Here is a 55,301-nt window from a genome sequence, read left to right on the forward strand (position 1 = left end):
CCTCGACCGGGCGCTGGAGAAGGGCTCGCGGCACATCGCGATCTTCGGCAGCGCCACCGAGACGTTCGCGCGGCGCAACCTCAACCGCAGCCTCGACGAGCAGTTCGCGATGTTCGAGCCGACCGTGGTCCGCGCCCGGGACGCCGGCCTCGACGTACGCGCCTACGTCTCGATGTGCTTCGGCGACCCGTGGGAGGGCGACGTGCCGGTCGCCCAGGTCGTCGACGTCGGCAAGCGGCTCTTCGACCTCGGCGCCTCGCAGCTGTCGCTGGGCGACACGATCGGCGTCGGTACGCCGGGTCACGTGACCGCCCTGCTCGACGCGTTCAACGCCGCCGGCCTGGCAGACGACGTGCTCGCGATGCACTTCCACGACACCTACGGCCAGGCGCTGTCCAACGCCTCCGCGGCGCTGCGGCACGGGGTGACGACGTTCGACGCGTCGGCCGGCGGGCTCGGCGGCTGCCCCTACGCCGAGAGTGCGACCGGCAACCTCGCGACCGAGGACCTCGCCTGGATGCTGCACGGTCTCGGCATCGAGACCGGGGTCGACCTGGAGAGCCTGGTGGCGACGAGCGTCTGGATGGCCGAGCAGCTCGGCCGGCCCAGCCCGTCGCGCGTCGTACAGGCGCTCGGGTAGGCCGCGCCCTGATGCACCGGGCTCGGCTGCGCAGCCGTTTCGTGGGTCGGGCAGAATCGCCCGCATGACTCGTCGCGTGTACCTCCATGTCGGGGCGCCGAAGACGGGCACGACGTACCTCCAGGACCGGCTCTACGCGAACCGCAGCGAGCTCGCCCGCCACGACGTGCACTACCCGCTCGGCCTGGCGGCCAGCCACTTCAAGGCGGCCCTCGACCTCGTCGACCTGTCGTGGGGAGGCCAGCGCGAGGACGCCCGCGGGGAGTGGGGCCGGCTCGTGGACCGGGCACGCCGACACGACGGCACGGTGATCATCAGCCACGAGATCCTGTCCGGCGCGCGGCCGTCGCAGATCCGCAGGGCGATGGCCGGCTTCGGTGACGACGAGGTGCACCTGGTCTACTCCGCCCGCGACATCGCCCGGCAGATCCCCGCGGAGTGGCAGGAGGGCATCAAGCACCGCCGCCGCCGCTCGTTCGCCCGGTTCCTCACCCAGGTGCAGTCGGCCCGGCGCACCAAGCCCAACCTCTGGTTCTGGAAGGCGCAGGGGCTGCCCGACGTGCTCACCCGCTGGGGCGACGGGCTGCCGCCCGACCGGGTGCACGTGGTCACCGTCCCGCAGGCAGGTGCACCCCGCGACCTGCTCTGGGAGCGCTACTGCCGGGCGTTCGGCATCGACCCGGCCTGGGCGCCCGAGGAGTCCAGCCGCGAGAACGTCTCGATCGGCATCGCCGAGACCGCGCTGCTGCGCAAGCTGAACCGGCGCCTGAAGAAGGCCGGGCTCCCCGGAGAGGACTACCGCCGCATCGTCCGGCAGCTGATGGTTCACGAGACGCTCGCCCACCGCGAGGGGATGACCCGGGCGACCCTGCCCCCGGTCGCCTACCCCTGGGCCGAGGAGATCGCCGAGGAGTGGGTCGAGTGGATCGAGGGCGCCGGCGTGGACGTGATCGGTGACGTCGAGGACCTCCGTCCCGTGCGGCCACCGGAGGACGTCGCCTGGGTCAACCCGGACCGTCCCCGTCGTAGGGACATGGTCGACTCGGCCCTCGACGCTCTGGTCGCGGTGACGCTCGAGGCCGCCGGGCGGCCCGACCCGCACGACCAGATCGGTGCCAGGATCGGGCGGGCGGCGCGGCGGCTGCGCGGCCAGTGACGTCGGCAGCGACGCCCCACTCCGTCGCGGTCGCGTGGGTCGAGCACCTGCGGGCCGGCGGCACCACGTCGTGGGCAGACTGGGTCCGCGACACCACCGATGCTGTCCGCCCCGTCGCGGCGTCCGACCGACCCGGCCGGCTGCCAGGGGCCGGGCAGCTGGAGCTGGTCCGCCGGCTCGGCCTGGAGTACGCCGAGTCGCCGGGGCGCCTTCCCCGTGGCTCGTTCACCGCGCTGGCCGACCGGGCGCTGGGACGCTCCGGGCCTGGACGCGGCCTCCCCGACCTGCCGCTCGCGCTGCCGGGGGCGGACCTGACGTCATCGGTTGGAGCGCCGCCCACCGACCCCGGCAGCCTCCCCGTCGACGAGCTGATCCGGCACGGCGTGGGGCTGCTCGCGGACCTGCTCGTCGATGCCGGTCCAGTGCCGTGGCCGTCCGTGCGACGCCGACGGGTGCTGGCGCGGCACGCGTTCCACCTGGCCGGCGCCCCGGTCACCACGTCCGGCGTACGAGCGTCGCTGGCGGCCGCCGGCCGGGTCGAGGGCGGTTGGTCCCCGGAGGTGGTGCTGTTCGCCGAGCCGCTCGACGAGCACCTGGCCCAGGTGTGGAGCACTCGCGTACAGCATGGTGTGCCGGTGCGGTGGGAGACTTTCGCAGGCCGGTGGGCGAGGCGGGATGCGCTGCCGCCGTCGGCCGACCTGCCCGCCATCGCGTCGTTCTGGGCGGCGAAGGTCGGCGCCGCCCGGGTGCACGTGGTGGTGTCCGACGGGGTCGAGGCGGCGCTGCCGTGGGCCGCCCGGGTGGTCGGCACCAGGCGTCCGCCCCGGCCAGCTCTGGGCGTCGACCCGATCCCCCTCTCGCCGGCGGCGACCGACCTGCTCAGGCAGCTCAACCGGGTGCTGAACGTGCGGGTCGTCGAGGCGGCCCGCGCCGGGCTGGTGCGCCGCGCGATCGACCTGCTGCCCGGCGGCGACGGGACCGCGCTGGCGCTGCCGCCGCGGCACCGCGACTGGACGGAGCGACGGGCCGAGCGGGTGGCCCGCGAGCTCGGCGCCGGCGGATACCCTGTGCACGGCGATCTGGCCCGGATCGCACCCCGCCACGCCGGCGCGGCTGCCCCGCGCCGCCCGGACGTGCTGACCCTGGTGCTCGCCACCTGTCTGCGGACGGCGGAGCTCGAGACGACGGGGGCAGGAGGATGAGCCGGTGACGCGCCGCAAGGTCATCGTGCACGTCGGTGCCCCGAAGACCGGTACGTCGTACGTCCAGGACCTGCTGTTCCGCAACCGTGAGGCGCTCGCCGAGGCCGGCACGCTCTACCCCGCCGACCGGTTCGACGCGCACTTCCTCGCCGCGCTCGACCTGATGGAGCTGCAGTGGGGCGGCCTGGAGAAGCAGGCCGTGGGTGCCTGGGACCGGCTCGCGGAGCAGGTGAGCCGATGGGAGGGCACGGCGATCATCTCCCACGAGATCCTCGCGACCGCGACCCCGGCGCAGGTCCTCAGGGCGTTGGACTCGTTCGGCCCGGACGCCGAGGTGCACGTGCTGCTCTCGGCGCGCGACCTGGTCCGACAGATCCCCGCCGAGTGGCAGGAGAACGTCAAGCACCGCAGGACGGTGGGCTACCGGGAGTACCTAGACAAGATCACCGACCCGGCCCGTCGCGGTGCTCTGGCGTCGTGGTTCTGGGGCGTCCAGGAGGTCCCGGACATCCTCGACCGGTGGGGCGTGATGCTGCCCCCGGAGCAGGTGCACGTCGTCACGGTGCCGCCGCCGGACGCCCCGCGCGGGCTGCTGTGGCAGCGGTTCGCGTCGGTGTTCGGGCTCGACCCCGCGGCGTTCACCATCTCGACCGACCGGCACAACCCGTCCCTCGGCGTACCCGAGACGGCGCTGATCCGGCGGATCAACGAGCGGGTGAACAACGGCGTGCTGGCCAACGAGGACTACCGCCAGTTCGTCCGCGAGCTGCTCGCGCACCGCAACCTCAGCAACCGGGCCGAGTCGCCGCGGCTGATGCTCCCGCCCGACGTGCGCAGCTGGGCGGAGAAGCTGTCCGAGATGTGGATCGACGTGCTGGTGGCGCGCGGGTACGACGTGGTCGGCACCCTCGACGACCTGCGTCCGGTCCCGGCCGCGGAGGACCCGGTCTTCGCCGACCCGGACGCGCCGGACGAGGAGCTGGTCGCCGAGGCGTCGCTGGACGCGGTCGTCACGCTGCTGCGCGAGGCCGCCCGGCTGCAGGCCGTGGAGCACGGGCTGCGCGAGGACCTGGACGCGCTCGGACGCGAGCTCGACCGGGCGCGCGGGCTGTGGTTCCGCGTGAAGCGGCGGCTGGTCCGCGCCGCCGACACCCACCCCCTGGCCGCGCGGGGGCTCGCGTTCTACCGGCGGCTGCGCGGGCGGCGGCTGCCGCCGGGGTAGGGGCCAATTCACTGGGGACCCAGTGAATCGCCCGCTTACCGGGGCGAACTCCCCACGGGAACGTGCAGATCGCCACGGGAAGGGTCGCGCCCGAGGAGGTCGTACGGCGGGGTGGCTACACGCGCTTGCGGGACAGCAGCTCGCGGTCGGCGTACCGGCCGATCTGCCAGGTGGCGTAACCGTCGGTGCCGGCGCCGATGAACCCGCCCATGATCGGCACCCGGCGGGCGATCACGTTGGCGGTCCGCTTGCCGGCGACCCGGGTCAGGAGCTCGGAGGTCACCTCGGCCGCCATCAGCCGGTCGAGGTTCGGGTCGTACGCCGGCGCGGTGGCGATCGCCATCGGGGGCGCCGGGATCAGCTTCTTCTTGATCAACCGCTGCACGTCGTCCTCACCCAGGACGCAGCCCAGGATGGCGTTGCGCATCCGCGGGTCCTGGATGTCGTAGCCGCGCAGGTGCGCGATGGCGGCGACCATGCGGCACTGGATCATCGCCAGGCCGGCGATGTTGGCCGGGACGGTGACCGCGGCCAGGGTGAGCCCACCGATGTTGGTGGCGAAGCCCTGAGCACCGGCGAGCCGCACGTGCAGCTCGATGATCTCCGAGATCGCCTTCTTGACGTCGCCGCCGCTGTCGGCGAGCTTGCGGTCGGCCACGGTGGCGGCGGGCGGGAGCGGACCGATGCCGTGCACGGCCCGGTGCAGCGCCTCGTGGATGAAGCTGGTGGTCAGGTCCGGCGCAAGCCTGTGTGCCTGCGGTCCGAGCCAGCGACCGAGCTCCTTGCCCATCCCCATGTGGTTCCTCCTGCATGTTCCTTGCCGGTAACCCTAGAGCCAACCCACAAACGCGGGCTCCGCGCACCGGTCCAGAGGAGGCCCTGCGACGAGGGCAGAATGAGATCCGTGCCCTTCGAGAAGGCTCGTCCCTCGCCGCCTCAGGGACCACCGATCGAGCCACCGCTGTCGCCGTGGATGTTCCCCGACCTGCGCGCGCACACACCCGGGACACGGGACGAGCCCGACGACCTCGTCGCGATGGGGGCCGACCTCGAGCCAGGCACGTTGCTCGCCGCGTACCGCTCAGGCCTGTTCCCGATGCCGGAATCCTCGACCGAGCAGATGCTCTGGTGGTCACCGGTGACTCGGGGGGTTCTCCCGCTCGGCAACCTCAAGGTCTCGCGCTCGCTGCGCCAGTCCGTCTCGCGGATGGAGATCCGCGTCGACACCGCCTTCGACGAGGTCATCGACGCCTGCGCCGACCCGGGTCGGGAAAGCGGCTGGATCGACTGCAACATCGCCGAGGCCTACACCCGTCTGCACCAGCTCGGGTGGGCACACTCGGTCGAGACCTGGCAGGACGACGAGCTCGTCGGCGGCCTGTACGGCGTGGCGGTCGGCGGCCTCTTCGCCGGGGAGTCGATGTTCCACCGCGTCCGGGACGCCTCCAAGGTCGCGCTCGTCGGCCTGGTCGACCTGCTGTTCGACGAGCACGCCGACCTGAGGCTGGTCGACGTGCAGTGGCAGACCCCGCACCTGGCGTCGCTCGGTGTCGTCGAGGTGCCGCGTCCGACGTACCTGGCCCGGCTGGAGAAGGCGCTCGACCTGCCGCTTCCCCGCGCGTTCACCTGATCGGCACACCTCCCCGTGGCGATCTCCCGCCTACCGTGGTGAGTTCTCCGCGGGAACGGGTGGATTACCACGGGACCGTGGTAATTGGCCCCCCGCAGCGCCCCGCTACACCACCTGCGGCGGCTGCCCGGTCTCGCTCACCATCGGCCGGCCGGCGGCCTCCCAGTCGAGCATCCCGCCATCGAGGTTGACAGCGTCGTGCCCAGACTGGGCAAGATACGCGACGGCCCGTGCCGAACGGGCACCGACCTTGCACACCACCAGCACCTGCCCGTCGGGTACGTCGGACGTGCGCTCCGGCAGCGATGAAAGCGGGATGTGCACGGCGCCCTCGATGTGGCCGTGCACCCACTCGACCTGTTCGCGGACGTCGACGACGGAGAGCCCCTCGGGCAGCGGGTCGGGGACCCCGGACATGGAGACGGTCGGCACGTGCATGGACACGAAACTACTTGAGGAGCTTGGACATCCGGCGGTCGGCCAACGGCTTGCCGCCGGTCTGGCAGGTGGGGCAGTACTGCAGCGACGAGTCGGCGAACGACACCTCGCGCACCACGTCGCCGCACACCGGGCACGGCATCCCGGTGCGTCCGTGCACGGCGAGGTGGCTCTTCTTCTCGCCCTTGAGGTCGGCGGCGGCCAGGCCCCGCGACCGCGTCACCGCGTCGCCGAGCACGTTGCGGATCGCGTCGTACAACGTCTGCAGCCGCTCCCCCTCGATCCCCGACGCGGGCGCGAACGGTGACAGCTTCGCGGCGTGCAGCAGCTCGTCGGAGTAGGCGTTGCCGATGCCGGCGATGGTGCCCTGTTCGCGCAGCACCCCCTTGATCTGCGCGCGACCGGCCCTGACCAGGATCTCCCGCAGCGCGTCGATCGTGAACGCGTCGTCGAGCGGGTCCGGTCCGAGCCGCGCGATGCCGGGCACCTCCTGCGGGTCACGGACGACGTAGATCGCCAGGCCCTTCTTGGTGCCCGCCTCGGTGATGTCGAGACCCGAGTCGTCGTCGAGCACCACGCGGGCGGCCAGCGGCGACTTGTTGCTCGGCCGGGGCGGCAGCGCCGGCACCTCGTCGCGCCAACGGATCCAGCCGGCGCGCGCCAGGTGCACGACCAGGTGCAGGCCGGAGGCGCTGACGTCGAGGAACTTCCCGTGTCGGGTGACCCCGTCGACCATCAGGCCGCTCAACGCCGACAGTGGCGGGTCGAAGGTCTTCAGCGCGCTGAACGCGGCGATGTCGACGCGGACGATCGCCCGGTCGGTCAGCCGGCCGGTCAGATCGAGCGCGAGTCCTTCGACCTCTGGCAGCTCGGGCACGTCGTCAGTCTACGAAGTGCTCAGCCGGTCAGGGTGCCGTCGCGGTCGAGCTCGGGGTCGTCGGTGAAGACCGACTCGAGCAGGCCGCGGTGCGTGTCGTACGTCGACTGCAGCCCCTCGCGGAGCACCCGGACCAGCTCGGGCACCTCCCCGACCGGCAGCCGGAACGTGCCGGCGCAGGTGCCGCCGCGCCACAACGACAGCACGACGATGTCCGCGTCGGGATGCCACGAGACCCGGAGCCCGCGCCCGTCACCACGCGCGTCGAGGAACACCTCGCCGGCGGACGGTAGGGGAGACGGACGCCACATGGCCGACATTCTGGTCACGCCGGGGCCCGCCTGTCACCGTCTGGAAGGACAAAGAATCACTCGATACGACTCGCTAGCGAAATCTACGGAATCTCCTAGACGGCCGGATAGATTCCTCGCGTGGACCCAGTGCGTAACCCCTACGCCCCCGGGGCCGGGCAACGGCCTCCCGAGCTGGCCGGCCGCGACCGCGAGCTGAAGCAGTTCGAGGTGACCCTCGAGCGGGTCGCCGCCGGGCGCCCGGAGCGCTCGATGGTGCTCTCCGGACTCCGCGGCGTCGGCAAGACCGTGCTGCTCAACGCGCTGCGCGGCCAGGCAGTCAAACGCGCCTGGGGCACCGGCAAGCTCGAGTCCCGACCGGAGCAGTCCTTGCGGCTCCCGCTCGCCCAGGCCGTGCATGCCGCCGTCCGCGACATGGCACACCGGCATCGCGACCCCGACCGCGTGGACGCCGTTGCCGGCGCGCTCAAGTCGTTCGCGCTGCGCACCCCGTTGGAGGACCGCAAGGGCATCCGGTGGTCGCCCCCGGTCGACGTGCCCGCCGTCAAGGGCCGCGCCGACTCCGGCGACCTCGAGCTCGACCTGATCGAGCTGTTCACCGACGTGGCCGACCTGGCCCGCGACCTCGGGGTCGGCGTCGCGATCTTCGTCGACGAGATGCAGGACATCTCCACCGCCGAGCTGGCGGCGCTCTGCGGCGCCTGCCACGAGATCAGCCAGCAGGGCGCACCGCTGGTCGTGGTGGGCGCCGGGCTTCCGCACCTGCCCGTCGCGCTGGCCGCGAGCAAGTCGTACGCCGAGCGGCTCTTCCGGTACGTCGTGGTCGACCGACTGCCCCGCGAGATGGCCGACCGGGCCCTGCTGGTGCCGGCCGGCAGCGAGGAGGTCGACTACGACCCCGGGGCGCTCGACGAGCTCTACCGGCTCACCGACGGCTATCCCTACTTCGTCCAGGCCTACGGCAAGGTCACGTGGGACGCAGCAGTCGAGTCGCCGATCCAGGTGACCGACGTGCACGAGGCGGCGCCCGAGGCCGAGCGGGAGCTCGCGGTCGGGTTCTTCGGGGCCCGCTACGACCGGGCCACCCCGGCCGAGCGCGACTACATGCGCACGATGGCCGAGCTCGGCGCCGACAACGACGACGGGTCGGTCACCACCGCCGACATCGCATCGTCGCTCGGCCGCAAGCCGCAGAGCCTGTCCCCGGCCCGAGATGGGCTGATCAAGAAGGGGCTCGTCTACTCCTCCGAGCGGGGCACCGTGGCGTTCACGGTGCCGCACTTCGGGAAGTTCCTGCGCGCCCAGCACGTCTGATCACGCGGAGTCCGCCTGCGGCCGCCCTGGCCGGCCGATGGTGCGCCGCGGCGTACTCCTCACGACGGCGCAGCATGACCGCCCACATCACCGGCAGCATCAGGAGGTGCCCGAGCAGCATCACGGTGCCGCGACCGACCAGGCCGGCCCAGAGAGGGACGAACATCACCAGGAACGGCGCGAACATCGCCGCACACATCTCCAGCGTCGGCGCCCAGCCGTGCCCGCGGAACCGCATCCAGGCCGCCATCCCGATCGACATCTGGGTGGCCATCGCCAGCGCCATCGGCACGGTGCGGTCGAACGTCGCCGCCCATCCGAAGGCATGGGTGGCCAGCATCCAGAGCGGCTCCAGCACCAGCATGCCGATGCCCATTGCGGCCACCATCTCCACGAAATGCCGCACGAACTTGCGGTTCACCACCCGCGTCTTGACCGGCACTCGGGCCTCGGTCATCCGGACCACACTCCTCCGACAACTCGTACAACAGTGTTCGGGTTACCAGGTGTAGCATAAGTCGAACAGGGATGTACACCTTCGTGGAGGCGTGATGGCGCAGCAGCACACCGAGGGCCCGCCGGTACGCCGTGCGGACGCCCGCCAGAACGTCGACAGGATCCTCGAGGCGGCCATCACCTGCCTCGGCCGCGACGCGCACGCCACGATGGGGGAGATCGCCGCGACCGCCGGGCTCGGCCGGGTCACCGTCTACGGACACTTCTCGTCCCGAGAGGCGCTCGTCGAGGCGGCGCTGACCCGACTGCTCGACCAGGGCGACGCGGCGCTCGCCGACCTCGACCTGACCGGCGACCCGCGGGCCGCGTTGCGCACCCTGATCGAGGCCAGCTGGCTGCTCACCGCCCGCGCCGGGGCGGTGCTCGAGTCGGCCCTGGAGACGCTCCCACCCGGGCGCGTCCAGGAGCTGCACGCCAAGCCCGCGCGCCGGGCCGAGGCACTGATCCGGCGTGGCCGCCGCGACGGGGTGCTGCGCAGCGACCTCCCCGTGGACTGGATGGTCGGCGTACTGCACCACGTCATGAAGGGCGCCGCGGCCGACGTCACCCAGGGGCGGCTGGCCGCCAACGACGCGCCCCGGCTGATCGCCGAGACCCTGCTGCCGGCCTTCGCACCGCCCGGCGGCCCGGCCGACCGATGATTGTCGGACCTGCCGACGGTCCGACTGCCAGGCACCGATCCCAACCGGAAGGACACTTCACATGGGCACCATCGCAGTCCACGAGTTCATCTCGCTCGACGGCGTGTTCGAGGATCCGTCCTGGACCTTCGACTACGGCTTCGACCCCGGGATGGGAGTGACGCTCGCCGGCATCACGAACGCCTCGAACGCCATCCTGCTCGGCCGCCGCACCTACGAGATGTTCGCACCCGCCTGGTCCACCCGCACGGTCCAGGACGACCCTGGCGCACCGTTCTTCAACGAAACCCACAAGTACGTCGTCGGCGCCCAGGAGCCCGACGTGGACTGGGGCCCGTCGACCCGCCTCGGCGCCTACCACCCGGACGCGATCCGCAAGCTCAAGGACGACACCGACGGGGTGATCTACATCAGCGGCAGCGGACAGCTGGTCCGGGCGTTGCTCCAGGAGGCGCTGGTGGACGACCTGCACCTGTTCGTCTACCCCGTCGCCCTGGGGCAGGGCCGCCGGCTGTGGGACGACGGAGTCGACACGACCAGGCTCGCCCTCAAGGCCCACGACGTCTACGACAACGGCGTCGTCCACCTGGGCTACGGACCCGCCTGACCCGCGGCCGGGCCGCCGAGCCCGGCGAAACCGGGTGGCGGGTCACCGGCCGCCGCAGGATCATGGGCGACGTGCATCCCCCGCGGACCGACCAGGACGGTGCCGTGGTGGAGATCGCCTGCGACGAGTCCGGCTCCGAGGGCGAGAAGCTGATCGGTGGCACCACCGACGTCTTCGCGCACGCCAGCCTCGACGTGCACCACGACGTCGCGGTCGCCTGCATCGACGAGGTGCGGGTCCGGGCCCGTTCGCCTGCCGAGGAGCTGAAGGCCAGCGTCGTGCTGCGTGAGCAGAACCGGGCCGTGCTCGAGCACCTGCTCGGTCCCGAGGGCCCCTTCGACGGCAACGCCCACGTCCACCTCACCGACAAGGAGCTCTACCTCGTCGGCAAGCTCGTCGAGCTTCTCGGCGGCGGGGCCGTGGCCGACGTCGGGCCCCTGCACCACGAGGCCACCGCCGTGCTCGGACAGAGGTGGATCGGGCTGCTCGCGTCGTTCAACGACCTGATGCGCGCCCGGACGGTGGAGGACGCCCGGTCGTTCGCGGACCGGTTCTTCGCCGCGGCCGACGAGGTCGCCCGGTCGGCCGACGGTACGACGGTCGGGGCGACCGTGGCCGGGCTCGCGACGGCTCGCCCACGTGACGACGCGGCGCTTCTCCATCTGCTCGACAAGTCCCGCGGTGTGACCGTGCTGGACCCGCTGGTGCCCGCCCTCGCCGCCGCCGTCCGGCACTGGGCCGCGGACGGCCGCACCGTCTCGGTGGTCCACGACGAGCACCGCGCGCTGCGGGAGGCCGGGCTCGGCCACCTCCGGGCGCTGAGCGGAGTCGACGGTGCGCTCGCCGGCATCCGGTTCGTGGACTCCCGCGACGACCCCCGGGTCCAGCTCGTGGACTTCCTCGCCGGGGCGGCCCGGCGGATCGCCTCCGACGCGCGGAACGGCCGGGCGGACCCGGTGCTCTGCGACCTGCTGCGTCCCTATGTGGACGCGGCCTCGGTCTGGGTGGACCTGCCGGACGGCGTCACGCTCGTCGGACGCGCGTCCGACGGCGCGACCGCGTCCCGCACCTGACATCGGCTCCCTGCCACGATGGGCGCATGCACCACGCAGTCGGCCGCCCGCAGGTCGTCGCCCACCGAGGCTCCAGCTTCAGCGCCGCCGAGCACACCCTCGGCGCGTACGTGAAGGCGCTGGACGAAGGGGCCGAGGGTCTCGAGTGCGACGTACGCCTCACGGCCGACGGGCACCTCGTCTGCGTCCACGACCGCCGCGTCGACCGGGTCGCCAACGCGCGCGGCGTCGTCTCGGCGATGCAGCTCGCCCAGCTCGACGAGCTCGACTTCGCCTCGTGGAAGAACCCGTGGGCGGACCTCGACGACGAGGCCCCGGAGATCGACGAGGAGACCCGGCGGGTGCTGACCCTGCGGCGGCTGGTGGAGGCCGCCCGCGACTACGACCGGCCGGTTGACCTGGCCATCGAGACCAAGCACCCGACCCGGTACGCCGGCCTGGTGGAGCGCCGGCTGGTGCAGCTCCTCGACGAGTTCGGCTGGGCCGGCGCCGACTCCCCGGCCCGGGTGATGAGCTTCTCCTGGCTCGCCCTGACCCGGGTCAAGAAGCTCGCCCCCGACCTCGACGTGGTGTTCCTGCTGGACCGCCAGCACTCCTGGCTGCTGGCCAAGGAGGTCACCTCGGAGGGCTGGGCCGCAGGGCCGGGCATCGACTTCCTCAAGGAGAACCCGCGGGTCGGAAAGTGGCTGCGCAAGCTGGGGCGGAGGATGCACGTGTGGACGGTGAACACCGAGCAGGACCTCGACCTGTGCATGGACCTCGGGGTCGAGGTGGTCATCACCGACCGTCCGGCGATGGCGATCCGGCACCTGGACGGGGGAGGCGACCCGACCCGGCCGTCGGGGTGAGGCAGGCCACGGCCGCCCCTGCGTTTGCGCCCGGGGCGGGCGGGCACACTGTCGTCGGGAGAGTGAGACCTGACCAGACGGCATTGGGGGTTGAATGTGGGCACCAGCTCGCTACGAGCCGGACGCGCGCCCGTGACGATGCGTGTGCCCTTCGCGGCCTCCTCCGTCCCCGTCGCACGACAGCGCCTCAGGTCCTGGCTCAGCGAGAGCGGGACCCCCACCGACGTCATCGACGACGCCCGGATCATCATCTCCGAGCTCGTGGCCAACTCCGTCCGGCACGCCCAGCCGCTGCCCGGCGGTGACATCGAGATCACCTGGCGTCTCGAGCGACGGGGTCTCGCGATCGCGGTCAGCGACGGTGGCGCCGGGACCCGCCCCCGCAAAGTGCAGGCGGCGTCGTCGGCGCTCGCCGGCCGGGGCATGGCGATCGTCGAGTCCCTCGCGGTCACCTGGTGGTCCGACCAGAGCCGCTCCCGGTCCACGGTGCACGCCATCCTGGCCGTCTGACCCGCGGCCCGTCCCGCGGTTCATCGCGCCCGGCAGTGGCTCAGTAGGGTCGGGCGCATGGGTAAGAAGTCACGGGTCAAGAACCGCCAGGAGCATGCCGACCGTCCCGAGGGCGAGGTCGGGCCCCGTCGGCCGTGCCCGTGCGGGTCCGGCCGCCGCTACAAGGCCTGCCACGGCAGCGCCGACGGCCCGGCCCCGACGTACGTCGCCCGTCCCTTCGAAGGCCTTGCCGGCGAGGCGGACATCATCGCGATGCGGGAGATCGTCCCTGCGGCCACCGCGCCCGTGCGGCTGCGCGAGGGCGACCGCTCCGTGGTGCTCTGCTCGCTGCTCCCGGGGGCCGCGCCCGCCCTGGTCCGGCAGGACGGCACGATCTGGCTGGGCCTGCAGGTGCAGCACGCGTTCGGCGACCCGAGCCGGGACCTCGCCGCGGTGCTGGAGAAGGCGCTCGACGCCGAGCCGGGCGACGTCGTCGGGCTGACCACGGCGCCGGGCGAGGGCGACCGGCTGCAGGACCTGCTCACCGACGATCCGGTCGAGGTCACCGTGCACGGCGGGTTCGACTTCTGGGTGGCCGACGTGGACGACCCGACCGGCGCGGTCGCGGCATCCCTGGAGGCGGCCAACGCGGCGGCCCACCCGAGCGTCCGGCTCGAGTCCGTCGACGCGGCGTACTGGACCGACGTGACCACCAAGGAGCACCTGCGCTGGGTGATGCCGCACGACGACGAGGAGCGGCTGCTGACCGGCCTCGCCCGGCTGCACGCGGCCGGCAAGGACTCGCTGGTGGAGGGGGCCCGGCTGGTGGGGATGTTCCGCACGCAGGGCGTGCTGGTGCCGGTCTGGGACCTGCCGCTCGGCACCGGCGCCGAGGCGCTGGAGAAGCCCGCGGCCAGGTTCGCCGAGGACCTCGCCGCCGCCCTCGCCGACGACGGGCCGCTCACGCCGGAGGAGCGGTCGGCGCGGAGTGGACTGGCCAACCGGCAGCTGACGATCCGGTAGCGCATGACGACGAATTCCTCGCAGTCGGACTAGACCGGCTGAGGAGAATCGGCGTGACACCCGCCATATTGCGCCGGTTCAGTTGATCGACAGGTCGCGTCCACGTAGATTTCTTCTTGCCCGGTCGTTGTTGTATCCCCCGTCAGCAACGGCCGGGTTTTCATTTTGCCGCCGGCCGGATTCAGCCCCGCAGCGGCTCCCGCGAGACCGGGCACGACATGCAGCGCGGCCCGCCGCGGCCGGACCCCAGCTCGGAGCCGGCGATCGCGACGACCTCGATGCCGGCCTGCTCGAGCCGGCTGTTGGTCTCGATGTTGCGCTCGTAGGCGACCGCGACCCGGGGCGAGATCGCGAGCGTGTTGTTGCCGTCGTCCCACTGCTCGCGCTCGGCGGTCACGGGGTCGAGGCCGGTGTCGATCTGGTGGAGCGTGTCGATGCTCATCGCCTTCGCGGCGGCGACCAGGAACGGCTCCGCCACGGCCGTCCGCAGCACCAGGTCGGCGTCGGTGTCGCCCTCGCGGCCGACGCAGGTGACGGTGTAGGCCCGCAGGCTGTCGGCCACATTGGGGTACATCACGATCTTGTCGACGTCGACCATCGTGCAGACCGTGTCGAGGTGCATGGTGGCGCGCTCCTGGGCGATCGGCACGGCCAGCACCGTATGGGCGAGGTCGGCGGCGAACACCTGGCGCGCGAGCCGCTCGGCACCAGCGGGCGTGGTGCGCTCGCCGACGCCGATGGCGATGACGCCGGGAGCGAGCAGCAGCACGTCGCCGCCCTCAACGTGCTCGCGCTGCCAACCGTGCAGCTTCGGCGTACCGGCGAACCGGGCGTTCTCGCTGTAGATCAGGTCGGTCAGCTGGGTCTCGCGCTCCCGGGCCGGCATGGCCAGCGAGGTGATCGCGACCCGGTCGCCGATCCACACGCTGGAGTCGCGGGTGAACAGCAGGTTGGGCAGCGGGTCGATGAGGAAGTCGTCGCTGGCGAGGAGGCTGGTGACCAGCCCGTGGCCGCCGCGCACCTCGTCGTTGCGCACCCCGGCGGTGAGGAACGCCGCGAGCTCGTCGGGGGCCTGGTCGTGGAGCGCCTGGTTGAGGTAGCGGCGCAGCGTGTCACCCAGGTGCAGGCTCGCCATCGCGCCGGAGATCGCGCGGTCGCGGGCGTCGGGGCTCTGCAACGTCTCGACCAGCAGGTCCATGAGGTACAGCACTTCGACGTCGCGGGCGCGCAACGCCTCGGCGAACGCGTCGTGCTCGTCCTGCGCGCGGCCGATCCAGGGGATGCCGTCGAAAAGGAGCTTGTCGTTGTTGCGTGGGGTGAGCCGCTTCAGCTCGGGACCGGGCCGGTGCAGCATCACCGTGCGCAACCGGCCGACCTCGCTGTCCGCCCCGTGGAGTCGGTCAGGTGCAGCGGCGTCCGTGCTCATGCGCGAAGCGTAACGGCCGATCCGGGCCACCTCGGCTGCCCGGTGTCGGCGTCAGGCGACCACCAGCTCGTACACCGTCAGGGCCGCCAGGACCAGGCAGACCGCAGCACCGACGTAGTGCAGCACCGAGAGCTTCAGATAGCGCAACAGCACCCTGCCGGCGAGCACCGCGAGCCCGGACACCGTGAGCAGCGCCGCCCAGGCGCCGAGGAACACCGACAGGTTGTCCTCGTACTTCGTCACCAGGCTGATCGTCAGCAGCTGGGACAGGTCGCCCCACTCGGCGGCGAACAGGATCAGGAACGAGGCCACGGCCGCCTTGACGAACGACTTCGTCCCCTCGGCGCCGGCCTTCGCGGCGTACTCCTCCTCCTGTTCCTTCTCGCTCGCGTCCGCCCCGGGCGCGGTGCGCACGAGCACCACGGCGCCGGCGAGGAAGATCAGCAGCGCCGCGGTGCGGATCACCGCATCGGGCAGCAGGGTGGCGAGCGCGCCGGCCGTGACAGCCACCCCGGTCTGCACGGCGAACGCGAGTCCGACGCCCACCCACACCGCGAGCGGCCGGAACCGCGTCGACAGCACGAGGGCCGCGATGAAGGTCTTGTCGGGCAGTTCGACGAGGAAGATCGTGCCGAAGGCGATCGCGGCGACGGTCAGGTCCACGCGCGCCCCTCGGTGGCGGCGACCGCGGCGGCGAGCACGTCCCTGACGGGGCGTCCGGTGCTGGCGGCGACCCGGGCCACGTCCTCGTACTCGGGCTGGGCGTTGACGACCTGGCCGTCGAGCCGCGCGAGCTTCACCGCGATGTCGTGGCCGTCCACCTGCACGGCGCGCATCTCTCGGTCGAGCGCGACCTTGCCGATGCGCACCTCGCGGACCCCGATCGTCGAGGTGTGCCGGAACACCGCCCGCCGGACCGCGTCGGCCCGCTCGGCCGAGACGAGGGCGTGCAGCGTGTGCGCCGGCCGGCCCTTCTTCATCAGGATGGGGGTCAGCCAGGCGTCGCTGGCGCCGGCCTCGAGCAGGGCGGCGAGGACGCTCGGCCACAGGCGCGGGTCGAGGTCGTCGACGTTGGTCTCGATGACCAGCGGCCCGGCTTCCGAGACAGAGCCCGTCGCGGTCTCCTCGCCCACCAGCAGCCGCAGCACGTTGGCGTGGCCCGCGGGGTCGCGGCTCCCCGCTCCGACCCCGATCGACGTGACGGTCATGGCCGGTTGCGGGCCGTACGCCGTCGCGTGGCTGACCAGCAGCGCGGCTCCGGTGGGGGTGCACAGCTCCATCGCCGGGGCGGTCGCCGGTCCGGCGTACGACGGGACGCCGCGGAGCAGCTCGGCGACGGCCGGCGGCGGCACCGGCATCGATCCGTGCGCGCCCCGGACGCTGCCGGAGCCGACCGCCACCGGCGAGACGACCAGTCGGTCCAGCCCGAGGTGGACGAGGCCGGCGCTGACGCCGACCACGTCGGCGATCGCGTCGAGGGCGCCCACCTCGTGGAAGTGCACGTCGTCGGGGTCGGTGCCGTGCACCGCCGCCTCGGCGACCGCGAGCCGGTCGAAGGTGTCGTGCGCGCGCACCCGGACGTCCTCGTGCAGTCCGGCCTCGGCCAGGAGGGAGCGGACGTCAGCCCAGGTGCGGTGCGTGACGCTGTCCGCCACCTCGACGTGGCACCGGGTCGCCGCGAACCCGTTGCGGTTCACGCGTGCGGGGACGATCGCGATGTGCTCGGGCGCCACCTTCTCGACCGCCTCCGCGACCACCCCGACCGGCACTCCGGCCCCCACCAGCGCACCGAGCAGCATGTCGCCGCTCGCCCCCGACGACGCGTCCACCCAGCCGATCACGGCGCCGAACCCCGATTCGTCTGCGACTCATGGGGTGATTCACGCGGGTGGTTCGCAGACGAATCGTGGTGGGGGCGCGCGTTGCGGGCCACCCGGGCGGCGAACACGCCGGCGCCGAAGCCGTTGTCGATGTTCACGACGGTGACTCCCGGCGCGCACGAGTTGAGCATCCCGAGCAGCGCGGCGATCCCGCCGAACGAGGCGCCGTAGCCGACGCTGGTGGGGACCGCCACGAGCGGTGTGCCGGTCAGGCCGCCGACCACGCTGGGCAGCGCGCCCTCCATGCCGGCCACCACGACCAGGCAGTCGGCCGCGTCGAGGTCCGCGCGCACCGCCAGCACCCGGTGCAGGCCGGCCACCCCGACGTCGTTGACCCGGATCGTCCCGGCGCCGTAGACGCGGGCGGTCAGGGCCGCCTCGGCGGCGACGGGCGCGTCCGACGTACCTGCCGAGAGCACCGCGACCAGACCGGCCGGCTCGGGCAGCGGACCGACGGTGACGGCGCGGGCCTCGGGGTCGAGGACGGCGTCGGGTACGTCGGAGGCGACCGCGGTCATCGCGTCGTCCGCGAGCCGGGTCGCCAGCACGGCCCGCTCGGGATGGGCGGCGCGGAGCGCGCGGAGGATGCCGACCACCTGCGCGGGGGTCTTGCCCGCGCCGTACACCACCTCGGGGTCACCCGTGCGGGCCGCGCGGCCGGTGTCGAGCCGGGCGTAGCCCAGGTCGTGGATCCGCGAGTCGGGGGAGTGGTCGGGCACGGCCCCGAATCTATCCGGCGCCCGGGCGACCGCGGTGCGGGGATCTCGACGGGTCTGGGAGACCGACCCCTACGCTGACGGCATGCCCGGAGTCCCGCCCGCCCGCTACGCCTACCTCGGTCCCGAGGGGACGTTCACCGAGCAGGCCCTGCGCGGCCTCCCGGCGGCCGCCCGGGCCGAGCTGCAGCCGTGCTCCACCGTCACCCTGGCGCTCGACGCGGTGCGTGGCGGCGAGGCCGACGGCGCGGTCGTGCCCATCGAGAACTCCGTCGAGGGGTCCGTGCCGGTCACGCTCGACGAGCTCGCCACCGGCGAGCCGCTGATGATCACGCGCGAGATGACCGTGCCGATCGCGTTCAGCCTGCTGGCCCGGTCGGGCACCAAGCCTGACGACATCCGCCGGGTGGCAACCCACCCGCACGCCGCCGCCCAGACGCGCCGCTGGGTGGCGCTGCACCTGCCGGCCGCCCACGTGATGCACACCACGTCGACCGCCCAGGCGGCGTTCATGCTCACCCGCGACGACGCCGACTGGGACGCCGCGATCTCCGCGCCGGTCGCGGCCGAGCACTACCGGCTGGCGACATTGGCCGAGGGGATCGCGGACAACCCGGACGCGCTGACCCGGTTCGTGCTGGTCTCCCGGCCGGGGTCGCCGCCACCGCCCACCGGCCGCGACAAGACGTCGCTGGTGGCGTTCATGCGCGACGACCATCCGGGCGCGCTGATGGAGATCCTCGACCAGCTCACCATGCGCGGCGTGAACCTGACCCGCATCGAGTCGCGACCGACCGGTGCCGTGCTCGGCGACTACTGCTTCTCGATCGACTGCGAGGGCCACGTCGAGGACGCCCGAGTCGGTGAGGCGCTGATGGGGCTGCGCCGGGTCTGCGCCGACGTCCGGTTCCTCGGCTCCTACGAGCGCCACGACGGCGTCGCCCCGACGATCCGGCCGGGTACGTCGGACCGGGAGTTCCTCGACGCGGCCGCGTGGCTCGCGCGCCTCCGCAACGGAGGCTGACCCCGGCTCTAGCCTGAGCAGCGATGAACGACTCGCTCCTCCTCGCGCTGGCCGTGTTGGCCCTCCTGCTGGCGCTGGCCGCACTGCTGGTCGCGCTCTCCGCGTCGCGCCGGGCCAGCCGCCGCTCCCGGCGTACCCGCCGTGCCCCGGAGCTGCCGACCGACGTCCAGGGCCTGCGCGGCGAGGTGCACGCCCTGCGCGCGGAGGTGTCCGACGCGCTCCGGCACCTGTCCGTGGTCCGCTACGACGCCTTCGGCGACATGGGCGGACACCTGTCCTGGTCGCTGGCGCTCGTCGACGACGCCGGCACGGGAGTCGTCCTCACGTCGATCCACGGGCGCAGCGACGCCCGCACCTACGCCAAGGGCGTGACCGAGTGGAGCTGCGACCAGCAGCTCTCCCCGGAGGAGGAAGAGGCGATCAAGCTCGCCCGCACCGGCTGAGCCGACACGGCGGGCACACTCACGGTGATCCCTCGGTGGCCAGCCGCCGCCACTCGCTGGGGAGGAGTCCGTACGCCGCCCGGAACCGGCGGGAGAAGTGACTGGGGTCCTTGAAGCCCCATCCGTAGGCGACCGACGCGATCGGCCGGGGACGAGCCGAGCGTGCGGCCAGCTCCGTCCTGGCGCCCTCGAGGCGTTTGCCGATGATGTACTGCTCGAGGCTGAGCCCGGCGCGTCGGCACACCCGGAACAGCTGGCGACGGGAGACGGCGAGTGCCGCAGCCACGGAGTCCGGTGCCAGCATCGGGTCGCGCAGGTGCTGCCGGACGTAGGCGTGCACCTGGCTCAAGAGCGTCTCCTCGAAGACGTCCCGGGTGCGGGTGTCGCCTGGATCCGCAGCGTCCGCCAGAAGTGCCCGGACGAGGTGCGTGCTCGACTCACCGAGGTCGGCGGCCAGAGGTGACGCGCTCAAGGTGTCCGCGTCGGCGGTCAGGTCGACGACGTGACGGCTCACGATCCGATACAGCGGACTGCTGCGCAGCCGCCCCGCGGCCCGTTGGACGACCCGCAGCGGGAGCCCGAGGTCGGAGATGGGCACCTGCAGCGACGTGGACGAGCCGATGCCGCTCCAGGAGAAGTCGAACGGTCGGGTGATGTCGACCATCATGAGCTCGCCGCTGCGGACGATCCGTTGTCCGGAGCTCGACTCATGTCGCCCCGAGCCCAGCCCGTGCACCGCGACCGCCACTGCCTCGTACGAGGCGCCGCGGGCCGCCCTCGCGTCGCGCACCAGGGTCACGCCGGTGCTGCGTGCGGTGAAGACGCGTGCACTCCCGAACTCCCAGAGGTCCAACCGCGCCGACACCCCGCTGGGCCCGGTCTCCAGGTCGACGTGGGTGGACCCGGAGGCCGCGAGCATCGCGTCGCGGAACGCGTCCGGCCGGTCGCCGGAGGGAACGTCTTCGGTGTCGAGCAGGACTGCCACTGGCCTCACCTCTGCTGGAAGGGAAGGGGTGCACCTCGAGCGACGCTAGGGGCGGGCGTCGCACCCGAACAAGACAGGTTCGGGCCATTGACCACTTCGTCAAAATGGCACTCACAGCCGGAGTCATGGCGCGCACGGCCGGTTCGGGAGGCGGTCGAGCTCCCTAGCTTGAGTGCTCAGGGAGGCGACCGGCCTCACCCCGACCGAGCGGAGACCCATGACCACGGAACAGAGTCCCGGCGCCGGCCCGGACACCGTCGTACTCGTCCACGGCCTGTGGATGACACCGCGCTCCTGGGAGCACTGGGTGTCCTACTACGAGGCCCGCGGGTACCGCACCCTGACCCCTGCCTACCCGGGGTTCGAGGTGGAGGTCGAGGCACTGCGCGAAAACCCGCAGGTGATCGCCGACGCCACCGTGCCCGAGACCGTCGACCACCTGGCCGGCGTGATCGGGGGCCTCGACAAGCCGCCGATCATCATGGGGCACTCCTTCGGTGGCACCCTCACGCAGCTGCTGCTTGCGCGCGGACTCGGCGCCGCCGGGGTGGTGATCAACTCGGCCCCGACGGAGGGCGTGCGGGTCAACCCCCCGTCGCAGATCAAGTCGCTCTTCCCGGTGCTGAACAACCCCGCGAAGCGGCACCGGGCCGCGGGGTTCACGCCGGAGCAGTTCCACTACGCCTTCACGAACACGTTGAGCCGCGAGGAGTCAGACAAGGTCTACGAGCGGTACCACATTCCGGCGCCCGGCAGCTGGGTCTGGGCTTACGGGCTGATCGCCAACTTCAAACCAGGTCACCAGGAGACCTGGGTCGACTACGGCAACGACGCCCGCGCGCCGCTGCTGTTCATCACCGGCGGTGAGGACCACATCATGCCCGCCTCGGTGAACAGGTCGAACGCGCGGCACTACGCCAAGTCCGCCTCTCTCACCGAGGTCTTCGACTTCCCCGGGCGGTCGCACTGGACCTGCGCCGAACCGGGTTGGGAAGCCGTCGCCGACAAGGCCCTCGACTGGGCTGCCACCCACGCGCGCACGGCGGTGAGCAGCGGCTGACGGTGCCGGCTTGGTCAGGCACCTGCCATCGAGGCGGCCGGGTGCTGGCGGTGCCCGCAAGGTCCGTCCGCGCGCACGTCGAGCGTTGACGTCTCCACGTCGATCGCGACGGTGGCCAGCGTGCGGTGCCAGAGCACCGGGTCCATCGACCGGTCCGGGTGGCAGCAGATCCCGCCGACGTCACCCTCGGGCTCGTGGTCGGTCATCGCGTCCAGGACGGCCTGCGGCGTCGCGGGCGGGCCGTCGGCAAAGGCCGACTCGAGCTTGTCGAGCCGGGTGGCGCTCGAGGTGCTGATCGTCGCGGCCAGGCAGCCGTCGCGGCCTTCGGGTGAGACGAAGCTGTTGGTCCGCACGAGCAGACCGTCCCGGGTGTCGAGCCGGCCCGGCCCTCCCGGGAACAGCTCGAAGGTGGCGCCCGCACCGCTGCGGTCGAGCACGGTCAACGAGGTCGACGCCGACGTCGACTCCTGCACGATCTTCGCGGCGTCGTCGAGACAGGTCGCCTCGTCGAGGATCCGGCGGCTGAGCAGGTGCACGGGGTAGCCGACCGTGCCTTCGGCGACCCGCTCGGCGTCGTTGGCGTGGTGCAGCATGTTGAGCATCACGCCGATGCCCTCGGCGTTGACGCCGATCTTGGCGAGCATGCCGTACTCCGTCACCGTCTCCACGACGCGGCCGTCGGGCTGCTGGAAGCGCCAGTGGAACCAGCCGTCCGACATCGCGTCGTACCAGTCCCAGGTCTGCACGGCGAACGGCGCCCCGCCCTGCGGCACGGAGATCACCGAGGAGCACTCGGTGACGCCGGTCGGGTTGGCCGCCACCAGGATCTCGGTGCGCGCGTTGATCGCGGCGATCTCGCGGACCGCGCGGCCCGACCCCTCGGCGATGCCGGCGATCTCGTCCGCGTGCTCGGGTGCCAGCCGGGTGATGGCGTCCCAGGCGCGGTCGGCCCACAGGTCCACGTCGAAGGGGCGGCCGGCCCGGACCCCGAACAGGCGGCGGTACGCCGCGACCGTCGTACCGATCTCGGAGCGGAACCGCTCGCCGAGCTCGATGCCGCGCTCGCGGGGCGGCAGGACGGAGGAGGTGAACGTCACGGTGCGGGTCACTCCGCCACGATATCCACCCCGATATCGGTAGCCCGACCGTGACCCATGGCTCACGCCACCGCTACCGATATCGGTTGGTTCAGCGTGGGACGCGAACGAGGAGCCGGCCGTGCAGCACTTCGCAGTGCATCTCCTTGCCGGCCCCGATGGAGTCCCCGTCGAGCTGGCGCGGCGTCTCGGCTCCGGCCCGGATGCTGACCTTCTTGCCGGTCATCCGGTTCACCAGCTCGTCGGTGCGCTTGCCCTTGCGGAGCACGCGCAGCGCCAGCGGGATCCAGGACAGGAACCGGCTCGGGTGTAGCACCACGATGTCGAGGATCCCGTCGTCGATCGAGGCGTCGGGCAGCAGCGGCATCCCGGCCGTGAGGTAGCCGACGTTCCCGACCACGACGGTGCGGGCCCGGTGCCTGGTCCACGGGCCGTCGTCGACGGAGATCTCCAGCCGCACCGGCGGGAACATCAGATTGCGCATCCCCGAGACCACGTAGGCCAGCCAGCCGACCTTGGCCTTGATCTCCTCGCTGGCCCCCTCCATGATCGCCGCGTCGAATCCCATCCCGGCCATCACCAGGAAGTGCTCGTCGTCGGCGATGCCGTCACCGGAGATCCGCACCAGGTCGATCGCCCGGTCCTGCCCGTTCAGGGCGACGTCGATCGCAGCGTTGAGGTACAGGGGTACGTCGAGGTTGCGGGCGAGCAGGTTGCCGGTGCCCGCGGGCAGCACGCCCACGGCGACGCCGGTGCCCGCGAGCTCGGCGCACACGGTCCGCACGGTGCCGTCGCCGCCGCAGACGAGCACCAGGTCGGCACCGTCGATCGCGGCCCGCTCGGCCATCGCCCGGCCCGGGTCCTCGATCGTGGTCTCGTGCCACATGGGACGGCTCCACCCGGCCTCGGCGGCGAGCTTCTCCACGAGTGCCTTGAAGACGGTGATGTCCTCGACCTTGATCGGGTTCAGCACGACCGCCAGCCGCTTCGACGTGGGCACCGAGCCACTGAGCACCTCGGGCGTCCGCGGCCGGTGGGACGGGTCGTACACGGCGGCGCCGGCCAGCACCCAGAACGCGCCCACGGCGTAGCCCGCGATCACGTCGGTCAGGTTGTGCACGCCCAGCAAGATCCGGTCGGCGCCGACCAGCAGCACCAGCGTGAGGGCGGCGACCGTCAGCCCCCGGCGCACCGACGCGCGCCGCACCAGCATGGCGCTCAGCACCAGGACGACGCCCGCACCGGAGGCGATCCCCGAGGCGTGCCCCGACGGGAACGAGTAGCTGGTCAGCAGGTGCAGCGGGTCCTCGAACACGGGTCGGTCGCGCTCCACCCAGCGCTTGAGGAAGAACGTCGTGAGGGACGCGCCGAGCATCACCCCGACGGTCCAGTACGCCGCCCGCCGGTGCTTGCGCGCGAACAGCATCACCGCGCCGACGCCGGTGTAGACCGTCATCGCGAGCGTGCCGAAGGCGGCGTCCACGAAGAGCAGGAAGCGCACCAGGCCGTCCTGGGGTGCGGTCCAGGTGTACGCCGCGTCGCCGACCTGCTCGTCGACACCGCCGAGCAGGTCGTAGTGCACGGTCAGGGCCAGCGCGGCCACCACCAGCGCGCACAGCACCGCCCACACCCAGAGGGCGCGGCGGGTACGGGCACTGATCGGCACGGGGTTGCTCCGGCGGTCGGGGGCAGAACGGCGTAAGTATGACCGGTGGCCGGGACCCGGCCGGGCGGCGGGCGCGGCACCGGTTCGTACACTCGACAGTGCCCGAACGACTCACGATCCAGTCGTGGCCTTCGCGGCCCAGTCGTTGTCCGAGCGAGCCCACCCGGGGGTGCCGATGTCCACCCTCCTCGCCACGCTCGGCACGGCACTGGCCGGTCCGGCGCTGCTCCTGGGCGGCACCTACCCGGGCTACGGCACCCTGGCGGGCCCGACCGTGCCTGCGACCGTCGAGGCCGCCGTCGCCGCGTCGGACCCGGCGCCCGAGACCGGCGGGGCGGTGCGTTTCAACGACCCGAGCGGCGGCAGGTCCCGGCAGTTCACGTTGGTGCGCCGCATCGACCGGGCGATCCGTGGCGCCGACGCCGGCGCGACGGTCCGGCTCGCGGCGTACTCCTTCGCGATGCCCTCCACGGCACAAGCACTCCTCGCCGCGCACGCACGCGGCGCGCAAGTGCAGGTCGTGGTCGACGACCACTCTTCGCACTGGGGCGCGGTGCGGCGGCTGCGCGACCGCCTGGGCACCGACACGTCGGCCGCGTCCTTCGTCAAGGTGTGCCGGCTGTCCTGCCGCGGCGGTCGCGGCAACCAGCACGCCAAGTTCGTCACGGTGTCGTCCGGGTCGATGGGCGACGACCTGGTGATGGTCGGCTCGCTGAACCTGACGAACTTCAGCTCGCAGCGGCAGTGGAACGACCTGTACGTCGCGTCCGACCGCGGCGCGCACGACCAGCTCGTGGACGTGTTCCGGCGGTTGGCAGACGACCGACCGCAGGGGCGGCTCGCAGTGCGCGAGACGTCGAAGGGTTTCGAGACCGACCTGGCGCCGTACACCACGGGCGCCGGCGGCGACCCGATCAAGCGCCGCCTGGACCGGGTGCGCTGCCAGGGCACGTCCCTGCTGTCCGGGAGGAACGGGCGGACCGTCGTGCGCGTGGCGATGCACGCCTGGAACGGTGACCGCGGCATCGACCTCGCCCGCCGCGTCGCCCGGCTGCACCGGCGCGGTTGTGACGTGAAGGTGCTGTACGGCGTCGGCATGGGCCGTGCCGTCGCGACCATCCTCCGGACCAGCGGCGTACCCGTCCGCGACAGCAACAACAACGGACGCCGGGTCCACCACAAGGTGATGGTCCTGTCGGGGGTGCTGGGCAGCCAGATCGACGCCAACTACGTGTGGACCGGGTCGCACAACTGGTCGGACCGCTCCCTGCGCAACGACGAGATCATGTTCCGCATCGCCGGACGGCACCTCGTGCAGGCCTACCTCGCCAACTTCCGCACCATGTGGCGAGCCGCCGCCCGCTGACTCCCCACCGATATCGGTATGCCTACGGTGATCCATAGGTCACGGTAGGGAAACCGACATCGTGGATAGGCTGAGCGGATGATCGACCCACGACTGCTCCGAGACGACCCCGACCGGATCCGCGCCGCCCAGACCAAGCGCGGCCTCTCCGCGGACGTGGTCGACCGGGCCCTGGCCGCGGACGAGCAGCGCCGGTCGTCCATCGCCGAGTTCGAGCGGCTGCGGGCGGAGCAGAAGCAGCTCGGGGCGCAGATCCCGAAGGCTCAGGGCGACGAGAAGCAGCAGCTGTTGGCGCGCACCAAGGACCTCGCGGCCGCGGTCAAGAAGGCCGAGCAGGCGCAGGGTGAGGCCGAGGAGGCCTACCGCGCGGCGATGACGTCGATCCCCAACCCAGCCGCCGACGAGGCACCGGCCGGTGGCGAGGACAACTTCGTGGTGCTCGAGGAGATCGGCACTCCGCGAGACTTCGCCGCCGAGGGCTTCGAGCCGCGCGACCACATCGAGCTCGGGCGGATGCTCGGCGCGATCGACCTCGACCGGGGTGCGAAGGTGTCGGGCGCCCGGTTCTACTACCTGACCGGCGCCGGCGCCGACCTCGAGCTCGCGCTGGTGAACCTCGCGATGGACCAGGCCCGACAGGCCGGCTTCACCACCGTGATCCCGCCCGCGATCGTGAAGCCACGCGCCATGGACGGCACCGGCTTCCTCGGCCAGGCCGCGGACGACGTCTACCGGATCGAGGGCGAGGAGCTCTACCTCGTCGGTACGTCGGAGGTACCGCTCGCGGCGTACCACTCCGACGAGATACTCGACGTCGAGTCGCTGCCGCGCCGTTATGCGGCGTTCAGCCCGTGCTACCGGAAGGAGGCAGGCTCCCACGGCAAGGACACCCGCGGCATCATCCGCGTGCACTGGTTCGACAAGGTCGAGATGTTCACCTACACCACCGTCGAGCAGTCCTTCGCCGAGCACCAGCGGCTGCTGGCCTGGGAGAAGGAGTTCCTCACCAAGCTGGGCCTGGCCTTCCGGGTCATCGACGTGGCCGCCGGCGACCTCGGGCTGTCCGCGCAGCGCAAGTTCGACTGCGAGGCGTGGATCCCCACCCAGGGCCGCTACCGCGAGCTCACGTCCACGTCGAACTGCACCGACTTCCAGGCCCGCCGGCTCGACATCCGGGGTCGCTTCCCGCAGGGAACGCGGCCGCTGGCGACCCTGAACGGCACGCTGTGCGCCATGACCCGCACCATCGTGGCGATCCTCGAGACCCACCAGCAGGCCGACGGGTCGGTGCGCGTCCCCGAGGCGTTGCAGCCCTACCTGCAGGGCCGCGAGGTCCTCACCCCGGTGGCGCGTTGAACACCCCACGCGGCCGCGCACGCTTCCGTGGGGACGTCGAGTGAGCGCCGACTGGACCGGGTTCACGCCGAAGCTGATCGCGCTGGACATCGACGGCACCCTCTACGCCAACGTGCCGTCGACGGGCGGGGTCGCGGAGGTGATCACTCCGGCGGTGAAGGACGCGATCGACCGGGCCGTCGACGCGGGTGCGCACATCGTGCTCTCCACGGGCCGCTCGGCGTTCAGCATCACCGAGGTCTGGGACCAGCTCGGCCTGCCCCGCAGCGGGGACGGCACGGTGCTGACGGTGGCGAGCAACGGCTCGGTGGTGTTCTCCTACCCGCCGGTCGAGGTTCTCAGCACGATCACCTTCGACGCCAGCCAGATCGTCTCGATGCTGATGGAGCACGTGCCCGATGCCGCCGTCGCGGTCGAGGAGATCGGTGTCGGCTACCGGATCAACCGGCCGTTCCCCGACGGGGAGATCACCGGCGAGATGAAGATCGAGCCGGTCGAGAACCTCGTCGCCGAACCCGTCACCCGCGTCATCATCCGCGACCCGCACTCCTCGGAGGCGGAGTTCGTGGCGCTCGCCGAGAAGGTCGGCCTGCAGGGCACCAACTACTTCATCGGCTGGACCGCCTGGCTCGACCTCGCGCCGGACGGCGTCTCCAAGGCCTCCGCCCTCGCCGACGTCGCCGAGCGGCTCGGTGTCGACCGGGCGAACGTGCTGGCCATCGGCGACGGCCGTAACGATGTCGAGATGCTCGAGTGGGCCGGCCGAGGGGTCGCCATGGGACAGGCGCCGCTGGAGGTGCAGGAGGCCGCCGACTACGTCACCGAGACCGTCCACAACGACGGCGTCGCCCTCGAGCTGTCCCGCTGGTTCTGACCCCCCGGATACGACGCGACGTTCTTGCGGTTTCCCGGGCCCCAACACAGCAAACCCGTCGCGTCGTATCGGGGTGGGGCCGCGGGTGACAGACTCTGCGCCGTGCTCAAGCTCGTGGCGACCGACCTCGACGGCACCCTGCTGCGCAGCGACGGCACCGTCTCGCCGCGCACCCGGCGGACGCTCGACGCGCTGGAGCACCGCGGCGTCACCGTCGTCTTCGTGACCGGCCGGCCGGTGCGCTGGATGGACTCGCTCTGGCAGCACGTCGGCGGGCACGGCCTCGCGGTCTGCTCCAACGGCGGCATCGTGTACGACGTCGCGACGCACCGGGTGCGCAGCTACCGGCCGATCCCGGTCGACGTCGGGCTCGAGGTGGTGGCACGGCTGCGCACAGGGATCCCCGGCAGCACGTTCGCGCTGGAGCGCACGGACGGGTTCGCCAAGGAGCCCGACTTCCGCGAGCGGAACCCGCCACCGGACTCCCTCGACGTCGGGCCGATCGAGGAGATCTTCGACGAGCACACGGTGAAGCTGCTCACTCGGCACCTGGACCACGACCCCGAGGACTTCTGGCTGTCCGCCGACCGGCTCGTCGGCGACCTGGTCACGACCACCTGGTCGTCGGTGGGTGCGCTGGTGGAGATCAGCGCCGCCGGGGTCACCAAGGCCTCCACCCTGGAGCTGCTCTGCCAGGAGCAGGGCGTGCAGCCCGACGAGGTGGTGGCGTTCGGCGACATGCCCAACGACCTGCCGATGCTGGCCTGGGCCGGCACGTCGTTCGCGATGGCCGACGCACACCCGACGGTGCTCGACCTCGCCGACCACATCGCGCCCGGGCACGACGACGACGGTGTCGCGGCGATGCTGGAGGACCTGTTCGGCCTCGATCCCGGCGAGACTCGCGAGGACGCTTCCTGAGAGCGGCTGGCCGTGGTCACGCCGGCTGCTGGCGAGGCGTTCCGGGGGTGGACGTGCGACGTCCCTTCCAGACCAGGTCCAGGACCACGCTCAGCAGCAGGATCACGACGAGGGCGATGGCGGTGCCCGGCTCCTCGACAAGCGTGGTGGCGGCGAAGGCGACTAGGACCACGACAGTCGTGACGTCGGCGACGATCAGCAGCCACGCCTGGGCACCGGTCTCGTGGCGGATCCGGAAATGGCCGAAGGTGACGAGCGTGAACACGACGAGCGCGACGGCGCTTCCGATGGAGGCGATCGCGTTCAGGTCGAAGAACAGCGCGAGTACGGCGGCCGCGACGGCCGTGACGACGATGCCGACGGGTGCCCGCCCACCGACACGGCCGCCCATCATCGGTGGGAACTGGCCCACAGCGGCCATCTCGTCCCCCAGACCGGCAGCCGGGTAGAGGCCCGAGTTGGTGGCACCAGCCGTCGCGAAGAGAGCCGTGACCGTCATGAGCCAGTAGCCGGCGGCGCCGAGCACCGGCTCCGCGGCCACGGCGAGCGCGGTCCCTCCCGAGGACACGACCTCGTCGACGGTCAGCGTGCCGAAGACGCCGATCGCGACCGCGACGTACACGACCGTGGCGATGCCGAGCGCCAGGTAGACGGCCCTCGGCAGCTGCCGGCCGGGGTCGCCGAGGTCCTTGGCGGTGAACGTGATGACACCGAAGCCGAGGAAGGCGAAGAACGTCAGGGCGACGCTGGACACGATGTCCCGGAAGGACGGGTAACCGGAGAACGCCAGCAGGTCGATGTCCAGGTTGGTCAGCGTCGCGATCGAGAAGACCGTGAGGATGCCGACCACGACGACCACGACCAGGGTCTGCGCCTTCGCGACCGCCTGCGAACCCATCACGTTCAGGCCGGTCATCACCAGCAGGACGAGGAGGGCGAACGCGGTGACCCAGTCGGCGTTGTCGGCCACCGCCGCGCTCGCGTAGCTCCCGAAGGAGACCGCGACCATCGCGGTGATGATCGCGTTGACCGCCAGGAGCATCCAGGCGATGACCCCGGTGAAGTGGCCCTGTCCCCACCCCCGGATGACGTACTCGAGGAACCCGGCCGCGGAGGGGTAGCGCGCACCCAGCTTGGCGAAGGAGTACCCCTGCAGGGCCGCGACTGCGCCCGCGAGCAGGAACGAGATCCAGACCGCTGAACCGGCCACCTCACCCGCCGCGCCGAGCAGCGCGAAGATGCCGGCGCCCACCATGGAGCCGACCCCGATGAACGCCGCCTGCCGGACCGACAGGGTCGGTCTGCCCTGGCTCTCCGCGCCGACGTGCGTCCGGGGGCTCGGCTTGCCGGTGTCGGCCATGCCGCCAGGTTGCGACCCGGGGATGCCGACGGCATCCCCCGCAACAGGCGAACTGTCCGATGGACGGAATGACCGGCTCACAGGGCACACCGGGCGGCTTCGGGCGTGGCCCCTTCCGATATCGACGTTTCCGCGCAAGAGTGGCCTTCCAGTCGAAGTGGCCCAGGCCACGCTCCTTCCTGTTGGAGGTCTTCGGATGTCTTCGAACGATGCGGTCGGCGCGACGCGAGAGGCGCTGACCACCCTGGCGGCGGCGGTGCTGCGGATCCGCAACGAGTACGGCGACACCCTCGGCGTACGACGACTGACCTCGGACATCGACCGCCTGCACGCCGACCTCGACGAGCTCGGCGACCCCAAGCCGGGGCACACGCCCGGCGTCGACAAGGACGAGCTGATCGCGATCCCCGACGACCCCTACGACGAGAGCATGTGGCAAGACGCCCAGTCCGAGGCGCAGCACGCACTCTGAGAGGCACCGTCCATGTCGACAGGCGTCCGCAGTCCGAGTCGCGCCCGCATCGAGCAGAAGACCCTCCGGCAGGACCGTTGGTGGATCTACCCGACGGCGACGTTCGTGGTGTTCACCGCGTTCGTGGTCTACGCGACCTGGCGCGCGTTCGTAGGTGAGTTCTACTACTCGACGCCGTACCTCTCGCCGTTCTACTCCCCGTGCCTGGCCGGCAGCTGCGTCGAGGGGTCAGCCGACTTCGGTACGCCGTTCGAGTTCTGGCGGCTCTCGCCAGCGCTGATCATCTTGATCTTCCCGCTCGGCTTCCGGATGTCCTGCTACTACTACCGCAAGGCCTACTACCGGTCGTTCTGGCTGAGCCCGCCGGCCTGCGGGGTGGCCGAGCCGCACGGGAAGTACACCGGCGAGCGGCGGTTCCCGCTGATCCTGAACAACATCCACCGGTACTTCTTCTACGCCGCCGTGCTGGTCGCGCTCGTGCTCTCGTTCGACACGGTGCTCGCGTTCCGCGACGAGGACGGCGAGTGGGGCCATATGGGCCTCGGCACGTTGATCTTCCTGGTCAACATCGTGCTGATCTGGGCCTACACCCTCGGCTGCCACTCCTGCCGGCACGTCGTGGGTGGCCGGCTGCGGCACTTCTCCAAGCACCCGATGCGCTATCGGGCCTGGACGCTGGTGTCGCGGCTCAACACCGACCACGCCCGCTATGCCTGGCTGTCGCTGTTCTCCGTGGCGATCGCCGACTTCTACGTCTACCTCCTCGCCACCGGCACCATCTCCGACCCGAGGTTCTTTTGAGCCACCCCACGACGCTGCACGCTCCCCCCGCTGCGCCCCTCCCGCTCGCACGGCCGCGGGGACCCCGGAAGGCTACGAATGACTGAGTCCCAGACGGCCGACGAGCGCCACCCGATGACCGGCAACCGCATGGATGCCGGTGTCTCATCAGGCCTCGAGCGCCACGCCTACGACGTCGTCGTCATCGGCGCCGGTGGCGCCGGGCTGCGCGCCGCGATCGCCGCCCACGACGCCGGCGCCAGCGTCGCGATCGTGTGCAAGTCCCTGCTCGGCAAGGCGCACACGGTGATGGCCGAGGGCGGGATCGCCGCGGCGATGGGCAACGTGTACGCCGAGGACGGTTGGCAGGTGCACTTCCGCGACACCATGCGCGGCGGCAAGATGCTCAACAACTGGCGGATGGCGCAGCTGCACGCCCAGGAGGCGCCCGAGCGGGTGCTGGAGCTCGAGGAGTGGGGGGCGCTCTTCGACCGCACCGAGGACGGACTGATCTCCCAGCGGGACTTCGGTGGCCACCGCTACGCGCGGCTCGCCCACGTCGGGGACCGCACCGGGCTGGAGATGATCCGCACCCTGCAGCAGCGGGCGGTGGACCTCGGCATCGACGTCTACATGGAGTGCACGATCACCGAGCTGTTCCGCGAGGCCGGACGGATCAGCGGCGCCTTCGGCTACTGGCGCGAGACCGGACGGTTCGTCGTGTTCGAGTCGCCGACCGTCGTCCTCGCCACCGGCGGGATCGGCAAGTCCTACCAGGTGACCTCGAACTCCTGGGAGTACACCGGCGACGGGCACGCCCTCGCCATGCGCGCCGGGGCCAGCCTGATCAACATGGAGTTCGTGCAGTTCCACCCCACCGGGATGGTCTGGCCCCCGTCGGTGAAGGGGATCCTCGTCACCGAGTCGGTCCGCGGCGACGGCGGCGTGTTGAAGAACTCCGAGGGCGAGCGGTTCATGTTCGACTACATCCCCGAGTACTTCAAGAAGGAGACGGCCGACACGATCGAGGAGGCCGAGGGCTGGTACACCGACAAGAAGAACCACCGCAGGCCGCCCGAGCTGCTCCCGCGCGACGAGGTCGCCCGGGCGATCAACTCCGAGATCAAGGCGGGCCGCGGGTCACCGCACGGCGGCGTCTACCTCGACATCGCGTCCCGGCGCAGCGCCGAGTTCATCCGCCGCCGGCTGCCGTCGATGTACCACCAGTTCAAGGAGCTCGCCGACGTCGACATCACCGCCGAGCCGATGGAGGTCGGCCCGACCTGCCACTACGTGATGGGCGGGGTCGAGGTCGACGCCGACACCGAGCAGAGCATCGTCGAGGGCCTGTACGCCGCGGGTGAGGTGGCCGGCGGCATGCACGGCTCCAACCGGCTCGGCGGCAACTCGCTGTCGGACCTGCTCGTGTTCGGTCGCCGCGCCGGCCACAACGCGGCGTACCACGCCTACCGCGCCCGCGACTCCCGGCCGAAGGTCACCGACGAGCAGGTGCGGGCGGCGTCTGCGGCGGCGCTGCACCCGTTCGAGGTCGAGGGCGGCGAGAACCCGTACACCATCCAGAAGGACCTGCAGGACGTCATGCAGCGACTGGTCGGCATCATCCGCAAGGCCGACGAGCTCAAGGAGTCGCTGGGCGAGATCGAGAAGCTCAAGGCGCGGGCCAAGCAGCTGTCGGTCGAGGGACACCGGCAGTACAACCCAGGCTGGCACCTCGCGCTCGACCTCACCAACATGCTGGTCGTCAGCGAGTGCATCGCGAAGGCCGCGCTCGAGCGCGAGGAGTCGCGCGGCGGGCACACCCGCGACGACTACCCGAAGCCCGACGACCGGTGGGGCGCGCTCAACCTGGTGCTCACCCTCCCCGACGGGGAGACGGTGGACCTGAAGCACCAGCCCCTGCCGGTCATGCCGGAGGACCTGAAGGTGCTGTTCGACCAATGACGAGATCGGTGGTCGAGCCCGTCGAGACCCACCCGTTGAAGGAGAGTTGATGGGTTACAACCTGCGGATGAAGGTCTGGCGCGGCGACGCGACGGGCGGCGCGCTCGGCGACTACAACGTCGCGGTCGAGGAGGGTGAGGTCGTCCTCGACGCGATCCACCGGCTGCAGGCAACCCAGGCCGGCGACCTCGCGGTGCGTTGGAACTGCAAGGCCGGCAAGTGCGGCTCGTGCAGCGCCGAGATCAACGGACGGCCGCGGCTGATGTGCATGACCCGGCTCTCCGACTTCGAGGAGGACGAGGTCATCACGGTCACGCCGATGCGTGCGTTCCCGGTGATCCGGGACCTGGTCACCGACGTCTCGTACAACTACGAGAAGGCCAAGCAGGTGCCCTCGGCGCGGCTCACCCCGCGCGACCCCGACGGCAAGCGCCGGATGCAGCAGGCCGACGTCGAGCGCGGCCAGGAGTTCCGCAAGTGCATCGAGTGCTTCCTGTGCCAGAACACCTGCCACGTCGTGCGCGACCACGAGGAGAACAAGCCGGCCTTCGCCGGCCCGCGGTTCTTCCTCCGGTACGCCGAGCTCGACATGCACCCGCTCGACACCCACGACCGCCGCGCGCTGGCCCAGGAGGCCGCCGGCCTTGGGATGTGCAACATCACCAAGTGCTGCACCGAGGTCTGCCCCGAGGGCATCAAGATCACCGACAACGCGATCATCCCGATGAAGGAACGCGTCGTGGACCGCAAGTACGACCCCGTCGTCTGGCTCGGCGAGAAGATCTTCAAGCGCTCCGACCGTGCCTCCCGCGAGGAGACGCCCTAGCGCCGAGGAGTCAGACAGTAAGGCTCGTGGACGGCGTGTCGCTGCACGAGTGACCCCTCGCCGTCCGGCGCGGCCGCGGCGTACGGTCGAGCCATGGCACTTCTCGAGAAGCAGGAGATCGACAGCGCTCTCGCCGGCGACCTCAGCGAGTGGTCGCGGGAGGGCGACAGCATCGTGCGTTCGGTCCAGGCGTCGTCGTTCCTCGAGGGCATCGAGCTGGTACGCCGGGTCGGGGAGGCAGCCGAGGCCTCCGACCACCACCCGGACATCGACATCAGGTGGCGGACGGTGACGTTCCGGCTGTCCACGCACAGCGAGGGCGGCATCACCGACAAGGACGTGGTGATGGCCGGGACGATCGACAAGCTCGTCTGAGTTGACGGCTCAGAGGTACATGCCGCTGCGGCCGTGGTCGTCGCCGTCCTCGCCCTGCTGAGCGGCCCGCGCGGCGTGGGCCTGCTGGGCGGCCCGGAGCGCCTCCTCGGAGGGCACCATGCCGGGCGGCAGCGCGCGGCGCATCTGCTCGAGCTGCGCACGGGCCGCGACCTGCTGGGCGTATATCGCGGTCTGGATGCCGTGGAACAGCCCCTCCAGCCAGCCGACCAGCTGTGCCTGGGCGATCCGCAGCTCTGCCTCGGACGGGGTGTCGGAGCTGAACGGGAGCGACAGCCGCTCCAGCTCCTCGACGAGCTCGGGGGCGAGGCCGGCCTCGAGCTCCTTGATCGACGAGCGGTGGATGCCGGCGAGGCGGGCCCGGCTGGCCTCGTCGAGCGGTGCCGACTTCACCTCCTCGAGGAGCTGCCGGATCATGCTGCCGATCCGCATCACCTTGGCCGGCTGCTCGACCAGGTCGGTGATCTGCCGCTCCGCCTCTTCGGCGTCGTCGTCCGACAGGTCGGCGGTGTGCCGGCCACCCGCCGTGCCCATGCCGTCGGGGCCGACCACCATCACGCGGGGGTCGTCGGTCTCGGGGGCGGCCTGGGGGTGCGGGTGCGACTCGGTCATGCATCCCACCCTAGACGGGGCGCCGTGAGGGCAACGGGGTCGGTCAAGCGCCGGTGGTGAGCAGGATCTTGCCGGTGTGTCCGCTCTCCTCCATGAGCCGGTGCGCGTCCGCGACCCGTTCGAGCGGCAGGGTGGTGTGCACGACCGGCTTGACGGAGCCGTCCGCGACCAGCGGCCAGATGTGCTCGACGACGGCCGCACAGATCGCGGCCTTCTCCTCGACCGGGCGGGCCCGTAGCGACGTGGCGACCACGGCACCGCGCTTGCGCAGCAGCTTGCCGAGGTCGAGCTCGCCCTTGGCGCCGCCCTGCATCCCGATGACGACCAGTCGGCCCTCGGTCGCGAGCGCGTCGAGGTTGCGGTCCAGGTACGACGCACCCATGTTGTCGAGGATCACGTCGGCCCCGCGACCGTCGGTGGCGCGGCGTACCTCCTCGACGAAGTCCTGCTCCCGGTAGTTCACGACGACGTCCGCGCCGAGCGACCGGCACAGCTCGAGCTTCTCCGCCGAGCCGGCCGTCGTCACGACACGGGCGCCCAGCGCGTGCGCGAGCTGGATGGCCATCGTGCCGATGCCGCCGGCACCACCGTGCACGAGCAGGGTCTCCTCGGCCCGCAGCCCCGCCACCATGAACACGTTGGACCACACCGTGCACGCCACCTCGGGCAGCGCGCTGGCGACCGCCAGGTCCACCCCCTCCGGCACCGGCATCAGCTGCCCCGCCGGCACCGAGACCTTGGTGGCGTAGCCGCCGCCGGCCAGCAGCGCACAGACCGGATCGCCCACCGACCAGCCGCTGACCTCGTCGCCGACCGCACTCACGGTGCCCGAGCACTCCAGCCCGAGTACGTCGGAGGCGCCCGGTGGTGGCGGGTAGAAGCCCCTGCGCTGCAACGTGTCCGCACGGTTCACCGCGGTGGCGACGACGTCCACGACGACCTCACCGGGCGCGGGGGTCGGGTCGGGCAGCTCGGAGATCTCGAGGACCTCGGGGCCCCCGGGCTCGGAGGCGATGACGGCACGCATGGTGCCGACGCTAGCCCAGGCGCTGCGACGAGCTACTCGACGTCCACCAGGTCCTCGTCCACCTCGACCTCGACCTCGACCTCGGCCAGCTCGTCCTTCTCGCCGCCCCACTTCTCGGCGAGCTCGGACGCGCGCCCCGCCAGCTCCTCGACCTTCTCGGGGCTGCCGCCACCCAGCGCCGCCGCGTAGCCCAGCAGGTAGGTGGTGATCGGTGCCGCGACCCGCTCCACCGAGTGGGCGGCGTCGCGGGCCAGGTCCAGGATGATGCCCTCATCGACCTCGGCGTCGATGTCGAGCGCATCGCACAGTTCGTCTATCCAGTCGTGGAGCGTCACGCGTTCCAGCGTCGTACGAGCACCGGGAAGTTGCAAGGTCCGTCCCGGCCGGACTGGCGGGTCCGGGCGGACCATCCGGGCCAAACCAGGCCGGCCACCCGGAAGGTCGCTCGAGCCACAGGTCAGCCGCCGAGGTCGCGCAGGTCCGTCCAGGAGTCGATGTCGCGCGCCTCGTCGCCCACCGCGGCCACGTCCGCGAGGTCGAGCCCGTCCACCAGCCGGCGCACCGCCAGACCGTGCTCGTCCTGGCGCGACACCGGTCGCGCCGCCTGGAGGGACGAGACGCGGTACACCGCCGCCAGCGGCTGTCGCCGCCCGCCCGGGTCCACGAGCACGGCGCCGTCCGATGCGGGGTCGGCCTCGACGGCCCAGGTGAGCCGGGCCACCGTGCCGGCGTTGACCTTCGGCATGTCCACCGCCAGTGCGCACACGAGGTCTGGTGGCCGCGCGAACCGGTCGAGCCCCGCGAGCAGGCCGGCCGCGGGACCACCGCCGACCGGGTCCTCGCGCGTCCACGTGACAGGGCGGCTGGTCGGCACCTCCGCCCCGACCACCACCACCTCGACGGCCGGCAAGGTGGCGGCCAGGGCCCGCTCCAGCAGGGTCACGCCGTCGAGCTCGATCGAGGCCTTGTCGACGCCGCCCATCCGGGCGGCCGTCCCGCCGGCCAGCACCACGGCGCCGAGCCGCAGCGGGGTGCCGGCAGCGGGACCTTCCATGCCGGCAAGTCTGGCAGGCTGGGGTGATGGCCTCGCCGCGTTCGGACGACCTCACCGTCTGCCTCGTGCAGCGTGCCTCGGGGCTCGAGCCGGCCGAGAACCGCGCCGCCCTCGAGGTCGTCGCCGAGGTCGCCGCCGGCCGCCCGAAGCCGCTGCTGGTGGTGTTCCCCGAGGTCTTCGCCCGCGACTTCGGCAAGCCCGGCTCCGACATCTCGTCGTACGCCGAACCGCTCGACGGCCCCTTCGTGCAGCGGCTGAGCGACCTGGCCGGTGAGCACGACGTCACCCTGGTGGCCGGGATGTTCGAGGTCAGCGAGGACCCCGACCGGCCCTACAACACCCTCGTCGTGGTCGGCCCGGACGGCCTCCGGGCGACGTACCGGAAGATCCACCTCTACGACTCGTTCGGCTACCGGGAGTCCGACCGGCTGCTCGCCGGCCCGATCGACCCCGTCGTCGTCGAGGTCCACGGGATGCAGGTGGGCCTGATGACCTGCTACGACCTTCGGTTCCCCGAGCTCGCCCGTGCGCTGGTCGACCGCGGCGCCGAGCTCGTCGTGGTGCCGGCGGCCTGGGTGGCGGGGGAGCGCAAGGTGGACCACTGGCGCACGCTCGTCATCGCGCGGGCCGTGGAGAACACCGTGTACGTCGCGGCCGCCGCCCAGCCGGGGCCTCGCTACAGCGGCCACTCGATGGTCGTGGCGCCCACCGGCGAGGTGCTCGACGAGGCCGACGAGTCCGACGGCCGGGTGGTCGCGGCGCCGGTCGGTGCCGGCCTGCTCGCCGAGGTGCGCTCCACGAATCCGTCCCTGGTCAACCGCCGGATGTGAGCCGCCGGCCGGGAGATATCCTGCGGGGGTCCGCTGCGGGACATGCCGGCCCCGACCGGCCTCCCAGCAACCGACTTCCCGAGGGGTCGCACCGTGGCACGTCCTGACCAGAAGCCTGGTCGCCGCCGCGCCCCCGAGCCCAAACGGCGTCTCGACCGCAGGGCGGCCGCCCGCGAGCCGCGCCGAGCCGAGGTCGGTCGTGCCTCGACCCCTCCGGCCGGCGGCGGCACGTCGACCTCGACGCCCGCGGCGACCGTCCCGCCCGCCTCCGTCCAGCCGACCCAGCCGCCTCCCGGGTCCGTTGCGGCCCCGGGTCAGCGTCCGCTCGAGCTGCACCCCGACGTCCCTCTCGTGCCGGGACCGACGGCCACGTCTCCCGAGATCCCCGACCACACGCAGAAGCGCACCCGGTGGCGAGCGATCTCGCACGGCGGGCTGACGGTCGGATGGCTGGTCGTCACGCTGGCGGCACTGGCCGCGCTGCTCACCGGCTGGGTCGACGTCGAGCTGCCCTCGTGGCTCGAACCGTGGCTGCCGCTCGCCGGCGCGGTCGTGGTGACCACGACCTACGCGTTCACGCTCGCCGTCCGCACCGGCGGCCGGCCGTTGCTCACCCTGCTGCTCGCCGCCGGGCTCTCCACGGGGGCGGTGGTCAGCGGTGTCCCGGTGCTCCTCGCCGCCGCGACGGTGGTGACCGCGGCCATGGGTGCGGTGCTCGGCGTCGTCGTGACCGTGCCGGCGGCCAAGTACGTCGCCGTGGTGCGCGAGTGCCTGATCGCCACCTTCGTCGCGGCCGTCGCGGCCTTCGCCGCCAACGCCTACGGCGCCAGGATCTCGGTCGAACGCAGCGAGTACCTCGCCCTGGCGCTGGCCCTGCTCGGCACGCTGGCCCTCGTCTACCGGCTCGGCGCCGGGTTCCAGGGCCTCGGCACCCGCGGCGCTGTCGTCGTGGTCGGCGGGCTCGGCCTGCTCGCGGTCTCGCTCGCCTACACCGAGGCGCTGACCCGGTGGGGGTCCACGGAGATGATCGAGAGCCTGGAGACGACGTGGTCGGGGCTGCGGGACACGTTCGGCGCGGTGCCCCGACCGCTCGAGGCGCTGCTGGGCTTCCCCGCCCTCGCGTGGGGCATCTCCACGCGAGCCCGCCGTCGGCAGGGCTGGTGGCCGTGCGCGTTCGGCGCCGCCGGGCTGGCCGGCATCGCCACCAGCCTGCTCGACCCACGGGTCACGTTGATGGAGGCCGGCCTGCAGCTGGCCTACGGCCTGGTGATCGGGCTCGTGCTCGGCTACCTCGTCGTACGCGTCGACGCGTACCTGTCCGGCACCCGCGGTGCGCGGGCCCGGCGCGCCGAGGAAGCGACCGCGCACCGTCCCGAGCCGCGTCGCACCGCCGCCCTGCTCTGACCCCCGCGGCGGCTCGCCAACGGCACCTGGGGGCAGGCGTCCGGACCTCGGTGTAGCGTCGCCGCCATGGCGCGTGAACCTCGCACAGCGGACATCGTCGCGGAGATGGTTGCCAACGTGATGACGGTCGCCGTCGAGCCCGGCGACTCCGTCGCGGCCGGCGACACCGTGGTGCTGCTCGAGTCGATGAAGATGGAGATCCCGGTGCTCGCCGAGCATCCGGGCACGGTCAGCGCCGTCAAGGTGTCGTCCGGCGATGTCGTCCAGGAGGGCGACATCCTGGTCTCCCTCGACCTGGTCTGACCGGCCGCGCTCCCAGGACCTGCCCACGATCCGGACCCCCGGGGCATACACTCCCCTGCGTGCACCGGGCCACCGGTGTCACGGAGGGGTGCCGGAGTGGCCGATCGGAACCGCCTTGAAAGCGGTCGCTGGCAGAGATGTCAGCCGCGGGTTCGAATCCCGCCCCCTCTGCGCAGCCCGGCTCCACGCCGGCGCATCTGGCGGCTCGGGGGAGTGCGCCTGGAAAGGACCAGATGGCACGGCGCAGGATCTTCGCGCTGGGTGGCGGCGGCTTCTCGATGGAGCCCGACAACCCGGTGCTGGACGACTATTTGCTCAAGCTCTCCGGAGCGTCCCGCCCCAAGGTGTGCTTCGTGCCCACGGCGAGCGGCGACTCACCGGAGTACGTCGAGGCGTTCCACGACGCGCTGGGAGACCGGGCCGAGACGAGCGTGCTCTGGCTGTTCACGCGGGAGCAGGAGGACCTGAGGCGGCTCGTGCTCGCGCAGGACATCCTGTACGTCGGAGGGGGCAGCACGGCCAACCTGTTGGCGGTGTGGCGCACCCACGGACTGCCCGAGATCCTCGCCGAGGCGGCCGAAAACGGGACCGTCCTCGCTGGCATCAGCGCGGGCATGAACTGCTGGTTCGAGGCCTCGGTCACCGACTCGTTCGGGCCCGGCCTCGCCCCGCTGCACGACGGCCTCGGCTTCGTGCCCGGCAGCGCCTGCCCGCACTACGACGGTGAGGAGATGCGGGCGGGCACCTACCGGGACCTGGTCGCGGCAGGGTTCCCGTCGGGGTACGCCGCGGACGACGGCTGCGGCCTGCTGTTCGAGGACGGCCGGCTCGCCGACGTGGTCTCCTCACGCGTCGGGGCGGACGGCTACCGGGTCGAGGTGACGGCCAACGGGGTGACCGAGACGCCGCTCGAGGCGACGTTCCTCGGAGTGGCGCAGCCGCGCAGGACGGGCTACTCGGACCCGCCGAGCTCCAGCGAGACGCTGTCGTAGACCAGGTCGTTGAGGTGCTGCCGGTAGCGCTCCAGGGCGCCCACCAACTTGGTCAGCTCGAGGCGGACGGCCTCGACGTCGTGGGACTCGAGCACTGCGGGCCCCAGGTCGGTGAGACGCTGGAGCAGCGCGGTGCGCTCCCGATGGAGGGCCGACTCGCGGCTGGCCAGCCAGGCCTCGCCGCCGCGGGCCCCCTCGGGGGCGAGGGCGTCCTTGACGGCGGACATGCGGTGCCGCACCAGCCAGCGCCACATGTGTTGACGACGAGGGGTGTCGAGGGCCTGCTGCAGCCCCTGGATCGCGCTCTCGAGACCAGTCATCGCGACCACCTCTAAGCAGTGTGGGGGATTCCGAGTGTGAACCCGCCCCCATGGTTGTGACAAGAGCCATCGGCGCCCCATTTGGCGCTCAGGCGGGCCGACGGGTTGAATCGACGCCATGACCGGCATCGACCCCTCCGACTATCGGCTATCGGGACCGTTCGCCGTCCGGATGTTGGGGCTCGTCCTCGCGATCGGGGGCGGTCTGGTGCTGCTCGCCGCCGCGCTCGTGGTGCTGCTGTCCTGGCCCGCCGCAGTGCTCTCGACGGCGCTCGTCGTCGCGGTGCTCGGCCTGCTGGTGGCCGGGTTGGGGCTGGCCCGGCGGGCGACCGTCGTACGGCTCGACGAGACCGGCTACACCGTGCGCTTCGTGCGTGGCGCCGGGGTGCGGTCCGGCCGGTGGAAGGACGTCGAGGACGTCGTCGCGACCAGGCTCGAGGGCACCCGGTGCGTGGTGCTGCGCCGCCGCGACGGGCGCACCACCACCATCCCCGTCGACATCCTCGCCGCGCCCGCTGACGACTTCGTCCGGGACCTGCAGCGGCACCTGAACCGGGGTCACGGCTACCGTCCGGTCGCCTGACGACACGGGCGTTCCGGGCGGCGGTTGAACGCTCGGGCCGATTGGATCCGCTCGCGACCCGACCGGTAGCCTGTGCTCGCTGTCTGGAGGTGTCGCCTAGTCCGGTCTATGGCGCCCGCCTGCTAAGCGGGTTGAGGGCAAACCCCTCTCGCGGGTTCAAATCCCGCCACCTCCGCCAGTCACACGCGCGGCCTCGCCCCTCATGGTGCGGGGCCGTGCGTCACTCCGAGCCCTGCGCCTCCGACTCCGGATCGTCGAGGGTGATCTCGGTGTAGTCGCCGACGACCAGCTCGCCGGTCGTGCGCACCACCACCGGCTGCACCCCCGCCGGCCGTCCGTCGCGGTAGGTGACCAGGGTGACCTGGGCGTCGCGGCGAAGCTTGCTGCCGATGGCGACCGCGAACGCCGCGCCGCCGGTGGTGCCGTTGGTGTAGGTCCAGCCGCTGCGGCCGTTCTCGCCGATCACCTCGCTCGGGCCCACCTGCACGTGCAGGTGGCCGCCGAGGACGAGGTCCACGCAGCCCCGGGCCAGCGCCTCCCGGCCGCTGTTCGCGTCGTGCACCAGCAGCGTGGACACCCGCTCGCCGCCGGCGTCCTGCTCGCAGGCCAGGTCGGCCAGCAGGCCGCTCTGCTCGGCGAAGGAGATGCCACGCTCGTCGCGCCAGCTGCCCAGGCCACTGCTGCGTACGTCGCTGGCGCCCAGCAGCCGGATGCCGCCCGGGCCGTCCACGACCTCGCCCTTGAGGGTGGTGAAGCCGAGCTTCTCGAGGTGCTCGACCACGAAGTCGCCGTTGTCGTGGTTGCCGGCGATCGCGTAGCGGTCGTCCATGTCGGCGAACGCCTCGTCGAGCGACTCGAGGCTGAACGCCTCCCACGAGCTGCCGGTCGACGTGTCGTCGCCCGCGTCGAGGAGGAACGTCGCCCCGCCCGCGTCCGCGATCGCCCGGGCGACCGGGTCCATGCCCACGTTGTCGTGGCGGTCGCTGACCAGCAGTCCGACCACCTCACCCTCCTCCGGCGTGCGCAGCTGGGCCGTCAGGGCCGGGGCGGCCTCGACGATGCCGCGGTAGAAGTCGAGGCTCTTGCGGTAGGTGTCGAGCGCGCTCTCGACGAGCCGACGGGTGCCGCTGGTGATCAGGCCCGACTCCACCTGGATGGCGGCCGCCTCGGCCGGGATCACCAGATCGGGCACCGCCTCCTGCAGGGGGACCCAGCTCCCGGTCTCGACGGCCGGCTCGTCGTCACGGATCACGACGACGGACCCCGCGACCACGGCCAGGCCGAGGAGGGCGAACGCCGTCCGGCGTACGTTCCAGGGGTGGGCCAGCTGGCGCCAGCGTTCGCGACCGACCAGCAGCACCAGGGCCGGCGCGAGCAGTCCGCCGAGGGCGCCCATGATCGCGCTGTCCACGGCGAGGTCGGCCAGCGTGGACCGGACCTTCGCGACCTGACCCTCCGGCTGGCTGGCGATGAACGCGTAGCGCTCGATCAGCGCCTCGTAGCTGCTCAGCTCGGTGGCGCCCAGGTCGATCGAGGCGCCCAGCCGCCCGCCGGTGGGCAGCCGGAAGCTCGGGATGTAGGGACCCAGGTCGAGGGTCGCGTAGCCGTCGACGGTGGGCCGGACCGTGGCGTTGTGGCCGGCGACCACGGTGCTCCGTGAGCCGGTGAGGAACAGCGCGACGGCCAGCGGGACGGCGAGCAGCAGCCAGGAGAGGCTGAGGGCTACCAGGTGCCGCCGGCTGGTGCGCGGGCGGCGGAACCGTCCCGACCAGCGCATGCGCCGAGCATAGTTAGCGGTTCCGATACCGGACTCGGTTGGGGTCTGGCGCTGGTTGCACAATTACGCAACCATAGATGACGTTCAGTCCGCTCCGCGCTCGGGCCTTCGGTACGGATTGTCCGGTTCGTGGCGATTTCACGGTCCGCTCGGGCGCTGGGTGCAGTATGACCCATCGCAGTGCTCGGCGTCCCGAAATCGTCGGTTTTGCAGAAACGTGCAGTGCATACTCCTGCGGGTACTTTTTGTGGCCCGCGTCGCATGGAGTAGCCGACACTAATAACAGACGGGAAACCGTCGAACCCCTGGGATTGAGAGCACGAGGTAAAGATGACCAAGCGCACCGTAGCCAAGTTCGCCGCTGGCATGCTGCTGGCGTCGAGTGGCGTGGTTGCCGGCCTGGCCACCCCCGCTGTTGCAGTCGAAGACTCCGGCTGGAACGGCACTCGCGTCGCCAAGACTTCCGACAGTGGTTGGAACGGCACCAAGGTCACGAAGGACAAGAAGCAGAAGGACGGCAAGGTACGCCGCGCCGTCAAGACGGACTCCGACAGCGGCTGGAACGGCACCCGCGTCGGCACCACCTCGGACTCGGGCTGGAACGGCACGTAGTCCGACAGACGCCGGCAGGCGTCGACCCCACAAACGCGGTTTGGCCCACCTCCCCCCCGGGCCTGATCGCCACAGAGGCTGAGACGAGGACGAACGAGTCAACCCCCCCGGCAGTTCGATCCCAGCGCCATCCCCCCGGCCCGTCTCAACCGCGATGCGAGGGCAGTTATCGTCAGGGTGACTGCCCTCGCACTCTGTCCAGCTCCCCCGTGCCGACGATCTCCCAAGGCGTCGACATGGGGGAGTGGCATGTCCGGGCCCGCCGGGCGACCGGTACGACTCGCTTCAGCGCTCTCCGTCGGGGGTGGCGTCGAGCTCGCCGATCTCGACGTCCTCGCCCGGGGTGGCCGACGACGGTGTCGACCGCTGGCTGTCGTCGCGGCCCATCGCGTAGCCGAGCTGGAACCGGGTCTGCACGTCGTACTCGTCCTTGAGGGCGGCGATGTAGCCGGCGTAGGTGCGGGTGCTGACGCCGAGCCGCTTGGCACTGGCGGGGTCGCTGTGCCCCTCCACGAGCAGCCGGATCGTCATCGCTCGGACGTCCTCGGCGATGTGCCGCTCCGCCTGGGTACCGCTGACCGTGAACGGCTGCCCGCGCTCCCAGGCCCGCTCGAAGATGTCGACAAGGTAGGCGATCAGCGACTTCTCGTAGATCGCGATCGCGACCTCGTGGTTGTCCGAGGCGGGCACGACGGCCACCTGCCGGTCGCAGACGATCAGCCGGCGGAAGAACTCGTCGAGGGTGCGCACCTCGGCGCCATGGGCGGTGATGTCGGCGACGTACTCGCGGGTGGCGGGGCTGTGCCGTGCGGAGTGCTGGTAGAGCGTGCGCATCCGGGCGCCGCGGTTGAGCAGCTTGACGTCGCGCTCCTCGGCCACTGCGAGGGTGCCGGCCGGCCGGCGGCCCAGCGGCTGGGCGGTGAGCATCTCGGTCCGGGTGTCGTTGACCGCGGCGGCGAGGAAGTTGTTGATGTTGTCGAGGCCGTGGATCTCGGTGATCGGGTTGACCGCTGCTCGCGGGGAGGTGCGGAACACCTGGCCGAGCTCGCTGAAGGCGTCCGCCCAGCGGGCGGACTCCGCGAGCAGGTCGGCACCCTGCTGGCCGAGCGGTACGACGATCTGGGCCTGGACGGCGGCCGGGTCGGTCGGCACGTAGCGGCGGGCGGTCTCGTCGTGGCGGAGCAGGCCGATGTCGAGGAGCAGGTCGAGGGCGGGCCGGACCCCGTCATCAGCGAGACGTGGGTCGTCCTCCGTGAGCCAGCCGTGGGCGACGGCGTTGCTGTAGATCCGGGCGGCGCCCGTCTCGAGCAGGTGCCGGTCCTCGGCGCCGTACGTGCCGCGGGGAGCTCCCGACTCTCTGGTCACGGGCGCAAGTATGCCGCCTGCCGCAACGGCGAGGGCCCCACCCTGTCGGATGGGGCCCTCGTCGTACGGCGGATGCGTTACATCCCGCGGCAATCTGGCGGTTCCCGTGGTGACTTCGCCACGGGGGGCGGGCAATTCACTGGGGACCCAGTGAATTGGCCCCCCGGCTACACGCCCAGCCGAGCCTTCAGGCTGTCCAGTTCGGTCCAGAGCACGGCGGGCAGGTCGTCGCCGAACTTCTCGAACCACTCGGTGATCTGCGGGATCTCGGCCTTCCACTCCTCGACGTCGACCTCGAGCGCGGCCTCGAGCTCGGCGGCGGTCATGTCGAGCCCGTCCGTGTCGAGGGCGCCCGGGGCCGGCACGTGGCCGATGGGGGTCTCCACGGCCTGCGCCTGGCCGTCGATGCGCTCGACGATCCACTTCAGCACGCGGCTGTTCTCACCGAAGCCCGGCCAGAGGAAGCCACCGTCCTCGTCGCGGCGGAACCAGTTGACGTAGAAGATGCGCGGCAGCTTCGCGGCGTCGTGGTTCTTGCCGACGGTGATCCAGTGGTTGAAGTAGTCGCCGGCGTTGTAGCCGATGAACGGCAGCATCGCCATCGGGTCGCGACGGACCACGCCGACGGCGCCGGTGGCGGCAGCGGTCGTCTCCGAGGAGAGCGTGGCGCCCATGAACGTGCCGTGGGTCCAGTCGCGGGCCTCGGCGACGAGCGGGACGGTCGTCTTCCGGCGGCCGCCGAACAGGATCGCGTCGATCGGCACGCCCTGCGGGTCGTCGTACTCCGGAGCCAGGATCGGGCACTGCTTGATCGGTGTGCAGTAACGGCTGTTCGGGTGGCTGGACACCTCCGCGCTGTCGGGCGTCCAGTCGACGCCCTTCCAGGAGCGGGCGTGGGCCGGGGTGTTCTCCATGCCCTCCCACCAGATGTCGCCGTCGTCGGTCAGCGCGACGTTGGTGAACACCGAGTTGCCCAGGTCGATGGTGCGCATCGCGTTGGGGTTGGTGAGCTCGTTGGTGCCCGGCGCGACGCCGAAGAAGCCGAACTCCGGGTTGACGGCGTACAGCCGGCCGTCCTGGCCGATCCGCATCCAGGCGATGTCGTCGCCCAGCGTCTCGACCTTCCAGCCGGGGATGGTCGGCGCGAGCATCGCGAGGTTGGTCTTGCCGCACGCGCTCGGGAACGCTGCGGCGATGTACTTCACGACGCCCTCGGGGCTGGTCAGCTTGAGGATGAGCATGTGCTCGGCGAGCCAGCCTTCGTCGCGCGCCATCACCGAGGCGATGCGCAGCGCGTAGCACTTCTTGCCGAGCAGCGCGTTGCCGCCGTAGCCGGAGCCGTAGGACCAGATCGCGCGCTCCTCGGGGAACTGCACGATGTACTTCGTCTCGCTGCACGGCCACGCGACGTCCGGCTGGCCGTCCTCGAGCGGCATCCCGACCGAGTGCAGCGCGGGCACGAACGGCGCGTCCGTCTCCTCCATCTTGCGCAGCACGCTGCTACCCATGCGGGCCATGACCTTCATCGACACCACGACGTAGGCGGAGTCGGTGATCTCCACGCCGAACATCGGCTTCTCGGCGTCGAGGTGGCCCATCACGAACGGGACGACGTACATCGTCCGGCCCTTCATGCAACCCCGGTAGAGGTCGCTCATGATGGCCTTCATCTCCTGCGGGTCCATCCAGTTGTTGGTGGGTCCCGCGTCCCGCTCGTCGACCGAGCAGATGAACGTGCGGTCCTCGACGCGCGCGACGTCGGTCGGGTCGGACTGGGCGAGGAACGAGTTCGGCTTCTTGTCGGCGTTCAGGCGCGTGAACGTGCCGGACTCGACGAGGGAGTTCGTCAGCGACTCCCACTCGGCGTCGTCACCGGTGCACCAGTGGATGTGGTCGGGCCGGGTCAGCTCGGCGACCTCCTGCACCCAGGCGACGATGCCCTGGTGGGTGGTGGGGGCGACGGCGTCTTGTCTGCCGATGGGGGTGGTCGTGATGTCGGTGGTCATGCCAACCGGGGTCCTCTCGCGCATCTCGCCCGTCGGCAACGACGGACGGCCACCGAGCGTGTCAGTGGTGTGGTCGGGGGAGATGTGTGATCGCCGCACCGTTGCGGCGACCTCGGGCCTCGTCGGCGACTCCGTGGCGGTACGCCGTCGAGTGCTGGTGAATCTACGCACAAGGTCGGCGGGCTTGCCATTGGATCGGTCCAAGGTGTGACCGGGGACAACAAGGTTGTGTGGGACCTTCTCCGACCGTGCCCGACCGGGTGGGAACGTGTGGGAACCGGAACGTGTTTCCGCAGGTCAGCGGTCACCGGTGCGAGGCGCGGCCGGTCATTCCCACGCAGACTCACATGCCGGTTCGGGTGTCGTATCTGGCCCGTCCGGGTCTGCCGTGGTCGGCCGCGACGAGGTTCACTGGGGCGGGGCCCGTCGACGCCATGGGGGTGTCTCGCACCGGCGACGTCTGCCCCGTTGGAGCGTCGCACCTTGTCCAGTCGTCCCTCACGCCCCGGTCGTCCCGTCCCACGCCCAGGTCCAGCCGACCGGGATGCCGTCGTCCTCGGCGCCAGCATGGCCGGCCTGCTCGCCGCCACGGTGCTCGCCGAGTCCTACGACAACGTCGTGCTGGTTGAACGCGACCGGCTCGTCGGCGACGGGGAGCCGCGCCGCGGCGTCCCGCAGGGGCGGCACGCGCACGTGCTGCTGCCGCGGGGTGCGTCCGCCCTCGACGAGCTGATGCCCGGGTTGCTCGCGGAGCTGACGGCCGACGGCGGATCGTTCGCGCCGCTGCTGAGCCAGCTCCACTTCGAGCTCAACGGGCACGTGCTGAGCCAGGAGGACACCGGGGACGAGAAGCCGGTCTACCAGCAGAGCCGACCGTTCCTCGAGGCGCACGTGCTGCGGCGGGTACGGGCGCTGCCGAACGTGACCGTGCTCGACGGCCACGACATCCAGGGCATCCGAGCTGAACGATCGGGCCAGCGGATCATCGGAGCCACGGTCGTGGCGCGGGAGGGCTCATCGGCCCCTCGTGACCTCTCGGCGGACCTGGTGGTCGCGGCGACCGGGCGCAACGGCCGCGTCGGCGCCTGGCTCACCGACCTCGGGTACGACGCCGCGCCGGAGGAGGAGCTGCGGGTCGACATCGTCTACGCCACCAGGATCATGCGACTCGACCGGACCCTGATCACCCCGATCGAGCTTTGCCTCGTGGGCCCGACCCCGACGCGCCCCTGTGGCATCGGCGCTTTCGCACAGGAGAACGACGCCTGGGTGGTGACCCTGGCAGGCTTCCCCGGCCATCACCCCACGACGGACCAGGAGGAGTGGCTGGCGTTCAGCGACTTCGTCGCGCCCGGGAAGCTCGCGAAGGCGATCAGAGAGGGGGAAGCGTTGACCGACATCGAGCGGTATCGCTTCAAGTCGAACCTGCGGCGTCGCTACGACCGGCTCGACCGGTTCCCCGAGGGTTTGATCGTCGTCGGTGACGCCGTGTGCTCCTTCAACCCGATCTACGGCCAAGGCATGACGGTGGCCGCGCTCGAGGCGCTGGCGCTGCGCGACGTGCTCTCGCACGGCACGGGTGGCCTGGCCCGGCGCTTCTTCAAGGCCGCGGCGCGACCGGTGGGGGCTGCCTGGCAGTTCGCCCTCGGCGCCGACCTCGCCATGCCGCCGGACGTCGTACCGGGGTCGCGGCCGCTGCCGATGCGCGTGGTCAACGCGTACCTCGACCGCTACCAGGCCGCCGCCGAGCTGGACCCGGTCCTCACGCGGCACTTCCTGAACGTCACGGGTTTCGACGAGCCGGTGCGCGTGCTGTTCGCCCCGAATGCGGTGGGGAAGGTGGTCGGCCAGCGGCGACGGCGGGTGCGAGAGGACGCTCCGCTGCCCCTGATCTCCGGCTGAAACGCTTGCCTCGCTGGATCGGTTCGGCCGATTTCGTCAGGCGTGGGGCCGCACGCTAAAGTGTGCGAGGCCAATCGGCCGTGCGCCTGTAGCTCAACGGATAGAGCATCTGACTACGGATCAGAAGGTTAGGGGTTCGAATCCCTTCAGGCGCGCTCCACACGAACCCCAGGTCCCTCCCCCGTGGCCTGGGGTTTCGTGCGCCTGCGACCCCAGCGCGGAGGCGACCGGGACGCTGGCCGCCTCCAAGCAGCGCCGGTTGGCTGAGCGCTCCTCACCCGCTCTGGGCGTTGCCGCGCCGAGGATCCCGCTCGTAGCGTGCTAGCCACTGGGTCGGCCCGCGAGGGCTGACCGAGCAACACTCACGTGAACGAGGAGGCCGGAATGGACCTGGTGGAGATCTCCGAGAACGAGCGGCTCGGCCGCGAGGAGGCGGCCGCACGCCTGATCGCCCTGGGCGAGGCGCTCGCCAAGAACAACGAAGTCGAGTTCGACCGCGGTGGCCTGAAGTTCAAGGTGCGGGTGCCGGACGAGGTCGACTTCAAGCTGGAGGTCGAGATCGGGGATGACGAGCGAGAGCTGGAGATCGAGCTCAAGTGGTGACGGCGTGCCGGTGCATGCGGGCGCCGGTACGGTGGCGCTGAGCTACTCGCCCGCAGCGGCCTCGACCCGGCCGGAGGCGACGGCAGCCTCGAGCGCGGCGTAGTCCCTCTCGTTCTGGTCGGCGTACGTCTCGGCGAAGACGGCGAGGCCCTGGTCGAACACGTCGCTGCTGCCGAGGTACGCCGCGATGGCGACCGGGTCACCGGACCGTGCGTGTGCGCCCGCGAGCGTCCGGCCACAAAGTCGCGCGTACCTCTCCAACAGCGATGGACTCATGGCTTCGACGACAGCGGACCCCTTGCCGTCCCAGAGCTGCCGCACGTAGAAGTGCCGATCCTGCTCGTCTATCCCGGTCGTGCGGATCCAGCCCAGGAAGATGTCACTGGCGGCCTGCATGGTCCGCTGACCCTCCACGACGCGCTGGCCGTGGTTCTCGTAGGTGCTCGGCCCGAGGAACGGCTCGAGCACGGACGCCTCCGCCTCTTTCGCCTGCAGGAACAACGGATCGTGGACGTCGTTCCCGAGCATCAACAGGATCCAGGCGCGAGTGCCGACGCTCCCGACGCCGACCACCTTCCGGGCGGCGCCGGCGAAGTGGAAGCCCTCCAGGAGCTTTCGATGGTCGGTGCGCAGGGTGCTGCCGTAAGAGCGGACCAGCGCCTGCAGGCCTTCCTCGATGTCCCGGCGGTCGTGGTCGGGCAGCAGATCCTCCAGCGGGACCACCAACGGTGGGTCGCCGATCAGTCGTGGGCGTCCGTCGACGACCTCGACGAGCTTGTCGAACGCCTTGAGGCTGTCCTTCGCGCGAGCCTTCGCCATGTTCTTTTCGAACTGCTTCACCTGGTCGGGCTTCATCCGTTTCCTGACCAGCGCAGCGAGGTCCTCGACGTCGAGGCGGGCGTACCAGACCTCGAGCCTCCGCATCCGGGCCAGCTCGCGCATCGCCTGCCGATAGGACTCGCCCACGGCCAGGTTGGCAACCGCGCGCTGCTCGGCGTCGAAGCCCCGGTCCCGGCCGGCGACGGCGAAGCTGGCCGCCAGTCGCTTCACGTCCCACTCGAACGGGCCGGGCAGCGTCTCGTCGAAGTCGGTGAGGCTGAAGACGAGCCGGCGGTCCGGCGCGGCGTACGTCCCGAAGTTGGACAGGTGCGCGTCGCCGCACAGCTGCACGGTGAGGCCGGTGCGTGGGGTGTCGGCAAGATCCGCGGCCATCAGGTACGCCGCACCACGGAAGAACGTGAACGGGGAGACCAGCATGCGCGAGTACCGCAGCGGCACCAGCTCCGGCAGTCGGGTCCGCGCCTGTTCCTCAAGCAGCTGCACCGGGTCCGGCCGGTCCGGGGACGGCTGCCACTCGCCGTGCACCCCGCGAGGCACGGCCGAGCGCACTGCCTTTCCCTGCGCCGCTCGATCCGCCCGTGACGGCGACTCGGGGCGGGGGTGTTGCCCGGTTGGCGGAGTCGTCATGTTTGTCGGGTCCTGGACCGATGTCACTCCTTCATCCCAGGGCATTCGGCGCGCCGGCGCATCACCAGGGCGAGGTGATTCGGCGCCGGGTCTCGACGGGCTGACCCTCCGGAACGTGGGCGTAGCATCCGCGCATGGGCCAGCGGGCGAGCGCGGCGGTGGCGGCGTGATGCCGACCGGCTTCTTCAGCGCCGTCGAGCCCGGGGCGCCCGTCCGCCCGCTGCTCGAACGGCTGCGGCCACTGGTCGAGGCCGAGGTCGAGCGGTACGACGGCCGGGGTCTCACCGTGCACGCCGAGCTCCGGGCCGTGCGTGGGTCGGGCGGCGCTGCCGAGATGGAGCGGTTCTACTGGTCCATGCAGGGGGCCGATCCCACCACCGCCTGGGGCTACGGCGCGCGCACGCTGTACTGCCGGGACGATCCCGAAGGTCTTCGCGTCCACGAGTTCCCGTCCGAGCCGGTGTTGTCCTGGCTCGACGACCCGGACGGACCGCTGCGACGGGACGGGCGGGCCGAGCAGGTGGAGATCCTGCGCTACATCCCGCTGCGTCGGCTCACCTACCGGCTGCTCGACGGCGCCGGACTGCCCGACCGGGTCATCGCGAAGACCAAGCGGACCGGCGGCCTGAACCGCGCGGCGGTCGCGTTCCTGGCCGTCAACCAGGCCGCCGCCCGGCGCCCGGCCGCGCCGCGCGTGCCGCGACTGCTCCGGCTCGAGCCCCCACGGCACACGCTCTACCTCGAGGAGCTGCCGGGCCGGCCGCTGCACGTCGCGATCGCCGGCCTCGACCTCGGCGACGCGATGGTCCACCTCGGCGGGCTGCACCGCTCGCTCCAGGAGCTCGAGGTGAAGGGACTGCCGGTGCGACGCGTCGCGGACTGGCTGCGCGACGCGCGGGAGGCCGTCGACCGGATCGCGATGTTCGTGCCGTCTGCCGCCGGCCGGGCGGAGTCGATCCGCGCCGACCTGGCGCGCAAGGCGCCCGATGACCAGGGCCTCAGGTTCTGCCAGGGCGACTTCCTGCCCGGCCAGATCCTCTGCGACCCGAGCGGCTGGTCGGTCATCGACCTCGACGACAGCAGGTACGCCGACCCCTTGTCCGACGTCGCCGCCATGTTCGTCGGGATGCCGCGCGAGCTGAGACTGGCCGCGGTCGAGGCCGGGCAGGCGCGACGTACCTATCTCGACGCGTACGCCGCCCGGGCCGGCGAGCCGGTCGACCGCGACCGGTGGCGGTGGTACCTCACGCTGCTGCAGCTCAACGAGCTTGGGAAGCGGCTGATGAAGGGACGGGTCGCGCCGGGCGAGGCGGAGGCAGTGCTCGACCGGCTCGTCGACCTGGACGACGGGCTCGGCTGACCTCGCCGCTCACCCGCGCAGCAGCGCGACCACGTCGGCGTGCCGCTCCAGCTCGGCGGTGAGGGCGTCCTGCCATCCGTTCGCGTGCCGGCGCAGGTGCCGGTAGCAGCGGTTCACGAACTCCGCGTCCGCGCAGGTCTCCAGCAGGGCCTGGTCGATCTCCCTGTCGGCGGCATCGGCGTACGACGCCAGCAGCCTTCGTCCAACGCTGCGGACGACGTCGTCGGGCAGCCCGCGCAGCGCGAGGTCGACGAGGAACTCGGCCAGGTCCACCTCCTTCGCCCCCCGCACCATCGAGTCGAGGTCGACGACCACCGGTCCGGCGTCCGAGGACACGAGCTGGTCGAGGTGGAAGTCGCCGTGCAGCGTGACGACCTGTTCGTCGCGAACGTGGGTCCGGCGCCGCGCGGCCGCGGTCACCATCCGGGAGACGGTCGGGCCCACCGCCGGATGGGCTCGGGAGAGCTTGCCCGCCTTCTTGTCCATCTCGGCCAGCAGCGCGTCGACGGTCAGCAACGGCGCGTCGGTCGGTGTGCGGTGCAAGGCGGCGAGGGTCGCACCCATCGCGACTGCCAGGTCCACGAGCTCGGACGGTGCGACAGCGGTGGTCAGCGGGAGTCCTGGTACGCCCCGGGTCCACAGCACTCCGAGGTGGTCATCCGTGGCGAGCGGCTCTGCCACCCGCAGGTGGTCGTGGTCGCGGGCCGCGTGCCAGACGGCCTCGTGACGCGTGCCTGCGGCCTTCACCTCCCCGTCGGCGAGGTGCTTGGCGAAAACGGCTGGCGCGCCGTCCCCACCGGTGTCGAGGCGCAGCGTGATGCTGGCCTCCGGCTGGTAGCGGACGACGGTCGTCCGCGGCTCGCCCGCACCGAGGACCTCGCGGACCGGTGGCGGAAGCACGTCGGCGACCCGACGCGGGTCGACGAGGATCGGTACGGACGGGAGATGCGGGTCGTCGGGGAACGGCCACACGACCAGGTCGTGCCCGGGCAGCCGCACGCTGCGTGCGTGCGGTCGGGTGACCCGGTCCCGTCGCCAGGCCTCCTCGGTGGTGTCGTCGTCGGGGAAGCCCTTCACGTAGAGCTCAGCCGCGGCGCCGTCCCGCGGGCTGACCACGCATGTCGCCCAGCCCCGGCACAGCGCTGACTCGGGGCGATGCGGATGCGTCAGTCGCGCATCGAGCAGCCGCACGGAGTCGACCGGGCCGGCCACCCCCAGCGCCGCCGCGTGGGCCGTCACGACGTCGGCCAGCCACGACTCGTCAGCCAGGTTGGGCAGCCACACCGGCGTCTCCCGTCGTACGGACTCCCCGACCACCGGGGAGCCCCATTCTGCAACGGACCTGAGGCCGCACCACACGTCCTAGGACCAAAGTTCACTACCCGCACCTCCGGGGCCGGGCGAGACTCGAACCGTCCTCAGGAGGTGGTGTCGTGACGCCGAGAAACGTGTGCGTCCTCGGTCTCGGGTACGTCGGACTGCCCCTCGCGTGCGCGGCGGCAGGTGCCGGGCACCGGGTCGTCGGGTACGACCCCGACCGGGGCCGGGTGGCCGGGCTGCGCCAGGGAAGGAGCCCGGTCGAGGACGTCGAGGACCGCCTGCTCGAGAAGGCGCTCGCCAGCGGGCGGCTGTCGTTCACCGACGACCCAGCCGAGGTGACCGGCAGCGACACGTTCGTGATCTGCGTGCCCACGCCGCTGGAGGAGAAGACCCCCGACCTCTCGATGGTGGACGCCGCGGTCGACGTCGTCGCCGGTGCGCTCCGGCCGGGCGGCATGGTGATCCTGGAGTCCACGACCTACCCCGGCACCACGGAGGAGCGGGTGGCCCCCCGGCTGGCGGCGGCCACCGGTCTGCGTGCTCCGGACGACTACCACCTGGTCTTCTCGCCCGAGCGGATCGACCCGGGCAACCCGGTGTACTCGCTGGAGAACACCCCGCGCGTCGTCGGCGGCCTGGGACCCGCGGCCGGCGACGCCGCCTCCGCGTTCTACTCGTCGTTCATCGACCACGTGCACCGGGTGTCCGGACCGCGCGAGGCCGAGATGGCCAAGCTCCTGGAGAACACCTACCGGCACGTCAACATCGCACTGGTCAACGAGATGGCGATCTTCTGCGACGAGCTCGGCATCGACCTGTGGGAGTCGATCGGCGCGGCGTCCACCAAGCCGTTCGGCTTCGCACCCTTCACGCCCGGCCCGGGTGTCGGCGGGCACTGCATCCCGGTCGACCCGTCGTACCTCTCCTGGCGGGTACGCCGCCTCGGGTACCCGTTCCGCTTCGTCGAGCTGGCCGGCGAGATCAACGACCGCATGCCGGTGTACGTCGCGTCGCGGATCGCGGACCTGCTCAACGGCGTGCAGAAGTCCGTCTCGGGCTCGCGCATCCTGGTGCTCGGCGTCGCCTACAAGAAGGATCTCGGTGACATGCGCGAGTCCCCCGCGCCGGTACTGATGCGCCGGTTGGCGAGCCACGGCGCGCTGGTGCGCT

General features: G+C 71.6%; 57 protein-coding genes and 3 tRNA genes (1 of these 60 running past the window's edge). 37 read left to right on the forward strand and 23 right to left on the reverse strand.

The annotated features are described in order from the left end of the window. The 4 genes from VFH10_RS01685 to VFH10_RS01700 all read left to right on the forward strand — a co-directional run. Positions 1–640 (forward strand): hydroxymethylglutaryl-CoA lyase (locus VFH10_RS01685; protein WP_325125297.1); only part of this gene is annotated, 640 nt, incomplete at its 5' end. 64 nt (positions 641–704) lie between these two features. Then, the gene (locus VFH10_RS01690; protein ID WP_325125298.1) at positions 705–1,796 is read left to right on the forward strand and encodes a hypothetical protein; all 1,092 of its coding nucleotides are present in this window, start codon (positions 705–707) and stop codon (positions 1,794–1,796) included. Next, complete coding sequence (locus tag VFH10_RS01695; RefSeq protein ID WP_325125299.1) at positions 1,793–2,998, forward strand: hypothetical protein; 1,206 nt, start codon at positions 1,793–1,795, stop codon at positions 2,996–2,998. The genes VFH10_RS01690 and VFH10_RS01695 overlap by 4 nt, the downstream gene beginning before the upstream one ends. A gap of 4 nt (positions 2,999–3,002) precedes the next feature. Then, positions 3,003–4,220 (forward strand): hypothetical protein, encoded by a 1,218-nt coding sequence (locus VFH10_RS01700; RefSeq protein ID WP_325125300.1) that lies wholly within the window; start codon positions 3,003–3,005, stop codon positions 4,218–4,220. A 115-nt stretch (positions 4,221–4,335) separates the two neighbouring features. On the opposite strand, the gene VFH10_RS01705 is transcribed toward VFH10_RS01700, so the two are convergent. After that, entirely contained in the window at positions 4,336–5,016 is a 681-nt protein-coding gene (locus VFH10_RS01705) for an EcsC family protein (protein ID WP_325125301.1), read from the reverse strand. Positions 5,017–5,124: 108 nt separating this feature from the next. On the opposite strand from VFH10_RS01705, the gene aat reads away from it, so the two are divergent. After that, entirely contained in the window at positions 5,125–5,850 is a 726-nt protein-coding gene (gene aat, locus VFH10_RS01710; RefSeq protein WP_325125303.1) for a leucyl/phenylalanyl-tRNA--protein transferase, read from the forward strand. Positions 5,851–5,955: 105 nt separating this feature from the next. On the opposite strand, the gene VFH10_RS01715 is transcribed toward aat, so the two are convergent. The 3 genes from VFH10_RS01715 to VFH10_RS01725 are packed head-to-tail and all read right to left on the reverse strand — an operon-like array spanning position 5,956 to position 7,476. Further along, entirely contained in the window at positions 5,956–6,288 is a 333-nt protein-coding gene (locus tag VFH10_RS01715; protein WP_325125305.1) for a rhodanese-like domain-containing protein, read from the reverse strand. A gap of 10 nt (positions 6,289–6,298) precedes the next feature. Beyond that, a complete protein-coding gene (locus tag VFH10_RS01720; RefSeq protein WP_325125307.1) occupies positions 6,299–7,165 on the reverse strand; it encodes an Fpg/Nei family DNA glycosylase in 867 nt (288 codons plus the stop codon). Between the two features lie 20 nt (positions 7,166–7,185). After that, on the reverse strand, positions 7,186–7,476 hold the full coding sequence (locus VFH10_RS01725; RefSeq protein ID WP_325125309.1) for a hypothetical protein: 291 nt from the start codon (positions 7,474–7,476) through the stop codon (positions 7,186–7,188). A 120-nt stretch (positions 7,477–7,596) separates the two neighbouring features. Here VFH10_RS01725 and VFH10_RS01730 point away from each other — a divergent pair, with 120 nt between their 5' ends. After that, positions 7,597–8,790, forward strand: a complete 1,194-nt coding sequence (locus VFH10_RS01730; protein ID WP_325125311.1) for an ATP-binding protein — start codon at positions 7,597–7,599, stop codon at positions 8,788–8,790. Here VFH10_RS01730 and VFH10_RS01735 read toward each other — a convergent pair. Further along, complete coding sequence (locus VFH10_RS01735; protein ID WP_325125313.1) at positions 8,744–9,247, reverse strand: hypothetical protein; 504 nt, start codon at positions 9,245–9,247, stop codon at positions 8,744–8,746. The two genes, VFH10_RS01730 and VFH10_RS01735, sit on opposite strands and share 47 nt — an antisense overlap. 94 nt (positions 9,248–9,341) lie before the next feature. Here VFH10_RS01735 and VFH10_RS01740 point away from each other — a divergent pair, with 94 nt between their 5' ends. From VFH10_RS01740 to VFH10_RS01765, 6 genes are all read left to right on the forward strand, one after another. Then, positions 9,342–9,947 carry a TetR/AcrR family transcriptional regulator gene (locus tag VFH10_RS01740; RefSeq protein WP_325125315.1) on the forward strand — a complete coding sequence of 202 codons (606 nt, stop codon included), beginning with the start codon at positions 9,342–9,344 and terminating at the stop codon, positions 9,945–9,947. 61 nt (positions 9,948–10,008) lie between these two features. Then, positions 10,009–10,554 (forward strand): dihydrofolate reductase family protein, encoded by a 546-nt coding sequence (locus VFH10_RS01745; RefSeq protein ID WP_325125318.1) that lies wholly within the window; start codon positions 10,009–10,011, stop codon positions 10,552–10,554. 71 nt (positions 10,555–10,625) lie between these two features. Further along, positions 10,626–11,627, forward strand: coding sequence for a DUF3800 domain-containing protein (locus VFH10_RS01750; protein WP_325125320.1), 1,002 nt, complete (start codon positions 10,626–10,628; stop codon positions 11,625–11,627). A 26-nt stretch (positions 11,628–11,653) separates the two neighbouring features. Further along, positions 11,654–12,475, forward strand: a complete 822-nt coding sequence (locus VFH10_RS01755; RefSeq protein WP_325125322.1) for a glycerophosphodiester phosphodiesterase family protein — start codon at positions 11,654–11,656, stop codon at positions 12,473–12,475. Positions 12,476–12,613: 138 nt separating this feature from the next. Then, the gene (locus VFH10_RS01760; RefSeq protein ID WP_325125431.1) at positions 12,614–12,985 is read left to right on the forward strand and encodes an ATP-binding protein; all 372 of its coding nucleotides are present in this window, start codon (positions 12,614–12,616) and stop codon (positions 12,983–12,985) included. 57 nt (positions 12,986–13,042) lie between these two features. Continuing rightward, positions 13,043–13,987, forward strand: coding sequence for a DUF5926 family protein (locus tag VFH10_RS01765; RefSeq protein ID WP_325125324.1), 945 nt, complete (start codon positions 13,043–13,045; stop codon positions 13,985–13,987). A 181-nt stretch (positions 13,988–14,168) separates the two neighbouring features. Here VFH10_RS01765 and VFH10_RS01770 read toward each other — a convergent pair whose 3' ends face one another. Genes VFH10_RS01770 through larB form a run of 4 tightly spaced genes read right to left on the reverse strand, consistent with a single transcriptional unit; the run spans position 14,169 to position 18,012 of the window. After that, positions 14,169–15,413, reverse strand: coding sequence for an arginine deiminase (locus tag VFH10_RS01770; RefSeq protein ID WP_325125326.1), 1,245 nt, complete (start codon positions 15,411–15,413; stop codon positions 14,169–14,171). A 51-nt stretch (positions 15,414–15,464) separates the two neighbouring features. Then, the gene (locus VFH10_RS01775) at positions 15,465–16,076 is read right to left on the reverse strand and encodes a TMEM165/GDT1 family protein (RefSeq protein WP_325125328.1); all 612 of its coding nucleotides are present in this window, start codon (positions 16,074–16,076) and stop codon (positions 15,465–15,467) included. Continuing rightward, entirely contained in the window at positions 16,067–17,254 is a 1,188-nt protein-coding gene (gene larC, locus VFH10_RS01780) for a nickel pincer cofactor biosynthesis protein LarC (RefSeq protein ID WP_325125330.1), read from the reverse strand. Before larC ends, VFH10_RS01775 begins: the two co-directional genes overlap by 10 nt. Beyond that, the gene (gene larB, locus VFH10_RS01785) at positions 17,251–18,012 is read right to left on the reverse strand and encodes a nickel pincer cofactor biosynthesis protein LarB (protein WP_325125332.1); all 762 of its coding nucleotides are present in this window, start codon (positions 18,010–18,012) and stop codon (positions 17,251–17,253) included. Before larB ends, larC begins: the two co-directional genes overlap by 4 nt. An 82-nt stretch (positions 18,013–18,094) precedes the next feature. Here larB and pheA point away from each other — a divergent pair, with 82 nt between their 5' ends. Both pheA and VFH10_RS01795 read left to right on the forward strand, forming a co-directional pair. Beyond that, complete coding sequence (gene pheA / locus VFH10_RS01790; protein ID WP_325125334.1) at positions 18,095–19,033, forward strand: prephenate dehydratase; 939 nt, start codon at positions 18,095–18,097, stop codon at positions 19,031–19,033. 23 nt (positions 19,034–19,056) lie between these two features. Continuing rightward, positions 19,057–19,476, forward strand: coding sequence for a DUF4446 family protein (locus VFH10_RS01795; RefSeq protein WP_325125336.1), 420 nt, complete (start codon positions 19,057–19,059; stop codon positions 19,474–19,476). A 19-nt stretch (positions 19,477–19,495) separates the two neighbouring features. Here the strand turns inward: VFH10_RS01795 and VFH10_RS01800 are convergent, their stop codons facing one another. Continuing rightward, the gene (locus VFH10_RS01800; RefSeq protein WP_325125337.1) at positions 19,496–20,461 is read right to left on the reverse strand and encodes a helix-turn-helix domain-containing protein; all 966 of its coding nucleotides are present in this window, start codon (positions 20,459–20,461) and stop codon (positions 19,496–19,498) included. Between the two features lie 217 nt (positions 20,462–20,678). Between VFH10_RS01800 and VFH10_RS01805 the strand changes: the two genes are divergently transcribed. Beyond that, on the forward strand, positions 20,679–21,521 hold the full coding sequence (locus tag VFH10_RS01805; RefSeq protein ID WP_325125339.1) for an alpha/beta hydrolase: 843 nt from the start codon (positions 20,679–20,681) through the stop codon (positions 21,519–21,521). Between the two features lie 14 nt (positions 21,522–21,535). Here the strand turns inward: VFH10_RS01805 and VFH10_RS01810 are convergent, their stop codons facing one another. Both VFH10_RS01810 and VFH10_RS01815 read right to left on the reverse strand, forming a co-directional pair. Next, on the reverse strand, positions 21,536–22,630 hold the full coding sequence (locus VFH10_RS01810; protein ID WP_325125341.1) for a C45 family peptidase: 1,095 nt from the start codon (positions 22,628–22,630) through the stop codon (positions 21,536–21,538). A 79-nt stretch (positions 22,631–22,709) separates the two neighbouring features. Continuing rightward, a complete protein-coding gene (locus tag VFH10_RS01815; protein ID WP_325125343.1) occupies positions 22,710–24,284 on the reverse strand; it encodes a YegS/Rv2252/BmrU family lipid kinase in 1,575 nt (524 codons plus the stop codon). A gap of 124 nt (positions 24,285–24,408) precedes the next feature. Here VFH10_RS01815 and VFH10_RS01820 point away from each other — a divergent pair, with 124 nt between their 5' ends. The 4 genes from VFH10_RS01820 (at position 24,409) to VFH10_RS01835 (ending at position 28,801) form a co-directional block, all read left to right on the forward strand. Next, positions 24,409–25,650, forward strand: a complete 1,242-nt coding sequence (locus VFH10_RS01820; RefSeq protein WP_325125345.1) for a phospholipase D-like domain-containing protein — start codon at positions 24,409–24,411, stop codon at positions 25,648–25,650. Between the two features lie 78 nt (positions 25,651–25,728). After that, positions 25,729–27,006: a serine--tRNA ligase gene (serS, locus tag VFH10_RS01825; RefSeq protein WP_325125346.1), complete on the forward strand. Its 1,278-nt coding sequence runs from the start codon at positions 25,729–25,731 to the stop codon at positions 27,004–27,006. Between the two features lie 40 nt (positions 27,007–27,046). After that, positions 27,047–27,880, forward strand: coding sequence for an HAD family hydrolase (locus tag VFH10_RS01830; protein ID WP_325125349.1), 834 nt, complete (start codon positions 27,047–27,049; stop codon positions 27,878–27,880). 102 nt (positions 27,881–27,982) lie between these two features. Beyond that, the gene (locus tag VFH10_RS01835) at positions 27,983–28,801 is read left to right on the forward strand and encodes an HAD family hydrolase (protein ID WP_325125352.1); all 819 of its coding nucleotides are present in this window, start codon (positions 27,983–27,985) and stop codon (positions 28,799–28,801) included. 16 nt (positions 28,802–28,817) lie between these two features. On the opposite strand, the gene VFH10_RS01840 is transcribed toward VFH10_RS01835, so the two are convergent. Then, positions 28,818–30,161: an APC family permease gene (locus tag VFH10_RS01840; RefSeq protein WP_325125354.1), complete on the reverse strand. Its 1,344-nt coding sequence runs from the start codon at positions 30,159–30,161 to the stop codon at positions 28,818–28,820. A 196-nt stretch (positions 30,162–30,357) separates the two neighbouring features. Between VFH10_RS01840 and VFH10_RS01845 the strand changes: the two genes are divergently transcribed. The 5 genes from VFH10_RS01845 (at position 30,358) to VFH10_RS01865 (ending at position 34,576) form a co-directional block, all read left to right on the forward strand. Next, positions 30,358–30,633, forward strand: coding sequence for a hypothetical protein (locus tag VFH10_RS01845; RefSeq protein ID WP_325125356.1), 276 nt, complete (start codon positions 30,358–30,360; stop codon positions 30,631–30,633). A gap of 12 nt (positions 30,634–30,645) precedes the next feature. After that, the gene (locus VFH10_RS01850; protein WP_325125358.1) at positions 30,646–31,434 is read left to right on the forward strand and encodes a hypothetical protein; all 789 of its coding nucleotides are present in this window, start codon (positions 30,646–30,648) and stop codon (positions 31,432–31,434) included. Positions 31,435–31,512: 78 nt separating this feature from the next. Further along, positions 31,513–33,375: a fumarate reductase/succinate dehydrogenase flavoprotein subunit gene (locus VFH10_RS01855; RefSeq protein ID WP_325125360.1), complete on the forward strand. Its 1,863-nt coding sequence runs from the start codon at positions 31,513–31,515 to the stop codon at positions 33,373–33,375. 49 nt (positions 33,376–33,424) lie between these two features. Further along, positions 33,425–34,201, forward strand: coding sequence for a succinate dehydrogenase/fumarate reductase iron-sulfur subunit (locus VFH10_RS01860; RefSeq protein ID WP_325125362.1), 777 nt, complete (start codon positions 33,425–33,427; stop codon positions 34,199–34,201). 93 nt (positions 34,202–34,294) lie between these two features. Continuing rightward, the gene (locus tag VFH10_RS01865) at positions 34,295–34,576 is read left to right on the forward strand and encodes a 4a-hydroxytetrahydrobiopterin dehydratase (protein WP_325125364.1); all 282 of its coding nucleotides are present in this window, start codon (positions 34,295–34,297) and stop codon (positions 34,574–34,576) included. 9 nt (positions 34,577–34,585) lie between these two features. Here the strand turns inward: VFH10_RS01865 and VFH10_RS01870 are convergent, their stop codons facing one another. From VFH10_RS01870 to mobA, 4 genes are all read right to left on the reverse strand, one after another. Further along, a complete protein-coding gene (locus VFH10_RS01870; protein ID WP_325125366.1) occupies positions 34,586–35,206 on the reverse strand; it encodes a bacterial proteasome activator family protein in 621 nt (206 codons plus the stop codon). A gap of 43 nt (positions 35,207–35,249) precedes the next feature. After that, positions 35,250–36,233 (reverse strand): NAD(P)H-quinone oxidoreductase, encoded by a 984-nt coding sequence (locus VFH10_RS01875; protein WP_325125368.1) that lies wholly within the window; start codon positions 36,231–36,233, stop codon positions 35,250–35,252. A gap of 32 nt (positions 36,234–36,265) precedes the next feature. Next, entirely contained in the window at positions 36,266–36,568 is a 303-nt protein-coding gene (locus VFH10_RS01880) for a DUF6457 domain-containing protein (RefSeq protein WP_325125369.1), read from the reverse strand. A 122-nt stretch (positions 36,569–36,690) separates the two neighbouring features. Next, the gene (mobA, locus tag VFH10_RS01885) at positions 36,691–37,287 is read right to left on the reverse strand and encodes a molybdenum cofactor guanylyltransferase (protein ID WP_325125371.1); all 597 of its coding nucleotides are present in this window, start codon (positions 37,285–37,287) and stop codon (positions 36,691–36,693) included. Positions 37,288–37,313: 26 nt separating this feature from the next. Between mobA and VFH10_RS01890 the strand changes: the two genes are divergently transcribed. The 5 genes from VFH10_RS01890 to VFH10_RS01910 all read left to right on the forward strand — a co-directional run bounded on the left by VFH10_RS01890 (position 37,314) and on the right by VFH10_RS01910 (position 40,816). Continuing rightward, a complete protein-coding gene (locus tag VFH10_RS01890; RefSeq protein WP_325125373.1) occupies positions 37,314–38,117 on the forward strand; it encodes a carbon-nitrogen hydrolase family protein in 804 nt (267 codons plus the stop codon). A gap of 93 nt (positions 38,118–38,210) precedes the next feature. Then, positions 38,211–39,521, forward strand: a complete 1,311-nt coding sequence (locus VFH10_RS01895; protein ID WP_325125375.1) for a hypothetical protein — start codon at positions 38,211–38,213, stop codon at positions 39,519–39,521. 66 nt (positions 39,522–39,587) lie between these two features. Further along, on the forward strand, positions 39,588–39,824 hold the full coding sequence (locus tag VFH10_RS01900; RefSeq protein ID WP_325125377.1) for a biotin/lipoyl-binding carrier protein: 237 nt from the start codon (positions 39,588–39,590) through the stop codon (positions 39,822–39,824). 82 nt (positions 39,825–39,906) lie between these two features. Continuing rightward, positions 39,907–39,995, forward strand: a tRNA-Ser gene (locus VFH10_RS01905). Between the two features lie 62 nt (positions 39,996–40,057). Continuing rightward, positions 40,058–40,816 (forward strand): peptidase E, encoded by a 759-nt coding sequence (locus tag VFH10_RS01910; protein ID WP_325125379.1) that lies wholly within the window; start codon positions 40,058–40,060, stop codon positions 40,814–40,816. Here VFH10_RS01910 and VFH10_RS01915 read toward each other — a convergent pair. Next, entirely contained in the window at positions 40,777–41,136 is a 360-nt protein-coding gene (locus tag VFH10_RS01915) for a hypothetical protein (RefSeq protein ID WP_325125381.1), read from the reverse strand. The genes VFH10_RS01910 and VFH10_RS01915 overlap by 40 nt on opposite strands. Before the next feature lie 118 nt (positions 41,137–41,254). Between VFH10_RS01915 and VFH10_RS01920 the strand changes: the two genes are divergently transcribed. Together VFH10_RS01920 and VFH10_RS01925 are read left to right on the forward strand one after the other, a co-directional pair. After that, positions 41,255–41,719, forward strand: a complete 465-nt coding sequence (locus tag VFH10_RS01920; protein ID WP_325125383.1) for a hypothetical protein — start codon at positions 41,255–41,257, stop codon at positions 41,717–41,719. Between the two features lie 85 nt (positions 41,720–41,804). Continuing rightward, a tRNA-Ser gene (locus VFH10_RS01925) sits at positions 41,805–41,897 on the forward strand. A 42-nt stretch (positions 41,898–41,939) separates the two neighbouring features. Here the strand turns inward: VFH10_RS01925 and VFH10_RS01930 are convergent. Next, on the reverse strand, positions 41,940–43,496 hold the full coding sequence (locus tag VFH10_RS01930) for a metallophosphoesterase (protein ID WP_325125385.1): 1,557 nt from the start codon (positions 43,494–43,496) through the stop codon (positions 41,940–41,942). A 330-nt stretch (positions 43,497–43,826) separates the two neighbouring features. Between VFH10_RS01930 and VFH10_RS01935 the strand changes: the two genes are divergently transcribed. Next, positions 43,827–44,108: a hypothetical protein gene (locus tag VFH10_RS01935; RefSeq protein ID WP_325125387.1), complete on the forward strand. Its 282-nt coding sequence runs from the start codon at positions 43,827–43,829 to the stop codon at positions 44,106–44,108. 285 nt (positions 44,109–44,393) lie between these two features. On the opposite strand, the gene VFH10_RS01940 is transcribed toward VFH10_RS01935, so the two are convergent. Together VFH10_RS01940 and VFH10_RS01945 are read right to left on the reverse strand one after the other, a co-directional pair. Further along, positions 44,394–45,473 (reverse strand): LuxR family transcriptional regulator, encoded by a 1,080-nt coding sequence (locus VFH10_RS01940; RefSeq protein ID WP_325125389.1) that lies wholly within the window; start codon positions 45,471–45,473, stop codon positions 44,394–44,396. Positions 45,474–45,640: 167 nt separating this feature from the next. Continuing rightward, positions 45,641–47,479, reverse strand: a complete 1,839-nt coding sequence (locus VFH10_RS01945) for a phosphoenolpyruvate carboxykinase (GTP) (RefSeq protein ID WP_325125391.1) — start codon at positions 47,477–47,479, stop codon at positions 45,641–45,643. Between the two features lie 270 nt (positions 47,480–47,749). Here VFH10_RS01945 and VFH10_RS01950 point away from each other — a divergent pair, with 270 nt between their 5' ends. The 3 genes from VFH10_RS01950 to VFH10_RS01960 all read left to right on the forward strand — a co-directional run bounded on the left by VFH10_RS01950 (position 47,750) and on the right by VFH10_RS01960 (position 49,984). Beyond that, positions 47,750–49,381 carry an FAD-dependent oxidoreductase gene (locus VFH10_RS01950; RefSeq protein ID WP_325125393.1) on the forward strand — a complete coding sequence of 544 codons (1,632 nt, stop codon included), beginning with the start codon at positions 47,750–47,752 and terminating at the stop codon, positions 49,379–49,381. Between the two features lie 82 nt (positions 49,382–49,463). After that, positions 49,464–49,536: transfer RNA gene (locus VFH10_RS01955), tRNA-Arg, on the forward strand. Positions 49,537–49,765: 229 nt separating this feature from the next. Beyond that, the gene (locus VFH10_RS01960) at positions 49,766–49,984 is read left to right on the forward strand and encodes an amphi-Trp domain-containing protein (protein ID WP_325125395.1); all 219 of its coding nucleotides are present in this window, start codon (positions 49,766–49,768) and stop codon (positions 49,982–49,984) included. 42 nt (positions 49,985–50,026) lie between these two features. On the opposite strand, the gene VFH10_RS01965 is transcribed toward VFH10_RS01960, so the two are convergent. Beyond that, entirely contained in the window at positions 50,027–51,373 is a 1,347-nt protein-coding gene (locus tag VFH10_RS01965) for a DUF2252 domain-containing protein (RefSeq protein WP_325125397.1), read from the reverse strand. A 193-nt stretch (positions 51,374–51,566) separates the two neighbouring features. Here VFH10_RS01965 and VFH10_RS01970 point away from each other — a divergent pair, with 193 nt between their 5' ends. Next, a complete protein-coding gene (locus VFH10_RS01970; RefSeq protein WP_325125399.1) occupies positions 51,567–52,811 on the forward strand; it encodes an aminoglycoside phosphotransferase family protein in 1,245 nt (414 codons plus the stop codon). 9 nt (positions 52,812–52,820) lie between these two features. Here VFH10_RS01970 and VFH10_RS01975 read toward each other — a convergent pair whose 3' ends face one another. Next, the gene (locus VFH10_RS01975) at positions 52,821–54,128 is read right to left on the reverse strand and encodes a phosphotransferase (protein WP_325125400.1); all 1,308 of its coding nucleotides are present in this window, start codon (positions 54,126–54,128) and stop codon (positions 52,821–52,823) included. A 116-nt stretch (positions 54,129–54,244) separates the two neighbouring features. Here VFH10_RS01975 and VFH10_RS01980 point away from each other — a divergent pair, with 116 nt between their 5' ends. Continuing rightward, positions 54,245–55,301 carry the 5' portion of a nucleotide sugar dehydrogenase gene (locus VFH10_RS01980; RefSeq protein WP_325125402.1) on the forward strand. The gene runs 221 nt beyond the window's last position, so the window shows 1,057 of its 1,278 coding nt (coding positions 1–1,057); its start codon is at positions 54,245–54,247; its stop codon lies beyond the right edge, outside the window.

Source organism: Nocardioides sp., from assembly GCF_035697785.1.
In the GTDB taxonomy this organism is placed as follows: Bacteria; Actinomycetota; Actinomycetes; order Propionibacteriales; family Nocardioidaceae; genus Nocardioides_B.

What these genes read in the sequence shown, in the direction of transcription:
- VFH10_RS01690 (WP_325125298.1), top strand. Translation starts at nt 705, where the DNA reads ATGACTCGTCGCGTGTACCTCCATGTCGGGGCGCCGAAGACGGGCACG.
- VFH10_RS01705 (WP_325125301.1), bottom strand. Translation starts at nt 5,016, where the DNA reads ATGGGGATGGGCAAGGAGCTCGGTCGCTGGCTCGGACCGCAGGCACAC.
- VFH10_RS01715 (WP_325125305.1), bottom strand. Translation starts at nt 6,288, where the DNA reads ATGCACGTGCCGACCGTCTCCATGTCCGGGGTCCCCGACCCGCTGCCC.
- VFH10_RS01725 (WP_325125309.1), bottom strand. Translation starts at nt 7,476, where the DNA reads ATGTGGCGTCCGTCTCCCCTACCGTCCGCCGGCGAGGTGTTCCTCGAC.
- VFH10_RS01735 (WP_325125313.1), bottom strand. Translation starts at nt 9,247, where the DNA reads ATGACCGAGGCCCGAGTGCCGGTCAAGACGCGGGTGGTGAACCGCAAG.
- VFH10_RS01740 (WP_325125315.1), top strand. Translation starts at nt 9,342, where the DNA reads ATGGCGCAGCAGCACACCGAGGGCCCGCCGGTACGCCGTGCGGACGCC.
- VFH10_RS01745 (WP_325125318.1), top strand. Translation starts at nt 10,009, where the DNA reads ATGGGCACCATCGCAGTCCACGAGTTCATCTCGCTCGACGGCGTGTTC.
- VFH10_RS01755 (WP_325125322.1), top strand. Translation starts at nt 11,654, where the DNA reads ATGCACCACGCAGTCGGCCGCCCGCAGGTCGTCGCCCACCGAGGCTCC.
- VFH10_RS01760 (WP_325125431.1), top strand. Translation starts at nt 12,614, where the DNA reads ATGCGTGTGCCCTTCGCGGCCTCCTCCGTCCCCGTCGCACGACAGCGC.
- VFH10_RS01765 (WP_325125324.1), top strand. Translation starts at nt 13,043, where the DNA reads ATGGGTAAGAAGTCACGGGTCAAGAACCGCCAGGAGCATGCCGACCGT.
- VFH10_RS01770 (WP_325125326.1), bottom strand. Translation starts at nt 15,413, where the DNA reads ATGAGCACGGACGCCGCTGCACCTGACCGACTCCACGGGGCGGACAGC.
- pheA (WP_325125334.1), top strand. Translation starts at nt 18,095, where the DNA reads ATGCCCGGAGTCCCGCCCGCCCGCTACGCCTACCTCGGTCCCGAGGGG.
- VFH10_RS01795 (WP_325125336.1), top strand. Translation starts at nt 19,057, where the DNA reads ATGAACGACTCGCTCCTCCTCGCGCTGGCCGTGTTGGCCCTCCTGCTG.
- VFH10_RS01805 (WP_325125339.1), top strand. Translation starts at nt 20,679, where the DNA reads ATGACCACGGAACAGAGTCCCGGCGCCGGCCCGGACACCGTCGTACTC.
- serS (WP_325125346.1), top strand. Translation starts at nt 25,729, where the DNA reads ATGATCGACCCACGACTGCTCCGAGACGACCCCGACCGGATCCGCGCC.
- VFH10_RS01840 (WP_325125354.1), bottom strand. Translation starts at nt 30,161, where the DNA reads ATGGCCGACACCGGCAAGCCGAGCCCCCGGACGCACGTCGGCGCGGAG.
- VFH10_RS01845 (WP_325125356.1), top strand. Translation starts at nt 30,358, where the DNA reads ATGTCTTCGAACGATGCGGTCGGCGCGACGCGAGAGGCGCTGACCACC.
- VFH10_RS01850 (WP_325125358.1), top strand. Translation starts at nt 30,646, where the DNA reads ATGTCGACAGGCGTCCGCAGTCCGAGTCGCGCCCGCATCGAGCAGAAG.
- VFH10_RS01855 (WP_325125360.1), top strand. Translation starts at nt 31,513, where the DNA reads ATGACTGAGTCCCAGACGGCCGACGAGCGCCACCCGATGACCGGCAAC.
- VFH10_RS01860 (WP_325125362.1), top strand. Translation starts at nt 33,425, where the DNA reads ATGGGTTACAACCTGCGGATGAAGGTCTGGCGCGGCGACGCGACGGGC.
- VFH10_RS01865 (WP_325125364.1), top strand. Translation starts at nt 34,295, where the DNA reads ATGGCACTTCTCGAGAAGCAGGAGATCGACAGCGCTCTCGCCGGCGAC.
- VFH10_RS01870 (WP_325125366.1), bottom strand. Translation starts at nt 35,206, where the DNA reads ATGACCGAGTCGCACCCGCACCCCCAGGCCGCCCCCGAGACCGACGAC.
- VFH10_RS01875 (WP_325125368.1), bottom strand. Translation starts at nt 36,233, where the DNA reads ATGCGTGCCGTCATCGCCTCCGAGCCCGGGGGCCCCGAGGTCCTCGAG.
- mobA (WP_325125371.1), bottom strand. Translation starts at nt 37,287, where the DNA reads ATGGAAGGTCCCGCTGCCGGCACCCCGCTGCGGCTCGGCGCCGTGGTG.
- VFH10_RS01890 (WP_325125373.1), top strand. Translation starts at nt 37,314, where the DNA reads ATGGCCTCGCCGCGTTCGGACGACCTCACCGTCTGCCTCGTGCAGCGT.
- VFH10_RS01900 (WP_325125377.1), top strand. Translation starts at nt 39,588, where the DNA reads ATGGCGCGTGAACCTCGCACAGCGGACATCGTCGCGGAGATGGTTGCC.
- VFH10_RS01910 (WP_325125379.1), top strand. Translation starts at nt 40,058, where the DNA reads ATGGCACGGCGCAGGATCTTCGCGCTGGGTGGCGGCGGCTTCTCGATG.
- VFH10_RS01915 (WP_325125381.1), bottom strand. Translation starts at nt 41,136, where the DNA reads ATGACTGGTCTCGAGAGCGCGATCCAGGGGCTGCAGCAGGCCCTCGAC.
- VFH10_RS01920 (WP_325125383.1), top strand. Translation starts at nt 41,255, where the DNA reads ATGACCGGCATCGACCCCTCCGACTATCGGCTATCGGGACCGTTCGCC.
- VFH10_RS01930 (WP_325125385.1), bottom strand. Translation starts at nt 43,496, where the DNA reads ATGCGCTGGTCGGGACGGTTCCGCCGCCCGCGCACCAGCCGGCGGCAC.
- VFH10_RS01935 (WP_325125387.1), top strand. Translation starts at nt 43,827, where the DNA reads ATGACCAAGCGCACCGTAGCCAAGTTCGCCGCTGGCATGCTGCTGGCG.
- VFH10_RS01945 (WP_325125391.1), bottom strand. Translation starts at nt 47,479, where the DNA reads ATGACCACCGACATCACGACCACCCCCATCGGCAGACAAGACGCCGTC.
- VFH10_RS01960 (WP_325125395.1), top strand. Translation starts at nt 49,766, where the DNA reads ATGGACCTGGTGGAGATCTCCGAGAACGAGCGGCTCGGCCGCGAGGAG.